Origin of the sequence: Kribbella sp. NPDC051137 (assembly GCF_040682535.1) — a bacterium.
Classification (GTDB): Bacteria; Actinomycetota; Actinomycetes; order Propionibacteriales; family Kribbellaceae; genus Kribbella; species Kribbella karoonensis.
The window spans coordinates 1-56,492 of sequence record NZ_JBFBBI010000008.1 but is presented as its reverse complement, the minus strand read 5'-3'; the positions used below and the strand labels follow the sequence as shown (position 1 = coordinate 56,492).

Genomic DNA, 56,492 nt, shown 5'->3' with positions numbered 1-56,492 from the left:
CCGGCCCCGGGACGAAACCGAGCCGGTCGTAGACCTTGGCCAGGGTCGGCTCGGTGACCGCGCGGGCGCGCTCGGCGCCGGCCGCCAGGATCGCGTCCAGCTGTGCCTTGTCGTCCAGGTAGGTCAGCGTCTTCTCCCGGAACGGGGTGACGAACTCGACCACCACGTCGGCCAGGTCCTTCTTGAAGTCGCCGTACCCGCGGCCGGCGTACTCGTCCTCGAGCTCACTGATCTTCCTGCCGGTGAGTGCCGAGTAGATGGTCAGCAGGTTCGCGACGCCGGGCTTGTTCTCCTCGTCGAAGATCACGTCCCGGCCGGAGTCGGTGACCGCCGAGCGGATCTTCTTCGCGCTCGCCTTCGGCTCGTCCAGCAGGTCGATGATGCCGGCCGGCGACGAGCCGGACTTGCTCATCTTCGACGACGGGTCCTGCAGGTCGAAGATCTTCGCGGTCTCCTTGACGATGTACGCCTCGGGCACCCGGAAGGTCTTGCCGAACCGGTGGTTGAAACGCTGCGCCAGGTCCCGGGTCAGCTCGACGTGCTGCCGCTGGTCCTCGCCGACCGGGACCCGGTCGGCCTGGTACACCAGGATGTCCGCGGCCTGCAGGATCGGGTACGTGAACAGGCCGACGGTGGCGCGGTCGGCGCCGCCCTTCGCGGTCTTGTCCTTGAACTGCGTCATCCGGCTGGCCTCGCCCATCCCGGTGATGCAGGACATCACCCAGGCGAGCTGGGCGTGCTCGGGCACCTGCGACTGGACGAACAGCGTGGACCGCTCCGGGTCGATACCGGCCGCGAGCAGCTGCGCCGCGGACCGGCGGGTGCGCTCGCGGAGGGCCTTCGGGTCGTACTCCACGGTGATCGCGTGCAGGTCGACGACGCAGTAGAACGCCTCGTGGTCCTCCTGCAGGGCCACCCACTGCCGCAACGCGCCGAGGTAGTTGCCGAAGTGGAAGGAGTCCGCCGTCGGCTGGATCCCGGACAGCACGCGGGGGCGGCGCTGGGAACCGGCTGCGGACGGGTCAGACGCAGCATGAGACATAGGGGTGATTCTGCCAGCCGTCTCACCGGTCGTGTCACCAGGTCCAGCCGCGGGCGGCCAGGGCCTGCTCCTCTTCCCAGCGTTTCGCCTCGGAGCGCTTGACGTCGGGCGGGTCGGGACAGCCGGCCAGCCGGCAGGCCTCGTCGAGGAGGTCGTCGTACGCCGCCTCGAGAGCCATCAGGCGGTGGGCCCGGGCGTAGACGTGCGGCGTCGACTCGATACTGCGGATCTTCGTGGAGACCGTGCCGAGGCGGGTCTGCAACCGGAGCGTGTCGAACGGGTCCGGCTCCGCCGGCTTGACCGGGCGCAGCCGCGCCCTCAGGCGGGCAGCCGCGCGCTCCAGAGCGCGCTGCCAGCGCGCCGGCGGCCGGTCCGGCACCAACAGTCCGAGCAGACCTCCGAGCAGAACGCAGAGCAGCAGGAACACACACAACGACGCCAGCCACACCATCGCTCTCACTCCCCTTAGAGGGCGTCTGAGAACTCTGCGCCGTAGCGAGGAGGTGCTCGGTGCGGTAGCTCGGCGCGCGGGGGCGAAGGGGTCGATGCGGAGCATCGTTCCCTTTGCACCCGTGCGGCGAGGTGCCGTGCCGAGGGCCCCGCAGTAGGCGCAGGGTTCTCAGATGCCCTCTTACAGAGCGTACGGCGAGAATCAGTCGCGGCGGTACTTCGTAATCGCGTCGTCTTTCTTGAGCTTGTCCGCGGCCGCCTGGATGCGGGCCGTCCACTCGGACTGCTGCAGCCCGCCCGCCATGAACTGCCCGGTGGCGTCGGCGGCCGCGGTGGCGAAGGCCGGGTACCAGGTGTCGAAGTACCACCTGATCACCTGGTCACCGGCCGCGGACAGCAGGTCGCGGGCCGAGCTCAGCGCGGTGGTCAGCTCCAGCCCGTCGGCCGAGCCGCGGACGATCGTGAGCTGCTTGGACTCCGAGCTCACCTGCGCGGCGACGTCCGCGGACAGCAGCGCCCGCAGGTACTCGAGACCGCCGGCCTTGTTCTTCGCCTTCTCCGGCACCAGGAGCGGCGCGGTCGCCGCGACGTGCAGCCCGCTCGCGAGCGCCGGCGACGAGTCCAGCGGCGGTACGGCGAACACGGTCAGCGCGAACCCGTCCGGGACCAGGCCCTTCATCTCGTTCTCGAGCCAGTTCCCGCACGGCAGCATCCCGGCCTTCGAGGCGAGGAGGCGCTTCTGCGACCCGATGTGGTCGTACTGCGCCGTGCCGGTCGCGAGCAGGCCGCGCTTGGTGAGTTCGCCGACCGCGTTGATCGCCCGGGTGAGGTTCTCGTCCTTCCAGGCGCCGTCCTCGAGGTTGTCGATCCGCTTGGTCACGTCCGGGCCGCCGGTCTTGGCAGCCAGCGTGAGCACCAGTTCGAGCAGGTAGTACGGGTGCGTGCCCGCGTAGATGAAGGGCCCGAGCCCGGCGGCCTTCATGTCGGCGCCCAGCGCCAGCAGGTCCGGCCAGGTCTGCGGCACCTGCCAGCCGTTGCGCTGGAACAGGCTGGCCGAGTACCAGATGCCGTACACGGTCGAGATGTAGTTGATCGTCCGCTGCATCCCGTCGAAGCTGCCCGCGTCGAGCATGTCGGGCAGCAGGTGGTCCTTCACCTTGGCCGACTGGTCGTCCCACGACGGGGCGTCCAGCAACTGCTGCAGGTCGGCGAGCTGGCCGTCCTTGATCAGCCGGCCGAGCTCCAGCTTCTGGTCGCCGGTCGACAGGACGACGTCCGGCGGCGTCCCGGTCGCGAACCGCGGCATCAGCTCGTCCAGCAGCTGCGTGGACAGCTTCGGCGTGATCGTCGCGCCGGCGTACTTCTTCCGGTACGCCGCCGCCGCGAACCCGCCGTACTCCTCGGTGATCACCACGTCGACCGGAGCGTTCCCGTCCACCGTGAACGGGTTCTCCGGCGACACGGCCGGGGCGACCGGCGCCTTGGTGCACCCGCTCAGGAGCGCACCGGCCACCGCCCCCTGCAGTAAGGTCCGCCGTTTCAGCACGTGCGCAGGCTAGTACCTCAAGCGGTTCGACGGATGCGGCCGGCGTAGCGTGCCTCGAGCTCGTGGTTGTGCTCGTCGCCGCCCGGGATGTTCGCGGACAGGTAGACCGGCGGGGTCTCGCCGGCGTCGGTCATCCGGCGCAGCACCTCGGCGACCAGCAGCTGGGCGATCAGCGCGGCGGTGATCGACGACACCGCGCAGACCTTGCCGGCGCCGCCGGGCAGGTCGAGGACGGAGTCGCCGTACGGCGCGTGGTTGTCCAGCACCACGTCGGCGAAGTCGATCAGCTTCTTGCCGGACGGGTGCCGCGACTCCATCCCGCCGGTGTGCTGCAGCGAGGTGATCGCGATCAGCGGGTGCCCGTGCTCCTTGGCGACGCTGGCCAGCTCGACGATCGAGCCGTTGACGCCGGAGTTCGACGCGATGATGAACATGTCGCCCTCGCGGGCCGCGGACAGCTCGTACAGCTTCCGGGAGTACTGCGGATCGCGCTCGAGCTCCGCGCTGCGCAGCAGCTCGGGCGGCTCGCCGCCGAGCAGCACCAGGTCGCGCAAGGCGATCCGGTTGGTGGCGATCAGCCCGCCGGCCCGGCCGGCGATCTCCATCGCGAGCGCCTCGGAGTGCCCGGAGCCGAACGCCTGGATGACGCCGTTCGCCCGCAGCGAGGCGGTCATCAGGTCGGCGCCGTCCTGGATCGGACCGTCGATCTGGGTCGTGACCGCGGCCAGGATCGGCGTCAGAGTGTGCAGATAAGCCTGCGCACTCACGCCCTGGACACCCTCGGTCTCCCCCGTGTTACTGCTGGCCATCAGCGGCCCACCCCTCGACGAATCGGCTCAGAGCGACACTCGCGGTGCCGACAAATGCGCAAGTTTGCGGTTTGCTGGACAGAACTTTTCTCAACTCACAGCTAAAGTCAAGGCTCATCCGTGTGATCTCCCCCTTCGGGACCGTTGCGTAAGCAGTTTGGAGCATGGCGTATGTCGGACGAACTGGTCCTGGGCGGGGACCTCGGCGGCACCTCCACCCGGATCCTGATCGCGGACTCCGAGGGCAACGTAGTCGGTCGCGGCGCGGCCGCGGGCGGAAATCCGACCAGCCATCCCGCAAGTGCGGCGGCCAACTTCGGCCAGGCACTTCACGCCGCCCTCGCCGGGCTGGACGCGACCGCGGTCAGGGCCGCGGTCGTCGGCATGGCCGGCGGTGTCGCGCTCCAGCGGCCGGAGGTGGCCGCCCAGTTCGAGGCCGCGTGGACGGGCGCCGGACTCCGGACGGCACCGCAGTACATCGGCGATCTGGAGGTCGCGTTCGCCTCGGGTACGCCGGAACCGGACGGCACCGTGCTGATCGCCGGGACCGGCAGCAACGTCGGGCTGGTCCGCAACCATCAACTGCAGCGGACGGCGGGCGGGCACGGCTGGCTGCTCGGGGACGACGGGTCCGGCTTCTGGCTCGGGCGCGAGGCGGTCCGCAGCGTCCTGGAGTCGCTGGATCTCCGGGAGCCGCTGGGGTTGCTCGAACAGGCCGTCGTACAGGCGATCCTGCCGGGCCGTGACGAGCCTGCCACCGCACACCGTGAAGGATACGACGCACTGCGTGATCTTCTGGTGATGACGGTCAACAGCCGGCCACCGGTCATGCTCGCAGAGTTGGCGCCGACGGTGATCGCGGCGTACCACCAGCACGACAAGACTGCGCAGATTCTGGTGAAACGCGCAGCCGAGTTGCTCACGGAAACGGCCGCGCGGCTGAAGCCGGCGGCGGACGTCGGCCCGATGGTGCTGGCCGGCAGCGTCGCGGGCGAGTCGTCACCGGTCGGCCAACTGATTCGCGAACACTTCGCCGGCGACGTCCGTACGGCCCGGGACGGCGTCGGCGGCGCCACCTGGCTGGCCCTCTCCGCCCTCGACCCCGCCCTGGCGACTCCCCAGACCCACGCCCGCCTGGTCGACTGACCCGGGCCGGGTCGCGGCTGCTGCCCGACCCGGGCCCGGCTCTCTCAGTCGAAGACGGACACCGGACGGACCTCGACGGCGTAGAACCCGGCCTCGGGGATGGTGGCGGCGATCTCCTCGGCGCGGTCCTGGCTCGCCACGTCGATCAGGAAGACGCCGGCGAGTTGTTCCTTGGCCTCGGAGTACGGGCCGTCGGTGGTGGCGCGGACGCCTTCGCGGACCCGGACCACGCGGGTCTTCGACGGCGGGTCGAGCGGTACGGCGTCGATCAGCTCGCCGCTGGTGTGCAACTCGTCGAGGAGCTTGTCGAGCTGCGCCGCCAGCGCGTCGCGGGCCTTCTTCGGCAGCGCCTTGCCCTCCGCGGTGTGCAGGAACGACGGGTGACCCCAGGTGATCGGGTTGCTGTGGATCATCAGCAGGTACTTCATGTCCGGACGTCCTTTCGGAACAGGTGACTGGATCTTCGCAGCAGAGGTCGGAAGCGCCCGCCGGGACTCGACATTTCCGCGATTTAGGCTGGCTCCCATGGACGAGATCGACTTCAGGCTGCCCGACGGACGGGTGCTGCACGGGTACGACAGCGCGCCGGGCGCCACCGACCGGCTCGTCGTGGTCTGGCACCACGGGACGCCGAACCTCGGTACGCCGCCCGCACCGCTGGCCGCGGCGAGCGAGCGGCTCGGGGTGCGGTGGGTCTCGTTCGACCGGCCCGGGTACGGCGGGTCCACGCCCGCGCCGGGCCGTACCGTCGCCGACGTCGCCGCCGACCTGACCGCGATCCTCGACACGCTCGGCATCGGCTCGTTCGCGCAGCTCGGGTACTCCGGCGGCGGCACGTTCGCGCTCGGCGCGACCGCCCTGCTCGGCGACCGGGTCACGGCGGTCGCCACGCTGGCCGCGCTCGCGCCGTACGACGCCCTCGGTCTCGACTGGTACGACGGCATGATCCCGTCGGGTGTCGCCTCGCTCCGGGCCGCGGCGTCCGGCCGGGAGGCGCGGGCGCGGAACGAGCTGGTCGAGTACGACCCGGAGTTCACCGAGACCGACCTCGCGATGTTCGGCGGCCCGTGGGGCTGGCTGGGCTCGGTCGCCGGCGACAAGGCGATGCCGAACGGGCCCGACGGCGCCGTCGACGACGACTGTTCCTACGTCCTCCCGTGGGGCTGCGACCCGGCCGGCATCACCGCGCCGACGCTGCTCGTGCACGGCACGGCCGACCGCATCGTCCCGTGCGCCCACGCCCGCTGGCTGGCCGCCCACGTCCCGTCCGCCACTCTCGACACCCACGAGAACCTCAGCCACATCACGATCCTCGCCCAGGCCGAATCCGCCCTCGAATGGATCCGGACCCACCGGGGCTGAATCGACCGGCACGGGGTACCGGTCAGGAGTGCTGCTTGCGGAGCGCTATCGCACGATCGAGATCCTCGGCCATGGCGGGATGGGCGAGGTCTATCGCGGGTGCGACGAGCGTCTCGGTCGCCCGGTCGCGGTGAAACTGCTGCGGCCCGACCTGCGCGATCCGCTCACCGCCGCCCGGTTCCAGCACGAGGCGCGGGCCGCCGCCGTGGTCAGGCACCCGCACGTCATCGCGGTCTACGACTTCGGCCACTCCAACGGCGAGTACTACCTGGTGATGGAGCTGGTGGAGGGTCACAGCGTCGGCCGGGAGCTGACGCTGCACGGCCCGTACGATCCGGAAGCCGCGCTCGACATCGTCCGGCAGGTCGCCGCCGGACTGACCGCCGCGCACCGGCACGGCGTCGTGCACCGCGACATCAAGCCGGACAACCTGTTGATCGACGCCGACGGGTCGGTGAAGATCGCCGACTTCGGCATCGCCCGCGCACCGGCGGATCCGGCGATCACGTCGTCCGGCCTGATCCCTGGAACCAGCCTCTACCTGGCCCCGGAACGAGCCCTGGGGCATCCGGCCACGGCCGCGTCGGACGTGTACACACTCGGCTGTGTGCTGTACCAACTGCTGACCGGGCGTCCCCCGTTCGAGGCCGCGGACCCGACCGAGATCATGTGCCAGCACGTCCGAGCCGAACCGGCCGTCCCGGACGATCTCCCGGCGCCCCTCGTGCACCTGCTCCGTCTGATGCTGTCCAAGGACCCCGCTGATCGGCCCTCCCCCGCCGAGGTCGCTACCTGGACGTACGACGTGCCCGCCGATGCCCCGACCACGGAACTGGCGGCCCTGCGCCCGGCCCGGCACTGGCGAAGAGCCGTCGCGGTGCTGGCCGCGGTCATCGTCGCCGGAACCGCGGTGACAGCCGGCGTCCTCACCGACCAGGAGAGCAACACGCCGTTGGCACCTGCCAACGTCTCGCCGACCCAACCACCACGGCAGGCGATCCCGGCGCCACGGCCGACCACCGCCCCGACCGTCACCGTCACGACGGTAGTCACGTCGAGGCGACCCCGTGCTACGTCGTCGAGTACGTCGCACCCGGTCGGAAAGCCCGCCACGAAGGCACCCGAACACCCCCGCAAGGCCAAGCCGAAGAAGCCCGGCAAGCACTGACATTCCAAGCAATGGCTTGACATCTGACTCGGTGCGGCGCATATTCCAAGCATGTCTTTGGAGAAAGATCCGCGGCGGGCGCGGCTACTGGACGATCCGCTGGCGATCAGGGCGATGGCGCATCCGGTGCGGCTGGACCTGTTGTCGCTGCTCGGGCGGGAGGGGCCGATGACCGCGGCGGACGCGGCGCGACGGCTGGGGATCAGCCAGGCGCTGGCGTCGCACCACCTGCGGCAGTTGGCGAAGTACGACTTCGTCGAGCCGGCCCCGGGCAAGGACAACCGGGAGCGACCGTGGCGGCAGGTGTCGACGTCGCAGTCCTGGGAGGAGGCGATGAAGACGCCGGACGGCGCCGCGGCCGCCGAGGTCCTGGAGCAGTTGATGGCCGAACGCGCGCTGGACTCGCTCGCGCGGTGGCAGCAGCACCGCCCGGACGCCGACCCCGTCTGGCGGGACAACTCGGGCATCGGGCAGACCGGGATCTACCTGACCGGCGACGAGCTCGCCGAGATCGTTGGGCAGATCAACGACCTGCTGCAGCGCTGGGTGGACGAACGCCCGATCGACGACAGGTCCACCCGCCCGCCGGGCAGCCGGTATGTCTCGTTCACCCAGATCGTCACCGTCACCCCGGAGGAGTAGCAGATGAAGGACTTGTGGGGCGTCCTTGCCCGGCAGCGCGACTACCGCCTGCTGCTCGGCGCCGGGCTCATCTCGCTGGTCGGCGACTGGTTGCTGCGCACCGGTCTCGCCTTCCAGGTGTACGTACTGACCGGCTCGACCCTCGCCTCCGGCGGGTTGTTGCTGGCCTCGTTCCTGCCCGCCGTACTGCTCGGATCGCTCGCCGGCGTCTTCGTCGACCGGTGGAGCCAGCGGACCACGATGATCGTGACGAACGTACTGAACGCGGTCGTCCTGCTCCCGCTGATCGCGGTCCACAGCGCGAGCCTGATCTGGATCGTGTACGCCGTGGTGCTCGCGCAGAGCTGCCTGCAGCAGTTCTTCACGCCCGCCGAGCAGTCACTCATCCCACTGCTGGTGAACTCCGACCAACTGGTGACGGCGAACGCGTTGAACAGCCAGATCCGCGACCTCGCACGGCTGATCGGCGCGGCGCTCGGCGGCGTCCTCGCGGCCGCCGGCGGACTCACGCTACTCGCGCTCGGGGACGCCGCGACGTTCGCGATCGCCGTCGTACTCGTCGCCGCCATGCGGCACCGGCAGCACCGGCCGCCGAAGGAGGAGGAGACCGCGGGCGGCGCGATCCGGCGGCTGAAACAGGAGTGGACCGAGGGGTTGCGGCTCTGTGTCGCGGGCTCGGCGATGCGGTTGTTCTTCGTGTTCTGCCTGGTCACCGGGGTCGGCGAGGGGGTGATGAGCACGCTGTTCGCACCGTTCGTCAGCGCCGAGCTCGGCGGCGACGGGAAGGTGTACGGGCTGATCGTCTCGTCCCAGGCGATCGGCGGCATCGTCGGCGGGCTGATCGCCGCCGCGATCGGCTCCCGTTGGCCGGCCGCCACGCTCTGGGGGATCGGCGCGTTCGCGTTCGGGCTGATCGACACCGTGCTGTTCCTCTACCCGCTGGTGTCGAGCAGCGTGATCCCGGCGTTCGTCTGCATGATCGTCGTCGGCCTGCCCGGCGCGCTCGTCCTGGCCGGCATGATGACCGTCTTCCAGAACCTCACCGTGGACGGCACCCGCGGCCGGATCTACGGCGCGGTCGGCGCCGCCGAGAGCGTCGCGGTGCTGATCGGCATCGCGGGCGCCGGTGTCCTCGGCGACGCCGTCGGCATCATCCCGGTCCTGGTCTTCCAGGGCCTCGGCTACGTCGTCGGCGGAGTGGTCGTTCTCAGTCGGCGGCGGGCGCTGGAGATCCAGGCTGCTCCTCAGCCTGTGTGACCACGTGCAGGCGGACGCGGGCGACCCGGCGGCCGTCCATCTCGGCGACGGTCAGCGTGTGCGCGTCCAGCCGGACCTCCTCGCCGGTCGACGGGACCTTCCCGAGACTGGCGGCGAGGAACCCGCCGACCGTCTCGTACGGGCCGTCGGGCAGCTCGACCCCGGTCGCGTCGGCGAAGTCGTCGAGGTTCAGCAGGCCGTCCATCTCCAGGTCGCCGCTGCCCAGCCGGGTGGTCTCCGCCGGTTCCTCGTCGTACTCGTCCTTGATGTCGCCGATCAGTTCCTCGACCAGATCCTCCAGCGTCACGATGCCCGCCGTACCGCCGTACTCGTCGAGGACGATCGCCAGGTGCGTGCTGCGCCGCCGCATCTCGGTCAGCGTCGGCAGCAGCTTGGCGGTGTCCGGCAGCATCAGTACGTCGCGGGCGAGGTCGCCGACCCGGACCGATCGGGTCGCCACCGCCGGGTCGAACAGGTCCCGGACGTGCACGAACCCGACGATGTCGTCGGCCGAGCCGTTCATCACCGGATACCGCGAGTGCGGCCGCTCGGCGGCGAACTTGACCGCCTTGTACGCCGGCATCTCGGCGTCCACGAAGTCCACCTCGGTGCGCGGCAGCATCAGCTCGCGGAGCTGCCGGCTGCCGGCCTCGAAGACGTCGTCGACGATCTTCCGCTCCTCCTCGCCGAGCGACTCGCTCGCGGTGACCAGGTCCCGCAGCTCCTCGTCGGTCATCACCTCGCGGTTCGCGTTCGGGTCGCCGCCGAGCGCGCGGACCACCAGATCGGTGGACTTCGAGAGCAGCCAGATCACCGGCCGGGCGCCGGACGCGATCCGGTCCACCAGCGGCCCGAGGGCGAGCGCGAAGCCCTCCGCACGCTGCAACGCGAGGCGCTTAGCGGCCAGCTCGCCGATGACGATCGACACGTACGAGATGCAGATGGTGATCAGCACCAGCGCGACGGTGTTCGCCAGCGACTGCGGGAGGCCGAGCTTGTGCAGATGCGGGGCCAGGGCGTCGGCCAGGGTCGCGCCACCGAACGCCGCGGACAGGAAGCCCATCAGGGTCACGCCGATCTGCACGGCGGACAGGAAGCGGTTCGGGTTGGCGGCCACCTTGGCGACGGTCTCGCCGCGTTTGCCGCGATGCGACAGGGCCTTCAGCTGGCTCTCCCGGAGCGACACGAGAGCCATCTCGGCGGCAGCGAAAACGCCTCCGATCAGCACGAAGACCAGAATCAGAACGATGTTGATCAGCAGGGAGTCGTTCATGGGTCGGAGTTCCTAGCGCCCTCTCGTCAGCTGCCGAGAGGGCGTGCGTTGGGCGTAGTCGTCCATTTATCTACTCTACCGGCGGCGGGTATCACGATGCATGTTCGAGTTTGTTGGTTTACGATGATTCCTGGCCGGACGCGTCGTACGGCCGGGAAGGTCACACGATGAACACACCCCGCGGTGTACGCCGGACCGACACCACCCTGTCGGACGGCCGCGAGCTGATCTACTACGACCCGGCCGACGCGCCGGTCCGGGTACCCCTCGAGGACACCCGCGGCCTGCCCGCACCGCAACCGCAGGTGGAGCTGCGCACGGACCCGCTGACCGGCGACGTGATCACCTACGCCACGCACCGGAACACCCGGACCTACCTGCCGCCGGCGGACCAGTGCCCGCTGTGCCCGAGCAAGCCCGGCAACCCGACCGAGATTCCGGACCACGACTACAACGTCGCCGTGTTCGAGAACCGGTTCCCGTCCTTCGCCGGCCCCGGCCGGACCGAGGTCGTGTGCTTCACCAGTGACCACAACGGCTCGTTCACCGGCCTGTCGCAGGGTCAGGCGCGGCTGGTCGTCGACACCTGGGCGGACCGGACCGCCGAGCTCAGCGCCCGCGACGACGTCGAACTGGTGTTCCCGTTCGAGAACCGCGGCCGCGAGATCGGCGTCACGCTGAGCCACCCGCACGGCCAGCTGTACGCCTACCCGTTCGTCCCGCCGCGGATGCGGACGCTGCTGGCACAGGCCCGCAAGCACCAGGAGGTTGCCGGCAGCAACCTGTTCGCCGACGTCCTGGCCGCCGAACGCAAGGACGGCACCCGGGTGATCGGCGAGAACGGCAACTGGACCGCGTTCGTCCCGGAGGCCGCCCGCTGGCCGGTCGAGGTGCACCTGTACCCGCACCGCCAGGTCGGCGGCATCGACGAACTGTCGGTCGGCGAACGCGACGACTTCGCCGAGCTGTACCTGGACGTCCTGCAGCGCCTCGACGGCCTGTACGCCGAGCCGCTGCCGTACATCGCCGCCTGGCACCAGGCCCCGGTCCGGGTCGACCGCGAGCTCGGCTACCTGCACCTGGAGGTGTTGTCGATCCGGCGGGCCAAGGACAAGATCAAGTACCTGGCCGGCTCGGAGTCCGGCATGGGCGCGTTCATCAGCGACACCCGGCCGGAAGACGTGGCCGAGACTTTGCGGAAGGTTGGTTCGTGAGCTCCTTCGAGGATGTTTTCGGTACGTCGCCCGACGGCAGCTGGCGGGCTCCCGGACGGGTCAACCTGATCGGCGAGCACACCGACTACAACGACGGCGTCGTACTGCCGATCGCACTGCCGAACCAGATCGTGGTGACCGCGTCCCGGCGGACCGACGGCCGGGTGGCGGTCGCGTCCGACGGGCACGACAGGGTGGTCGAGTTCGCGCTCGACGAACTCGCACCGCGGTCAGTGTCCGACTGGGCGGCGTACCCGGCGGGGGCAGCCTGGGTGCTGCGCGAGGCCGGGTACCCGATCGGCGGCGCGAACCTGCGCTTCGCGTCCGACCTGCCTTCGGGTGCGGGGCTGTCGTCGTCCGCCGCCCTGCTGTGTGCGACCGCGATCGCGTTGCTCGGACTCGCCGGCCAGGAGGTCGATCCGGCCGAGGTCGCCCGGCTCGCCCAGCGCGCCGAGAACCAGTACGTCGGCGCGCCCGTCGGCCTGATGGACCAGACCGCGTCGATGTGCTGCACGGCCGGTCACGCGCTCGCCTTCGACATCCGTTCCGGCGCGCTGGACCAGATCCCGTTCGACCCCGAGGCCGACGGGCTGCGGCTGCTCGTGGTGGACGTGAAGGCGCCGCACCGGCACGCCGACGGCGAGTACGCCGCGCGCCGGAAGAGCTGCGAGCACGCCGCGGCCGCACTCGGCGTACCGGCGTTGCGTTCGGTGGACTACGCCGAACTGGACGCCGCGCTCGCCCGCCTCGACGACGACGTCGACCGGCGCCGGGTCCGGCACGTGGTGACCGAGATCAAGCGCACCGAGGATGCGATCGCGCTGATGCGGGCCGGCCGGCTGCGCGACGTCGGGCCGCTGTTCACCGCGTCGCACGTCTCGCTGCGCGACGACTTCGAGGTCACCGTGCCCGAACTGGATGTCGCAGTCGACGCCGCCCTCGCGGCCGGTGCGCTCGGCGCGCGAATGACCGGCGGCGGTTTCGGCGGCTGCATCATCGCACTGGTCGAGGCGCCGGCCGCGGACAACGTCCTGTCCGCGATCGAGAAAGCCTTTGCGGAGCACGGCTTCACGGCCCCCAGCTCGCTGGCCGCGACACCGTCCGCGGGTGCTTCCAGGATCAGCTAGCGATCACCAGGTCGCAGCCCGTATCGCGCATGGCTTTGCGGGCTGCGGTCGAGAGGCCGTCGTCGGTGACGATCACGTCCAGGTCGGACCAGGTCGCGAAGGTGCTCAGGCCGACCGTCCCCCACTTGGTGTGGTCCGCCACCACGACCACCTCGCGGCTCGCGGCGATGAAGGCCCGGTTGGTCTCGGCCTCCATCAGGTTCGGCGTACTGAGCCCGTGCTCGGCGTCCACGCCGTGTGCGCCGAGGAACAGCAGGTCCAGGTGCAGCGACGCCAGCGCGGCGGTCGCGATCGGGCCGACCAGCGCGTCGGACGGCGTCCGGATGCCGCCGATCAGCACCACCGTGCGATCCGAACGGCCGTTGCCGTGGAACACGTCCGCGATCCGCGCCGAGTTCGTGACAACTGTCAAGTTCTCCACCCGCAACAGCTGCCGGGCCAGCGCGTACGTCGTCGTACCGGCGCCGATGCCGATCGCGCTGTCCGGCTGCACCCGGGCGGCGGCCTCGGCCGCGATCGCCTGCTTGGCCGCGGACTCCTGCGTCAGCTTGGCGTCGAACCCGGGCTCGTGCGCACTGCGCAGGCCGACCGACGTCGCGCCACCGTGCACCTTGTGCAGCAGGCCGCTGGAGTCCAGCGCGTCCAGGTCGCGGCGGATCGTCATGTCCGAGACACCGAACCGGTCGACCAGTTCGGCCACCGTGATCGCGCCCCGGCTGTTGACCTCGGCAACGATCGTGGCCTGCCGCTGGGCGGCCAGCTGGCCGCCGCGGCCGCGGGGCGGTTCTGCTCCGGCTGCGTTCACGCAGCACAGAATACGCCCCGCAGGCGTGGAAATCTGTTGCCCGGCCGGTGGCAGCGCGTCACCCTGGAGCATGCGATTTCCCGAAGACGTCCCGGTGCTGTCCGACGACCTGGTGACCCTGCGTGCGCATGTCGCCGCCGACGTGGAGCCGGCGTACCGGATGTGCCAGGACCCGGTGATGCAGCAGTGGACCACGATCCCGGTCCCGTACCTGCGCGAGCACGCGGTCGGATTCATCACCGAGGTGGTCCCGGCCGGCTGGCAGGCGAACACCTCGTGGGCCTGGGCGATCGAGTACGCCGGGGAGTACGTCGGCACCATCGACCTGCGCGACGGTGAGGGCGGGGTCGGCGAGGTCGGGTTCGCGGTCTCGCCGGACGTCCGCGGCAACGGGGTGATGACCCGGGCGCTGCGGCTGGTGGTGCGGTACGCGTTCGACGTACTGGGCTGGGAACGCGTGATCTGGCGCGCGTACGTCGGAAACTTCGCGAGCCGCCGGGTGGCCTGGAAGGTCGGGTTCCACGGGCTGGTGACGATCCCGGGCGGCGGGCGGTCGCGCGGTGTCCGGAAGGACGAGTGGGTCGCGACGGTGGGCCGCGACGACGAACTCGAGCCGAAGGGGAGCTGGTGGACGGTGCCGGTGCTCGAGGGCGACGGAGTTCGCCTGCGGCCGTTGCGCGAAGCGGACGCGCAGCGGGTGATGGAGGCCTGCAGCGACGAGCGGACGCAGCACTGGTTGTCGGGGATGCCGTCGCCGTACACCCTGGACGACGCCAAGGGATTCATCGACAGCCGGCAGGACGCGGCGGCGAGCGGCGAGGCGGTCGCGTGGGCGATCGCGGACGCCGGGACGGACGAACTGCTCGGAAACGTGAGTGTTTTCGGGCTGAGCAGCCGGATGGACAAGACGCGCGGCGAGATCGGGTACTGGATGCACCCCGACGCGCGCGGGCGCAAGGTGATGGCGGCCGCCGTCCAACTGGTGATCGCGCACGCGTTCCGGGCTGCCGAGGACGGGGGTCTGGGCCGGCGCCGGTTGCTGATCAGATGCGCCGACGTGAACACCGCGTCCGCGCACGTTGCCGAGGCCAACGGGTTCACCAAGGTCGGCGGCGAACGCCGCGCCGACCCGCGGCGGGACGGCAGCTACGACAACATGCTGACCTTCGACCTGCTCGCCGAGGACGTCCTGAGGGGTTGACCCGGTCAAGCAGCAGGAGTAATGGTCACCCAGCGCAGGCAGGGATTTACGGCCAGTTGGTGTCATCCGACACCGGTTCCCCTCGCCGTTGCGCGGCCGGGCTGCTTGAATCGACGGGTGATAGATCGTGAGGAACTCGTCCGCCGTTGGCAGGCCGGGTGGTCCGTCTCGCGCGGCTGGACCACGGTTGAGGACGACCACAACGGCATTCTGATCGTCCGGGCAGGTGAGGAGAGCCGGCCGACGGAGTACGTCGTACTGGATGCCGACGGCAAACCGGAACGTGTGGAACGCGCCGCGCAGCTGGCGGCCGCCGACGGCGGTGGACGCGGGTCGGGCTGGATCACGCTGGCCACCGACGACAAGGAAGCCCGGATCGAACAACTGGAGGATCTCGGGCTGGAGGTCCAGCAGGACCAGGACTGGCTGATGACGATCCAGCTGTCCGAGCAGCCGGCCCTGAAACTCCACGAGCGCTACGCGTTGCACGCCGAACTGGAGGGCGACCTGATCATCACCCGCGCCACCTTGCACGGCGGTGTGGTGTCCAGCGGCCGGATGGCCGTGGTCGGCGAGGACGCGGTCGCGGACCGGATCGAGACCGACCCGGCACACCGGCGGCGCGGCCTCGGCAGCGCGGTGATGGCGTCGCTGGTCGAGGCGGCCGCGGCGAAGGGCGCCAAACGCGGCATCCTGATCGCGTCCATCGACGGGCTCCGGCTGTACCGAAGTCTGGGCTGGAAGGTGATCGCGGACATCGTGATCGCCCGCTCGCGCTGAGCTTCCGGGGCGGGCTTTCAAACGATTGCCATGGTCAGAGCTTTGTGAAGTGCTTGCTCTGATGCGCGTCGGCCGGCGCCTGCCCGGCAAGGCTGCTCAGCATGACGAACCACAGACGGTCACGCAGCTACGGTGTGGCCGGTCCGCTGCTCGCATCTCTGTCGGCGTTGGTGTTGATCGCGGGTGTCGGGTGGTTCGTCATGCGGCAGTCCGGCGCCCCGCGACCGACCGGCCAGGAGGAACCGATCACGTCGGCGAGTACGCCGGCCAGGTCGGCGAGCGCGCCCAGCCGCGGTAGTACGCGCACGCCTGCGACGCCGACGTACACGCCGACTCGGACACCTACTGCCACTCGCACCTCTTCGCCTTCTTCGACGCGTACGGCGACTTCCGGGCCGACCCCGGCCCCGAAACCGACACCGGCTCCGACACCGATGCCGACCGCCACGCCGGCTCGAAAGCAGTCGAAGACCCCGAAGCCGCCGAAGCCCGGAGGCGAGGGGAACGGGTCCGCCGAGCAGCAGGTGCTCGCACTCACCAACCAGGAACGCGCCAAGTCCGGCTGCGGCCCCTTGACGTTCGACAAGTCGCTGACGAGGGCCGCCGAGGCGCATGCCGCCGACATGGTCGCCGAGCACTTCTTCGCCCACGACAGCCTCGACGGCCGCAGCCCGTTCGACCGGATGAAGGCGGCCGGGTTCGACGGTGGCTCGATGGCCGAGAACATCGCGGTCGGGTACACCAGTCCGGCGGCGGTCGTGCAAGGCTGGATGAAGAGCCCCGGGCACCGGGCGAACATCCTGAACTGCGGATACTCGATGATCGGCATCGGGTACGACGCCGGCCAGGTGAAACCCGAGTGGGGCAACGGGAGTTGGGTCCAGGACTTCGGCGGTTGAGCCCTTTCAGTCAATCGTTTTCTTCAGGATTCGTTAAGAGGGTTCACGCGCGTGTAACGATGACCTCGCGCGTCGGTTAAGGTCGCTGTTCGGTGACCAGGGGGGACCTGGCTGTACCACGGGGAACGACGCGCTGTTTCGGCATCACGAAGAAACGAAGAGGATTCGCCCACCCCATGACGGATTCGCCCACCCCCCGGCGGCACCGCGGCAGTAGACGAGCTCCCCGGCGGAGCCGCGGTCTGGTCGGCCCGGTTGTCAGCGCGCTCTCGGTGCTGGTCGCGATCGGCCCGGTGGTCTGGCTGATGTCGCACGGGACCTCCCGGACCGACGGCGCCGAGCGGGTCGTGAACGTCGTCGAGAACAACCGCGTCGACGACGGTACGACGACCGGTCCGATGATCACGATCACGAAGACCTTGCCGAACGGCGCGACCACGACCGCCGTGGTGGGCCCGGCAGCCGTCGGCTCGGCGCCTGGTTCGCCCTCGCTGTCACCGAGCACCGCGGGGACGCCGAGCAATTCGCCGGGCAGTTCCGTGAGCAGTTCTCCGGGTAGTTCGCCGACCACTCCGGCCACGCCGACGGTCGGCGTCACGACGGTGACCGTGTCGCCCACCCCACCGCGCCGTACCAGCGGAACCACCGCACGGCCGAAGCCGCGCGTCAGTACGACGCCTGGCAGGCCGTCGAGTACGCCGACCAAGACCCGGACGACCGAGCCGTCGCCGAGCGACACCCCGCAGCCGCCGGTCAGCGGCGGCGGGACGAACGCGCAGGAACGGCAGGTCCTCGACTACACGAACCAGATCCGCGAGCAGCAGGGCTGCGGCCCGCTGAAGCTGGACAGCGCACTCGTCGAGGCAGCCGGCAAGCACGCGTCGGACATGGTCCGCCGGCACTACATGGACCACACCAACCCCGACGGCCAGGACCCGGGCGACCGGATGGCGGCCGCCGGGTACCGCGGGTCGACGTGGGGCGAGAACATCGCCGCCGGGTACGACACCGCGCAGAAGGTGGTCGCCGCCTGGATGCAGAGCGACGGGCACCGCAAGAACATCCTGAACTGCCGCTTCACCTCGATCGGCATCGGCTACGACCCCGGCCAGGTGCGCTCCGACTACGGACCCGGCAGCTGGGTCCAGGACTTCGGCCGATCGTGACTGTCATTGTTTCGAAAGCACCGAGTGTGGCTGAAACGTTGTCCCAGAGCCACAATGTCCGGCCGCTTGACGGCCGGTCGCGGCGGGTAGGTCCGTCCTTGTCATGGTGCCGGATGTTCCTGGGGGGCTCCGGTGAGACGGCTGGTGAGGCACGTCTCGTTGATGAGGAACGTCTTGGGGGCGCGACTTTGAAGGGAACAACGAAATAATGTCCGAGTCCGGCAACGGCCGGTACAAACCCCGACGGAAGGCGACCCGGGCGGCTCGCTCGTCGCGCTCCGGCAGCCGTCCTGCTCCGCCCGCGGAATCCACCCCGCCCGCACCGCCCGAACCGCCGCGGTACGCACCGCGCTCGAGCGACGAGTCCCCGTTCTGGGCGAACGCACCCAAGGGCGGCACGGAGTCCCCGTTCTGGGCCGGCAGCAACCAGTCCCGCCCGGCCACGCCCCAGTACGCCCCCCGCGGCGCACTCCCCAGCTACACGACCCCCGAGGTAGCCACTCCCGAGGTCGCAACTCCCGAGGCGACAGCTCCCGGGGTGGCGGCTTCGGCGCCGAGGTCTGGCGAGGGCCCGCACCGCAGCACTCCGTCCTGGGTCAACCAGTCCCTGACCCCGGACGCCCACCCCACCCAAGCCCGCCGAGCCGGAGAATCCTCCTGGCCGACCGGCACCCCCGACTCCACATCCACAAGCGCCGGCGCCTCCGCGTCCGACCCCCTCGGGCCCTCCACTCCCCCCGGTGAAACCGCCGGCACCTGGTCCTCCCGTCGAGCAGCCGACGACTGGGCCTCCCTCGGCGCCGCAGCCACCTCCACAGGCTCCGGCACCGACACCGACACCTGGTTCGGCACCGCCTCCACAGACCGCCTGGCCGCCGCTACGGGCAACACCACCAGCACCCCTGCGGACACCCCAAGCGCCCGCCGCGCCGCGGACTCCGGCGCGGCCGCCGCAGGCCTGGCCGCAGCCGGCTCCGCCGCAGGCAGCCTGGCCGCCGCAGGCTCAGCCGCCGGCGCGGGCTCAGCCGCCGGCGCGGACCGCACCCCCACATCCACATCCGGCGAGTACGACGCCACCGCAGGTGCTGGGCGTGCGACGGCCAGCGAGTACGACGCCACCTCAAGTGCAGGGCTTATCGCCGGCGCAGGTGCTGGAGGTACGGGAGCGGCCGCCGAATACGGCAGCGCCTCAGCCGGCCGACGTACCGGAGCAGCGGGCGAGAACAGCACTGCCTCAAGTGCCGGTCGTACCGGAGCAGCCGCAGGTGCTGGTGGCCCGGCGGCGAGTGGCCTGACCGGAGCGGGAGCGTACGCGGCCGACACCAAGCACGTAGCCGCGACCGGCGGCCGCGGAGGTTCAGGAGCCGATGGATCCGGGAACGGTCCCGGTGCATCAGGTCCCGGTGGATCAGGTCCCGGTGGCTCAGGTCCCGGCAGCTCAGGCCCGGGGCGTCGAAGCGCCGCCCGCGTGGGACGGGCCTCCCGCGGACGCCGGACAGTCATCGCGGTGGCTTCCGTACTGCTGGTGATCACCCCGATCTCCTGGATCCTCCTGCACCAACCGCAGAACGACCCAGCAGACGCCTCGATCCCGATGGTGACCCGTACCGACGACACGTACATCACCCCCTCCACCAAGGCAGCCGTCGCCACCCCGTCAACACACGTGACGGTCACCCCCACGGCAACCCCGACGGCCACCCCGTCCGCGACCCCCACGGACACCCCGTCCGCCACGCCGACGGACACCCCGACGGACTCCCCGACCGACACCCCCACGGACTCCTCCACCGAGACGCCGACCCACGCCCCGACGTCCGCGCCCACCTCGGCCTCCACGTCGAACCCGACCACGGCCCCAACCTCCCCGGGCCGCACCATCACCACGACCAAGCCCACCCCCACCACCCCACCTCCGACGACCACCCCGCCACCGGTCGACGGCGGCATGAACGCGAACGAGAAGCAACTTTTCGACCTGATCGACAACGCACGCGTGAACAACGGGTGCGCCCGTCTGAAGCAGGACCCGAACCTGACCGACAGCGCCGAGGGGACCGCCTCCAGCCGCGCCGAGTCCGGTAGCGGCATGAACGACCCGTCGGGGTCGCAGGTCGGTGCGGGCGGTGACAAGATGACCGCTCAGCAGGCCTACAACACGCTGATGTCGACCAGCCGCAGCACGATCCTGAGCTGCAGCCGCACAACGCTCGGCGTGGGCTTCGGCACGGCGAAGCGGTGCACGCTCCAGCTCCTCGTCTGCCTCAGCTACACGAACCGCAACGCGTGGGTGGCGAACTTCTCGTAGTACTTCGGCACTCTTCTCGGCGGTTGGTGCGACCATGGTTGGGCGACATGGTCCACCAACCCGCGGGAGGCTGGATGTTCTTCGAGCGTGATGACGTGGATCGGGCCGGGCCGGCGCACTTCGGGATCCATCCGGACGCGCTGGCCGAGGAGCGACCGGATCCGCGGCCGGACGAGGCCCGGAAGATGGGGTTGAGCCGGCACACCGAGGAAGGCGCCGTACTGTATTTCGCCTCGTCGCTCGACCGCGGTAAACCCGCGCACCGGATGATGGCCTGGATCCTGCTGATCACGTTCGCGGCGCCGGTGGTCTACATCCTGCTCGTGCTGCTGTAGAACTCCTGCCGATGCCGTTGCGGCGTCGTACCGAGCACCGTGTGGAAGTGGTGCCGGAGCGTGTCGCTGCTTCCGAATCCGCTTTCCGCCGCGACCCGCTCCACCGACAGATCGGTTGTCTCCAGCAACAATCGGGCGTGGTCGAGCCGTTGCCGCAACAACCACGCCTGCCCCGAACTCCCGGTCCGCGCCCGGAACTGCCGCGTGAACGTACGCCGCGACAAGGCCACCGCCCCGGCCCATTCGTCGAGCGTCACCGGCTGGTCGAGCCGAGCCCGTGCCCAGACCATCGCCTTCTCGATCACGTCGTCGGCCGGATCGGGTGGCACGGGTACCGGGATGTACTGCGCCTGCGACCCGCTCCGGTGCGGCGCGACCACGATGTCCCGGGCGACCTTCTCCGCGATCTCGAACCCGTGGTGCGTCCGGACCAGGTGCAGGCAGCAGTCCAGCGAGGCCGCCGTACCGGCTGACGTCACCAGGTCGCCCTGATCCGACCACAGCACATCCGCCCGAACCTTCAAGGCCGGGTACCGCGCCCGCAGTTCGTCGGCGAACCGCCAGTGCGTCACCACCTCACGCCCTTCGGCGATCCCGCTCTCCGCCACCAGGAACGCCCCGAGGCACAGGCCGACCACCGTCGCACCTCGCTCATGCGCCCGCCGGATCGCGGCCAGCAGGACGTCGGACGCGACCAGCCCGGGCTCCCAGCTCGGCAGTACGACGACATCGGCCCGCTCCATCGCGTCGAGCCCATGGTCCACGGTGATCCCGAACCCGGCGCTCGTCGGGAACGACCCGGGCTGTTCGGCGCACACCCGTACGTCGTACCTGGGCGGCAGCCCGCGCCGCTCGCCGAGGACGAGGCACGGCACGGACAGGTGGAACGGGCTCATCCCGGGGTACGCGAGAACCGCGACAGTACGCATGAACACAGTATGGCCCGATCTTCGGTAACTATGGCTCCCGGGCCAATGGTCGGAACGACCTGCGGCACGGAGGATCGTGGTCATGAAGATCACGCACATCGGCGGCCCGACCGCCGTTCTGAACCTCGGCGGCCTCACGTTCCTGACCGACCCGGCCTTCGACGAACCGCGCGACTACCAGTTGCCGGGACGGGTGATGACGAAGCTGACCGGCCCGGCGATCCCGGCGGCGGAGCTCGGCCCGGTTGACGTCGTACTGCTCTCGCACGACGAGCACAAGGACAACCTCGACGACGCCGGCCGCGCGCTGCTGCCGTCCGTACCGACCGTACTGTCGACGCCCGGCGCGGCCCTGCGCATCGAGGGCGTCCGTGGCCTGGAGAACTGGGAGGCGATCGACCTGCCCCGGCCGGACGGCGGCGTGATCACGGTGACCGGCGTACCGGCATTGCATGGTCCGGAGGGCGCTGAGGCGGTCGTCGGGTTCGTCACCGGATTCGTCTTGCAGGGCGAAGGATTGCCGACGGTCTACGTGTCCGGAGACAACGCGTCACTCGGCCACGTGAAGGAGATCGCGGACCGGTTCGCGCCGATCGACGTCGCGGTGCTGTTCGCCGGCGCCGCCCGTACCGTACTGCTCAACGGGGCGAACCTGACGCTCACGTCGACGGACTCCGTCGAGGCGGCCCACATCCTCGGCGACGCGAGGATCGTCCCGGTTCACACCGAAGGCTGGACGCACTTCAGCGAGGGGCCGGAGCAGTTCCTGGCGGCGTTCCGCGAGGCCGGTTCGGAGGACCGCGTGGAAATGCTCGTTCCCGGCGTTCCGAAAACGATTGCTTGAGAGCTTGACGAGTACGGAGCGTGACGGCTAGCGTGTGCGACCGCCGGGGGGATCCGGCAGTTCACGTACACCGGGCCGGGGGGACATCGGCCCACTGCCGAGGGGACATTTTCCTGTGTTCGTAAAACGTTTTCGCACGCTCTTCTCCGCCGCCACGGCCGCCGTGGTGCTTGCCGGTACCGCGGTACTCGCACCACTGACGGCCGACGCGGCGATCACCGCGGTCCTGAGCGGGATCCAGTACGACCCGCCGGGCGCCGACACCCGCACCAACGCCCAGATCAACAACGAGTTCTTCACGGTCCGGAACATCAGCTCGCGTCCGATCAACCTGTCCGGCTTCCGGGTCCTGGACGCCGCGAACCACCTGTTCGTCTTCCCGCGCGGCTACGTCCTGCCCGGCCGCTCGACGGTGATCGTCCGTACCGGAAAGAACCGCAACCGGGCGCTCACCCTGTACTGGAACCAGAGCTGGTACGTCTGGAACAACACCGGCGACACCGCCCGCTTCCAGACCCCCGCAGGCAAGACCTTCGACACCTGCACCTACAAGGCCGTCACCGGCCGATACCGCGTCGGCTGCTGAACCAATCCCCTACAAAACCTGGTAGCTCTGCCCCATGTAGCTGGTGGCCGGGTGTCAGGTTCTTGAGGTGGGTTGGGCGGGGTCGGTGTTGGGTGGGATCCATTCGCGGACGGTGATCTCGTCGCCCACCTGGATGTTGCCGGGGGCAAGTACTGCGGCTTTGATGCCGAAGCTGACGCCGCCGCCGTACGTGGGTTCGCGGCGGTACGTCGCGAGGGTGCGGGTCGGTTCGGGGCCGGACTTGGCGCCGTTGGACTGGTCGACGGTGGGTACGGCGCAGCGGATCCCGCGGGCGGAGTAGCCGATGGTGGCGGTGCCGGCGGTGATGCGGAGGATCTTGTCCTCGGTGTGCGGTTCGGGCCAGCCGGAGATGACGAGGTTGGGGCGGAAGCGGTTCATCGGGATCGCGGTGCCGCCGTGTTCGAGGATGCGTGCGTTCAGGCCGTCGAGTGAGGACTGGGACGTGATCATCAGCGCGTGCGCGTCGCCGTACCCGGTGAGGCCGCGGTGAGCACCCCAGCCGGGGCGGTCGTGTTCGGGGGTGACGCGGACGAGGGCGGCCGGGGTGCCGAGGCGTTCGGTGAACCAGGCGTCGGCGTCCGGGTCCTGCACGACGCCCTGCCCGAACCACTTGCCGAACAGGCTGACGTCGCGACGCTTCCCGTCGTACCGGATCGGGATGTCGAGGTCGGGGGCGTTCGGGGCCGAGAGGCGGAGTACGTCGCCGGCGATGGCGGCGCGGAGGGTGGCCATTGCCGGGAGTTTGCGTTGGCTGAGGAAGGTGCCGTCGGGCTCGACCAGCATGAAGAGGCGGTCGTCGAGGAGGCCGGTGGGGCCTAGTTCGGCGGAGTCGACGGGGATCCCGGCGAGGCCCTTCACCGGGTAGTAGATGAGGGCGGCGACCTTGGCTGCAGACACGTCCTCAAGGGTAACCGGCGCTTGATCTGTTGGAATGTGTTGAGTTATGTTTGATCGCGTGCAGGATGTTGAGAGGTTCGCGGCGGCCTTGCAGCGCGTACGACGGCAGGCGGGAGTGACGTACCGCGAGTTGGCGGAGCGGGCGCATTACTCGCATCCGCATCTGATCCGGGCCACCAGTGGGAAGCAGCTGCCGACGTGGGAGGTGGCGGCGGCGTTCCTCGGAGGGTGCGGGGTGCCTGTGGATCTGTTGCCGGTGTGGCGGCGGCGCTGGGAGGAGGCGAGCCGGGATCCGCGGGACATCGTCGGGTTGCTCGAAGGCGCCGGGTCGCTCGAGGATCTCGGGGCGGCGGTTGCGGCGCTCGCGCAGCCGCGATCGTTGCGGGCGCTCGAGCAGGAGACGGGGATTCCTCGCGCGACGATCCAGGCCTGGCTCCGGGGGACTCGCTCACCTGGTCGTGACCGGCTCGATCACCTGGTCCGCACCGTCGGCGGAACACAGGAAGAACGCGCAGCCGTAGCCCGCACGCTGGACAGGCTGAGCGCCGGCCGGTCGGCGACCGCGGCCTGACAGCCGGAACAGTCAACTACGGAAGACCGACGCGGGGGCTCGAGGCGGGGTGAAGGAGGCACCGTCGGTCAAGGGGGCGGCTTTGCCGGCCAGGTCTGGGAGTGGCATGACGTCGTACGGCGGTTGGGCACGGCGGCCGCTGTCGGTGAGGTCCGGGAGCGGATGACGGGAGGCAACCAGGATGACGTTCCCGAAGGCTTTGCCGCGGAGGATCTTGCGTTCGGCGAGAACGGTGCCGGATCCGATCGCGGAGAGGACGGTGGCGGCCGTACGGCGGACGAACGGCAGTCCGGCCTGCCCGTCGATGAGATTGGCGACCAGTACGCCGGTCGGCCGCAACACGCGGGCGCATTCAGCGAAGAACTCGGCCGTCACCAGGTTCGACGGCACCGCCTCGTGTTCGAAGGCGTCGAGGATCAGCAAGTCCGTCGAGTCGTCGTACAGCTCGGTGATGCCGGCCCGGCCGGTCACCGGGCGGACCTTGATGCCGGAACGCTTCGGCAGGGGCAGGGTCTCGCGGACGAACTCGGTCAGGTCCTCGTCGGGTTCGAGGACGATCTGGCGCGAGCGCGGGCGGGTCGCGGCGACGTACCGCGGGAGGCTCAGCGCGGCGCCGCCGATGTGGACGACCGCGATCGGCTGACGTCGTGGTGCGATCGCGTCCACGACGTCGCCGATCCGGCGCATGTACTCGAACGACAGCCGGCTCGGGTCGGCCAGGTCGACCTGCGACTGCGGCGACCCGTCGATGCGCAGTACGAACGTCCCGTCGTGCTCCGCCTCGACACTCGCCAGCCCTGAACCCGTCCGCCGCTCCACGCCGCCATCTTCCCAGGCTCAGCGGGCCCAGGCTCAGCGGGCTTCCTTCTCCTCGGCCACCGCGATGTCGGCGTCGTCCGTGAACAGCCCGTCGATCCCCACGCGCCGGTACGCCGCGATCTCGCCGAAGAGGTCACCCGAGTCCGACGGCACCGCCGAGCTGTCGAACTCGGCCGGCAGGAACGTGTTCTCGACCCGGAACGTGTACGGGTGCACCACCAGCCCGGCCTTGTGCGCGTTCGCGACCAGCGCCGTCGGCGTACCCAGCTTGCCGCTCGCGTCGAGCGGGATGACCTGGTCCTTCGACGGCCCGACGCCCGCGGCGTACGTCGCCACCTCGCGCAGCCCGGCCGCGCTGACGATGTCGGCGTACGTGCGCTTGTCACCCGAGGCCACGAAGTCGTACGGCGCGCCGCTCGCGCTGGTCAGCTGAACCAGCGGAACCCGGAGCTCGCGACGCAACGCCTTGAGGTTCCCGACCTCGAAGGACTGCACGAAGACCTTGGCGCCCGGCCGGTTGAGCCCGTTCCGGTTCAGTGCCCGCACCAGGAGAGGCTCCAGCGGAAGACCCTGGGCGCGGAAGTACGTCGGGTGCTTGGTCTCCGGGTAGATGCCGATCGGCCGGCCGAGCTCCTTGGACAGCCGCTTCGACAGGTCGACGACCTCCTGGAACGTCGGGATCTGGTACCGCCCGTCGAACACCGTGTTGTGCTGCCGGACCGCCGGGATCCGCTCGACCGCGCGCAGCGTCTTCAGCTCGGCCAGCGTGAAGTCCTCGGTGAACCAGCCGGTGGTGGCGACCCCGTCGAGCATCTTGGTCTTCTTGCGGTCCTTGAACTCCGGGTGGTTCGCGACGTCCGTCGTACCGCTGATCTCCGGCTCGTGCCGGGTGACCAGCACGTGGTCCTTGGTGGTGACCAGGTCCGGCTCGATGTAGTCGGCACCCATCCGGGCGGCCAGCTCGTACGACGCCAACGTGTGCTCGGGGCGGTACCCGGACGCGCCCCGGTGCCCCACGATCACGAAGTCGTCGTGCTTCTCCCCGGCGACACCGGGCGCGGCGGTCGGGACCACCACCGCTGCGGCGACCGCGAGCGCCGATGCGGCGACCGGCACCAACCGGCTGGACAGCTTCATGAAGGTTCTCCTCACACGTCAGGGACTCTCAGCTCACACTCAGGGACAGCGTCGGCCTCACGAGGTACGCCGGATGTCCGATCGGTGAACGATCCATCCGGATGTGAGGTAATCGCGCGGCCCCCAGCGTTGGTACCGGGCACGCGGCTTGCTAGCGTCCGAAGCACACAAACTGATGAGCTAGGAGCGAGTCGTGAGCACTACACCGGTGAAGGTGGCCGTTACCGGGGCCGCGGGGAATATCGGCTACAGCCTGCTGTTCCGGATCGCGAGCGGCGCGCTGCTCGGGCCCGACACCCCGGTGGAGCTGCGGCTGCTGGAGATCACCCCGGCGCTGAAGGCGCTCGAGGGCGTCGTGATGGAGCTCGACGACAGCGCGTTCCCGACGCTGGCCGGGATCGAGATCGGCGACGACCCGAACAAGGTCTTCGACGGCGTCAACGTTGCGCTGCTGGTGGGCGCGCGGCCGCGGACGAAGGGCATGGAGCGCGGCGACCTGCTGGAGGCGAACGGCGCGATCTTCACCGTCCAGGGCAAGGCGCTGAACGACCACGCCGCCGACGACGTCCGGATCACGGTCACCGGCAACCCGGCGAACACCAACGCGCTGATCGCCAAGAGCAACGCCCCCGACATCCCGGCCGAGCGGTTCTCGGCGCTGACCCGGCTGGACCACAACCGGGCGCTGGCGCAGCTGGCGAAGAAGGCCGGCGTGCACGTCACCGACCTGAAGAAGATGACGATCTGGGGCAACCACTCCGCGACCCAGTACCCGGACATCTTCCACGCCGAGGTGGCCGGCAAGAACGCCGCCGAGGTCGTGAACGACCAGGCCTGGCTGGAGAGCGACTTCCTGCCGACCGTGCAGAAGCGCGGCGCCGCGATCATCGAGGCCCGGGGCGCGTCCTCGGCCGCCTCCGCCGCGGCCGCCACCATCGACCACACCCGCGACTGGCTGAAGGGCACCGCCGAGGGCGACTGGACCTCGATGGCGGTCGTCTCGGACGGCTCGTACGACGTCCCGGAGGGCCTGATCTCGTCCTTCCCGGTGACCACGAAGGACGGCAACTGGGAGATCGTCCAGGGCCTGGACATCAACGAGTTCTCGCGCGCCAAGATCGACGCCTCGACCGCCGAGCTCGGCGAGGAGCGCGACGCGGTGAAGGACCTCGGCCTGATCGGCTGACCCCGCAATCGGACCTGACGGCCCCTGGGTGGATCTCCACCCAGGGGCCGTCGGCTACACCCGCAGGCCGGAGTCCTCGTCGAAGCAGTGCACGGACGCGCGCTCGACACTGATCCGTACGTCGTCACCGACGCTGAACGAACTGAACCCGGGTGTGCGGACGGTGAACAGCGCCGACCCCAGATCGACGATCACGTCCGAGACGTTGCCGAGCGGCTCCACCACCTTGACCACACCATGACGCTGGTCGGCGCTCACCTTGTCCAGCTGGCATTCCTCAGGACGCAGACCCACCACCGCCCGGTCGGGCGCGTCCCCGGCGTCGACGAAGAACGACGACCCGCCGACCGCGTACCGGCCGCGCTCGGAACGCACCGCCGGCAGCAGGTTCATCCGCGGCTTGCCGACGAACGAGGCGACGAAGCGGGTCGCCGGCCGGTGGTAGATCTCGTACGGCGTCCCGTACTGCTCCAGGTTTCCCCGGCTCATCACCGCGATCTTGTCGGACAGCGTCATCGCCTCCTCCTGGTCGTGGGTGACGTACACGCTGGTGGCGCCCAGTTCGGCGTGCAGCATCTTCAGCTCGCTCCGGGTCTGGTCGCGCAGCAGGGCGTCGAGGTTGGAGAGCGGCTCGTCGAACAGGAACACCTTCGGCCGCCGGGCGATCGCCCGGGCCAGGGCGACGCGCTGGCGCTGGCCGCCGGACAGGTTGCGCGGCCGGCTCCCGAGCACGTGCTCGATGTCCAGCCGGCGGGCGGCGTCCCGGACCCGGCGCTCGATCTCCGGCTTCGCGACCTTGCGCATCTTGAGGCCGAAACCGATGTTCGCGGCAACATCCATGTGCGGGTAGAGAGCGTAGTCCTGGAAGACGAACGCGAGATCGCGCTTGTCCGGATCGAGGTCGTCCACCCGGGCTCCGTCGATCAGGATCTCGCCCCCGCTGACCTCGTCCAGCCCGGCGATCATGTTCAGCGTGGTGGACTTGCCGCAGCCGGAGGGCCCGAGCAGCGAGACGAAGTCGCCGTCGCCGATGGTGTACGTCAGCTCGTGCACCGCCGGTACGGCGTTGCGTCCACGGCCGTACGTCTTCTGCACCTTCTTGAGTTCGATCTGAGCCATCAGCCCTTCACTGCTCCTTCCACAAGCCCTCGGATGATCCACCGTTGCGCGACCAGCGCCAGCAGGAGGACGGGAACCGCGGTGATCACACCCGCGGTGGCGGCGGCCGTGTAGTCCATCGCGAACAGACCCTGGAACGCCGCCGTCCGGACCGGCAGGGTCGCCGCGTTGCCCGACGTCAGCACCTTCGCCAGGAAGAAGTCGCTCCAGCTGGTGATGAACGCCAGTACCGCGGTGGCCGCCATGCCCGGCGCGGCCAGCGGTACGGCGATCCGCCAGACGATCTGCAATCTGCTGCAGGCGTCGATGACGGCGGCGCGTTCCAGGCTCGGCGGAACCTCCTGGAAGAAGCCGACCAGCATCCACACCACCAGCGGCAGGATGAACGCGGTGTACGTGACGACCAGGCCGGGCAACGTGTCGTACATGCCGAACGCCCGCAGCAGCACGAAGAGCGGGACCGCGAGCACGATGACCGGAACGGCCTGGACGGTGAGCATCCCGACCAGCAGCGTGTGCCGCCCCGGGAACCGGTACCGCGCGAGCACGTACGCGCAGCCCGAACCGAGCACCATGCACACGACCGTGGTGGAGATGCCGACGATGGCCGAATGCGCCATCGGGACCAGGAACGAACTGTCGCCGAGCAACCGGCGGTAGGAGCCGAGCGTGATCAGCCGGGGGTCGAGGTTCGGGGTCAGGCTCTGCAGGGCGCTCGCCGGGAACAGGCTGTACAGCGCCATCCACAAGAACGGCGCCAGCAGGTAGACCAGCAACACGCCGACGAGCACGCGGTGGACCACCGTACCGGCTCGCCTGCGGCTGCGTGGGGTACGTCGTGAACTCACCGGGCGACCTCCTTCCGGTCTCGCAGGACAACCGTCCAGAACACCGCGAACAGCAGGACAAGCACCGTCGCGGAGATCGCGATCGCGGCTCCGTAACCGCGGTCCAGGTTGCTGAAGGTCACCAGGTACGCGAGGAAGTTGATCGTCGTCGTACCTTCGGCGGGCCCGCCCGACCCGCCGGTCAGGACGTAGATCGTGTCGAAGACCTTGAGCGACCACATCGTCTGGACGACGAGCGCGAACGTGATCGGCCCGCGCAGGTTCGGCAGCGTGATCCGGAGGAATCGCTGCCAGGCTCCGGCGCCGTCGACCCGGGCGGCCTTGTAGATGTTCGCCGGGATGCCCTGCAAGCCGGCCAGCATCAGCAGGCACAGGAACGGCAGGAGCTTCCAGGTCTCGGCGAACACCAGCACGTTCATCGTCCAGGTCGGATCGGCGAGGAACTGCACCCGGTCGTGGAAGATGCCGAGCCCGAGTCCGATCGCGTTCACCACACCGGTGGAGCCGTCGAAGATGAGCTTCCACATGATGCCGTTCACCACCGGCGGGACCGCCCACGGCACGAGCAGCAGCACCCGGACCAAGGTCCGGCCGCGGAACTCGACGTTCAGCAGTACGGCGATCAGCACCGCGAGCGTGACACCGGCGCCGACCGTGACGGCGGCGAAGAACAGCGTCCGGAGGAGCGCGGCCAGCACCTGTGGGTCGTGCATGACCGCCGCGTAGTTGCCCAGACCGACGAAGGACGGCGGCGTGGCCGTCTTCTCGCTCCAGTCGAAGCCGGACATGAAGACCGCGTAGCCCATCGGGTATCCGAGCAGCAGAACGATGATCACCAGTGCCGGTGCGGCCATGCCGATCGCGAAGCGGAGCTCACGGGTCCGCCGTCGGGATCGTCGGCGCGCTGGGGTCGCCGCGCCGTCGACCGGGGCGGGATCTTGGCCGGCCATGGTCACTTGAGGTAGCGCTTGACGAGGGCCTCGGTCTGCGACGCCGCCGAGTTCAGTGCGTCGCGCGGCGGCGTCTTGCCGTTCATCACGTTGTTCAGCTGAACCGACAGCAGTTGGTCGAGCTCGTTGGACCATGGTGTGCCCCAGCGCTTCGTCGCGTACTTCGTGGTCTCCTTGTACGTCGTCACGACCGGCAGCGCCGCGGCGCTCTTCGGGTCGTCGAGCACCGTCGACGTGACCGGGAACCAGCCCTCCTGGTCGACGATCTTCTGCTGGACCGTGCCGGTCGTGACGAACTGGAGCCAGGCGAGCGCTGCCTCCTTGTTCTTCGAATAGTTGTTGATCGCAAAGCCTTCAGAGCCGTCGATCGAGGCCGAGCGGACACTGATCCCGGGGATCAGTCCGTTGCCGACGGTCTGTGCGGTCAGCTTGGACGCCTTGCCGGTGGCAACGGCGTACTGGAAAGGCCAGTTGAAGACGATGCCGGTGCTGCCGCGGGCGAACTGGTCGCCGAGGTCCGAGGCGTTGGTGGTCTGCAGCGAGGCGGGGTCCATCACCTTGTGCAACGTGAGGAGCTCCTTGAACTTCGTGAGCGCCTCCACGCCCTGCTCGCTGTTGAAGATCGGCTTGTAGTCCTGGTCGTACATGTCTCCGCCGTTGAGCAGCAGGACCCGCAGGAAGTTCTGGTACGCCCCCGCGGGGTTGCCGATGTCGCACGCGTACCCGTACTGCCCCGGACGCGTCATCGCCTTGGCTGCGGCGACGAACTCGTCCCACGTCGCGGGAGCCTTGTCCGCGTCGAGCCCGGCCTGCTTGGCCAGGGTCTTGTTCCAGAACATCGTCTGCACGCTGGAGAACTTGGGCAGTCCGTAGACCTTGCCGCGCCAGGACACCGCATCCAGAGCAGGCTTGATCAGATCCTTCGGTACGGCGGTCTGGTCCAGCTCCTGGAGCCATCCCGCCTGACCGAACTCGGCCGTCCAGCCGGCCCAGGTCATCACCACGTCGACAGTGGAGTCCTTGGCGGCGAAGAGGGTGGCGAACCGGTCGTGGAGGTCGTTGAAGTTGCCCATCGTGTAGGTCTTGACCTTGATACCGGTCGCGCTCTGGAAGGCGGCGATGGCCGAGGCCTGGAAGACCTTGTTGGTGTTGTCGTCGAGGATCGTGAGCTCACCGGCGGGTTTCCCGCCCGGCTTGAGCGGACCGTCGGAGGCGCCGGCGGATCCCTTGGCCGACGGGTCGCCCGGGCTCACACACCCGGAGAGCGTCGCGGCGCCGGCCGCGGCCGCGCCGAACTGCAGGAGCAGGCGACGGGAGATGAGGTTGTCCATGCTGCACTCCTTGAGGTGAGGTGCCCGGCCGGTCAGTGGCTGACCGACGTCCTGCCGGTGGGGACGGCGACGGGCGTACTGCTGGTGAGGCTCTGGTGAACGGCCTCGATGGCGTCGGTCACCACCTGGCCGTGGCGTGCGTCAGGGAGGTCCACGTCCGCACCGGAGACGGCGGCGAGGAAGTCGTCGACCATGGCGATCGGGATGCCGGCCAGCCGTCCGCGGCTCTCGGTGACGCCGAACTGGAGCCAGTCGACGCGTTCGGCGCCGTACCGCGTGACGCCGGTGTCGGCGATGTCGATGTGGTAGCTGGCCGCGTCGGTGTGGGCCTCGTAGCGGAAGTCGAAGACCGACGGTGCGGACGTGGGCAGGACCCACTGCGAGTTCAGCACCAGGACGGATCCGTCCGACATCGAGAACGAGGCGGTGACGGCGTCCCAGGTGTCGACACCGAGACCGGGAAGCACCCGCCGGACGCCCCGGGCGAAGACGTCCACCGGACGGGCACCGGAGAACCACATCGCCAGGTCGAGGCTGTGCGGCATCAGGAACCAGGCGGGCGAACTCTGCGCGGCCCAGGAGAGCATCTCGGTCGGGACGAACACGGTGTCGTTGAGGTTGACGATCTGGGCCACCATGGCCCCGTGCCGGCCGGAGGCGAGCTGCCGGTGGACCTCGACGAACTTGTCGTTCCAGCGGTTCTCGAACCCGACGTACGTGCGGGTGCCGGCCCGCTCGGTCGCGTCGCAGATCGCCGCGGCGTCCGCACTCGTGGTCGCCAACGGCTTCTCGAGCAGCAGGTCCAGGCCGGCCGCGGCACAGGCGGTCGCCGCCTCGCGATGGGCGAAGTCGGGGGTCGCGATGATCGCCGCGGTCGCCTCCGGGTGTGAGGCGAGGGCGTCCTGTACGTCGGCATAGCCGGGAACCCGCAGCGAGCCGGCCACCCTCTCGCGCACCGCCGGGGCAGGCTCGCAGACGGCAACCAACTGGGCGACCGGGTTCTGCTGAACGGCCCGGGCGAACATCGAACCGCGGATCCCGGCCCCGACCACGATCACCCGTGGCGCCTTCGTCGTCGTACTCACGCACGCTCCTTCGAGGTTTGTATGATGTGGTAACTTACATACCTCCGGTCAGTTTGCATACCCCCGAAAGCCCGGAAATGTTTAGGCTCTCGGCACGCCCACAACCTGCTGACCGAGACAGGGGAGACCGTTGAAGAGCTCGCCATCCGTCCGCACCGCCGCGATGACGCGGCGCCTGGTCAGCCCTTCCCTGATCGGCAAGACCAACCGGTCACGTGTCCTCAAGCTGCTGTTCGAGAACGGGCCGAGCAGCAGGGCGCAACTCGCCCGCGCGCTAGGCGTGAACCGGGCGACGATCGCCAGCATCCTGCAGCCCCTGGTCGACGACGGCACGCTGATCGAGGGCGAGGCGATCGCACCCTCACGGTCCGGCGGCAAACCCGCCCGGCCGTTGTGGTTCAACCAGGCCGGCGCCGAGCTGGGCTCGGTGCGGATGTCGTCGACCCGGATCCTCGCCGCACGGATCGGGATGGACGGGACGATCCGGACGCAGGGGCAGCGGCAGATCGGCCCGGACTGGGAGTTGTCGCGGATCCGCGACGAGCTGCTGACCCTGGCCGACGAGTGCTTCGAGGGCCACGTCCTGTTCGGGATCGGCGTCGCCGCGGCCGGCATGGTGGACACCACCACGGGCAGGATCCTGTCGGTGCACCTGGCGCCGGTGCTGAACGGCTTCGCGGTGGTGGACGAGTTGCAGGCCGCGTTCGCCGTACCGGTGGCGATCGACCACCATCCGCGGGTACTGGCCCTCGGGGACCGGTGGTTCGGGGCGGGCCGCGGTCTCGAGCGCTTCGCGTCGGTCTATACGGGTGAAGCGCTCGGCATCGGTTTCGTCCACGAGGGTGAGGTGTTCCGGGGCGTCGACGGCGCCGGCGGTGAGTACGGGCACATGGTCGTCGACATGCGGGGCGACCGCTGCATGTGCGGCCGCACCGGATGCTGGGAAACCATCGCGACCACCGGCTGGCTGCGCGCGGAGGCGGGACGCCGGGGTCTGCCCGACGCGGAGCGCGCCGACTGCGCGAGCCTGGTCGCCGCCGCCGGTCAGGGCGACGCACGGGCGGCCGGACTGATCCGTGACTACGCCAGGAATCTCGCCGTCGGGATGGCGAACCACGAGCACATGCTTGCCTCGCACAACTACATCATCCACGGCGACGCCGCGACCGGCGGCGAGACGATGCGCGCGCTGTTGCAGGAGTACCTCGCGGAGTTCAGTCCGCACCGCGGCGAGCCGCCAGTGGTGATCGTCGATCCGACCGACGAGGACCCGGTGCTGCTCGGCGGCGGCGGACTGGTGCTGTCGACCGAACTGTCGACAGTCGTCTGATTCGCCAAGACGCCCGACCGGGGAGTTCCCGGCCGGGCGTCTCGCTGTTTCACCGCAGGTTGTAGGCGGCGATCACTGTTTGTGTGGTGGTGTTTCCGGTCGCGTCCGTCGCGGTGGAGCGCAAGGAGATGCTGGAGCCGGGCGGCGTCGGGAAGATCGCCTTGCCGCCGACGACCGGTGCCTCGCGCCAGGTGGCCCCGGCGTCACCCGAGTACTCGATCTTGACGGAGGCGCCCTTGACCTCGAAGGGCAGCACCGTGACCGGCTTCCGGATCATCGCGTTGTTCCCGTCCACGTCCGGCCGGAACCTCACGGTGTGGATCGGGATGGTCGGCTGGTCCGCGGACGACGTGAACGTCGCCTCGAGGTCGGTCCGCGTCGAGAACGGCCAGACCTCCTGCGTCCCGGTGGTGACCAGCTTGTACGACGCCTTGCCGGCCGGCTGGTCCGCGACGCTGAGGTTCCCGAACTGGTCGCTGGACCCGACCTCGGCCCCGTCCCGGTAGAGCTTCGTACTCGCCGAGCTCATCGTGGTGTAGCCCGTGTGCCCGTCCGCGTCGGTCAGCGTCCACAGCGAGATGTCGAGCGTCCCGCCGGACCGCTTCGCGGCGTACACCGACGGCACGAACGCTGCCGCGTTCCACCGCTCCCGGTAGTACCGCCCGGCCTTGTACGGCATCGACTCGCCGTCGAGCTGCCACTTCCCGAACGGGAGGTCCGCGCCGTCCGTGTCCTCCTGCGTCGACCCGGCGAAGCCGTACGGCGTCTGGTCCACGAAGTACCGCACGGTCCGCGGTGCGTCGAAGCGGACCACCCGCGCGGTGCCGCTGTCGCCGTTCGGTCCGGTCGGGAACAGCAGCTTGAACAGCCGCTGCCCGTCGGTCGCGTTGATCGTGGCATCCACGGTCGCGAGCTCGGACTGCTTCACCTTGCGGTCGAAGCCGGTCGGGAAGTCCCCGGGGAAGTAGTTCGCGATCCCGTACAGGTACGGCGTGTTCGTGTACAGCCCGTCGTCGCCCGGCACGCCCCACTGCGACGTGACGTGCCCGGTCAACTGGTCGGCCGGGAGCTTCGGCCCGGCGTTGTAGGTGTACATCTTGCCGGAGTTGAAGCCCCACGCGTCGTAGACGTAGACACCGTTCCGCAGCGTCCGGTCGTACCCGATGGCCGAGTTCGCCTGCCGGGCGGTGGGGTTCGGGACCGAGGTGGTGACCGGCTCGGCCTGACGGGCGTCCAAGACGACCGTCCGGTCGGAGGTCAGCTTGATGCTCGGCGCGACCATGCTGAAGAAGATCCAGTCGTCGGTCCCCCGCTCGAACTCCTGGAACGTGTCAGCCATGTACTCGCCCTGCGGCAGCCGGACGGTGTACGTACCGTTGGCGTCCGGCGAGTTCGCGAACTGGGCCACGTCGTTGTCGACTCCGAACACGTTCACCGGGTAGTCGGTGTCCGGCGTGCCGTCCCGCATCACCATCTTGACGGTGAGGTTGTACGACGGCCCCTCCTGGTTGACCCCGACCGGTACGACGACGGTCTGCCCACCGCCGGTCGCCGTGATCCGCCCGCTGTACAGCCCGTCCGGACCGCCGAGCGTGGTGTCGGCGGTCGCCTGCACGGTCGCCGTACCGCCGGCCGGGACGCTCACCGAGTCGGCGCTCAGCTTCAGCGCACCCGCCGGGGCCGCGGCGCCGCCGGGAGCGTTCAGCATCGAGGTCAGCGAGAGCGTCACGGCGGCATCGCCGAGGTTGTGGAACGTCACGTCGCGGGTCACCGGCTTGTCGTCGGCGTGCGGGAACTCCGCCAGTCCGAACGACACGTTGCCCGGCTCAGCGACGACGCTCTGCTTGATCGCCGTGGTCAGGTTGATCCGCCCGGCGCCCTGCTGGAACGCCGTCTGGTCGGCAGCGACCTTCGCCGAACCCATCAGCGCGCCCTTCAGGTCGGCCGGCGTCCAGGACGGGTGCTCCTGCAGCAGGATCGCGGCAGCGCCCGCGGTGTGCGGCGTCGCCATCGACGTACCGGAGAGCCGCAGGTACTCGTCGCCGACCGGTTCGCCGATCGAGGAGTCCTTGGACTTCGCCGCGACGATGTCGACGCCCGGCGCGGTCACGTCCGGCTTCAACGCGTTGTCGCCGACCCGCGGTCCGCGGCTGGAGAAGTCCGCCAGTTGGTCCTGCTTGTCGACGGCGCCGACGGTGAGCGCGGCCTCCGCACTACCCGGCGAGGAGACCGTCGCGTCACTCGGCCCGGAGTTGCCGGCGGCAATGACGAACAGTGTGCCGGTCTGCGCGGTCAGCCGGTTCACGGCCTCCTCGAGCGGATCAAGCTCCGGGGTGTCGGTGCCGCCGAGGCTGAGGTTGACGATCTTCGCCTTGACGTCGTTCGCGGCCCAGTCCATCCCGGCCAGGATCGCGGACTCCTCGCAACCGTAGACCTCGCAGACCTTGCCGTCGTAGATCCGCGCGTCCGGCGCGACGCCCTTGTACTTGCCGCCGGACGCGGCGCCGGTGCCGGCGATCGTCGACGCCACGTGCGTGCCGTGGCCCACGAGGTCGTTCGCGGACTCGGTGGTGAAGTTCTTCTCGCCCGCGACCTGGGTCGCGAGGTCGGGGTGCGTCGCGTCGACGCCGGTGTCGAGGACCGCGACCGACACGCCCTTGCCGGTGTATCCGGCCTGCCAGGCGTCCGGCCCGCCGATCTGCGGCACCGACTGGTCGAGCTGGATCTGCCGTTTGCCGTCCAGCCACAGCTTGCTGAACCCGGCCGATCCGAGGAAGCTCCGCGCACCGCTCTTGCTGACCTTCATCGCCGCGCCGCTGATCGACGGCAGCTGCCGGGTGACCCGCGTCCCTGCCGGTACGGCGCGTTTCGCGGCGTTCCCGCGGTACGTCGTGAGCACCGGGATCGTGGAGGTCGACGCGTCGTCGTACCCGTCCTTCACCAGTTCCGCGACGTCGAACAGCCGGCGGTCGATCCGCCCGCTGCCGATGTCCTTGCTGACGTCGGCGGGGATCACATAGGCGTGCCCGCGGTACCGCTGCTTGACGAACGCGACCTGCTGCCGGCCGGGAGCCGGCTCGACGGTCAGCTTGGCCAGATCGCCACCGGGCACCAGCACTTTGTCACCGGTGATCAGCGTGACGCTGAGGTTCTTACCGGCGGATGGTTTCTCAGCTTGTTGGGCGGGCGGTGCGGCCTGCGCCGGCGCCAACACGCCGGCTGCCAGGCCCGCGACCGCCAGCAAGGCGATCGCGGGCACCGTTCTGCGCATGGATCTCGAACTCACAGGGCCTCCCCAGAATCGGTTGTCTGCGCAACCCCTACAACGCAGCAACCGGTCTCCGGGGTTGCGTGCTCAGCGCAACGCGTAGGCCTTGGTTACGGTCAGGTCCGTTTGGTTGCCCGAGCCGTCGACGAGTTGCGACCGTAGCGAGACGCTCTGGCCCTCGGGCGTCTCGAAGATCGCCTTGAACCGGCCGTGCCCGATCGGCAGGACCGCGGCGTTGCGCCAGGTCTTGCCGTCGTCACCGGACACCTGGACGGTGAGCTTCCGGATCAGCGGCAACGCCACGCCCGGCTGCGGATCCACGACGACCGGCAGCACCGTGACCGGCTTGCGGTCGGCGAGGTTGTGGTCGTCGACCTTCGGCTGGTACCGGATCCCCAGCAACGGCAGCGGTGTCGCCTCCGTGGCCGCCGCCGTGCTGAACGTCCACTTCAGGTCGGTCCGGGTGGCGAACGGACTGGCCGACTGGGTCTGCGACGACTCCAGCGTGTACGTCGACTTCGCCGCCGGCAGGTCGGCCGCCTCGACGTACCCGAAGTACGGCGACTCCGCGACGACCTTGCCGTCCCGGATCAGCTTGGTCGATCCCGTGTCGGCGAGGATGCCGCCGCTGTTCCCGTCCGCGTCGGCGAGACCGTAGACGGACACGTACAGGTTCGCGTCGGTACGGACCGCCTGGTCGGGCGCGATCGAGAACGCCGCCGCGTTGAACCGCTCGTCGTACGTCCGGCCCGCCCGGTACGCCTTCTGCGGCGAGGACAACCGGCTGACGGTCTGCGGGAACGGATCGTTCGGGTCGGTACTCGGAACGACCTCGCTGACCTCGGTCTGCCAGGTCGCCGGACCACCGTCCACGTAGGTCGTGGTGGTCAGCGGTGCCTTTCCGTACAGCAGTCCGATGGCCCAGCTGCCGCCCATCCCCGGTCCGGTGCCCTGCACGACCCGCTCGTGTTCGTGGTCGGTCGTGGCGTTGACCGTCTGTACCAGCGTGGCCTGCTGGCTCGGCCTGACCGCCCGGACGAACCCGGTCGGGTACACGCCCGGGAAGGTGTTCACCTGCCCGACGAGGTACGGCGAGTTCCCGAAGTTGCCGTCCGCGTCCGGCTTCGCCCACTGCGACGCCACATGGCCGGTGAACTGCTCTGGCGGCAGGACCGCGGAACCGACCTGCGCGGTGTAGCTCTCACCGAACCCGAACTGCAGGCCCGAATAGCCGGCGCTCTGCCGGCCGTCCGCCGAGCGGCGGTCGTACCCGATGTCGGCGAGCGCAGCCTGCGCGCCGGCCTGCGGCACGGTCACCTTGACCGGCTTCGCCGTCCGCGCGTCGAACACCACCGTGGTGTCCTTGGTGAGCTGGACCGACGGCTGCACGAGGTCGTAGCCGGCGTAGTTGCCGCCCGTCTTCTCCACGTACTGGCTGTTCTGCGCCAGGTACTCGCCCTTCTCCAGGCGCAGCGTGAGCGCGCTGCTCCCGTCGCCGAGGAACTCGAACAGGCCGCTGTTCACGCCCATCAGCGCGCCGGCGAACTCGGCCGGCTTGCCGTCCGGGCCGACCGCCTTGAGCGTGAGGTTGTAGCTCTCCTTCTCCTTCTCCAGGCCGATCGCGGAGGTGACGCTCAGGTCGCCGCCGGTCGCGGTGATCCGGCCCGAGTACAGCCCGTCCGGGCCGTTGTGCCTGGTGTTCGAGGTCGCCTGCACCGCGGCGGTACCGCCGGCCGGGACCGTCACCGTGCTCGCGCTCAGCTTCAGCGCGCCGGTCGGAGCGGCCGCGCCGTCCGGGCCGGTGAGGGTCGCGGCCAGGTTCAGCGTGACCGCCTTGTCGCCGAGGTTGCGGTACGTCAGCGTCTTGGTCACCGGGGTGTCGTCGCCGTGCGGCCACACCGCCGTACCGAAGGAGAGGTCGCCGGGCTCCGCGACCACGGACTGTTTGATGCCCTTGGCAACATCCACCCGGCCGGCGCCCTGCTCGAACGCCGTCTGGTCCGCGGCCGGCCTGGCCGAACCCATCAGCGCGCCCTTGAGCTCGGCGGCCTTCCAGTCCGGGTGTTCCTGCGCGAGGATCGCGGCCGACCCGGCCACGTGCGGGGTCGCCATCGACGTACCGTCGAGCCGCAGGTACCGGTCGCCGACCGGCTCGCCGATCACCGAGTCCTTCGCCTTCGCGGCGACGATCGACACGCCCGGCGCGCTGATGTCCGGCTTCACGGCGCCGTCGCCGACCCGCGGGCCGCGGCTGGAGAAGTCGGCCAGCCCGTTCTGCTTGTCGACCGCGCCGACGGTCAGCGCGGCGTCCGCGCTTCCGGGCGAGCCGATCGTGCGCTCGGCAGGCCCTTCGTTGCCGGCGGCGATCACGAACAGCGTGCCGGTCTCGGCGGTCAGCCGGTTCACGGCCTCCTCGAGCGGGTCGATGCCCGGGGTGTCGGTGCCGCCGAGGCTCAGGTTCACGACCTTCGCCTTGACGTCCTTCGCGGCCCACTCCATGCCGGCCAGGATCGCGGAGTCCTGGCAACTGCCGCCGTCGTCGCAGACCTTGCCGTCGTACAGCCGCGCGTCCGGGGCGACGCCCTTGTACCTGCCGTTCGACGCGGCCGCCGTACCGGCGATCGTCGAGGCGACGTGGGTCCCGTGGCCGAAGTGGTCGCCGTCCGGGGCGTCGGTGAAGTTCTTCTTACCGACGACCTGGGTCGCGAGGTCCGGGTGCGACGTGTCGATGCCGGTGTCGAGGACCGCGACCGGGACGCCCTTGCCGGTGTACCCGGCCTGCCACGCGGTCGGCGCGCCGATCTGCGGCACCGACTGGTCCAGCGTGACCTTGCGCTTGCCGTCCAGCCAGATCTTGTCGATACCCGCGCTGTCCAGCACCTTGGCGTCCTTGGTCGCCCGCAGCGCGGCGCCGTTGATCACCGGCAGCTGCCGCGCGACGGTCGCGCCCGGCACGGCGGACCGCTGCCGGGCCGTCCCGCGGTACGTGACGATCAGCGGCAGCGTGCTGCTCCCCCGGTCGTCGTACCCGTCCTTGATCAGCCCGGCCACGTCGAACAGCCGGCTGTCGAGCGCCCCGTCGGCCAGACGCGCGCGGACGTCCGACGGTACGACGTACAGGTGGTCCCGTTCGCGGTACGAGCTGAACGCGACCTTCGTCCGGCCGGCACCGGGCGTGATCGACGCGTGCGCCGGGTCCCCGCCCAGCAGCGTCACCCGGTCGCCGGTGATCAGCGTGACGCTGCGGTCCGGCGACTTCGACTTCGCGACGGCGGCCGGTGGTCCGGCTTGTGATCCGGCTTGTGGTCCGGCTTGTGGGCCGGCGACAGCCTGACCCGCGGCGGACAGCCCGAGCCCCAGAACGGCGATCGAGGCGCCGGCGGCTACGCCGAGGCGCCTCGATCGTGGTGTGGATACCACGATGAGTCCCTCCCGATCGTTGTCCTCACATCGGACCGCACCAGACCACTTACGGAGAGCAGTCGGACGGCCACTCACCGGTAGATGTCCGGGACCGGGCGAAAGGTTGCCGGGACCACCTGCCACGGCAGGTTCCTGCCTGACTACTTTCTGTCAGGGCGCGACGAGGGCCAGGGACTGACCGGCGGCGGTGAGGGACGCCGCGACGAAGCCGTCGGCCTTCAGTTCGTCGACCAGGTCGCGGAGGTAGGCGACGGTCTCGTCACGCTTGTCCTTCGTCGTGCCGACGGCCTGCTGGATCTGCATGAACCGCTCGTCGATCAGCCGGAGGTCGGGGTTCTCCGCGACGTACCGCGTGATCGGCTGCCGGATCCCGGCCGCGACGTCGAGCCCCTCGGCGCGGAACACGTCGACGCCGTCGGAGCCGCGGACGATCGTCGCGTGCCGCACCGTCCTGGTCAGGTACAGGTCGTACGCCGAGCCCTGCTTCACGCCGATCCGGACACCCGGAGCGTCGATGTCGGCGACCGTGCTCAGCCCGGACTCCCGCGGTACGGCGTAGACGCCCTCGATCACGACGTACGGCGCGGTGAACGCCACCTCGGCCGCCCGGGCGGGCTCGATCGCGAGGAAACAGAGGTCCGCCTGTCCGGTCGTCAGCGCTTCGAACGACTTGCGGGCCGCGTCGAAGCAGACCAGCTCCAGCGGCAGGTCGAGGCGTCGGGCCAGTTCCCGCGCGATGTCGACCGTGATCCCGGCCGGCGCGTCCGGCGTACCCTGCGCGAGCACTGGGTTACCGAGATTGATCGAGGCGCGCAGGACACCGGTGGGCGCGAGGTCGGCGGCGACAGTCGTCATACCGGCGACCTTAGCCGTGCGCCCGGGTCGCATCCGCGGACGACTGACGGATCTCGTCAGTCGTGCAGGGCGGCCAGCGCCGCGCGTGCGGCCGTGCCGAGCTCGTCGTCCTTCGAGGGCGCGAACACCGTGGTCGTCGGCGTCGGGTGCGCGCGCAGCAGCCGGGTCCGTTGCCAGGTGGGCGGATGCTCCGCGTCGCTGCGCCCGTTCTGCGCCCGGTCGACCCGGACCAACCGCGCGAACTCATGTTCGGGGATCTCGGCCGCGGTACGCCGCAACGTGTCCAGCGGGTCGCCCGCCGGGTCGAACCGGACGGCGCGTTCGGCGGCGCGGAAGCAGATGCCGGCCAGCAGGACACGCTCCAGCGCAGCCGCGGCCGGTTCGGAGCCGACGTGCTCGGCCACCCGGCGGTCGATGCGGTACTCGCGGCATTGACGGCCGGCCAGGTCGAGGCGGTGCAGCAATCGCCAGTACCCACGGAGCGGCGGGCCGAGCACCGCGTTGAAGAACTTGACCAGCCAACTGTGCAGGATCTGGTCGTCGCTGCCGGACCTGATCAGGACGACGCCTTCCATGCGGTGGAGCCGGCCGTCCCCGGCAGAGTCGAGCCTGCCCGGCGTCACGGTCGCCGCGAGCTCGCCGATGATGTGCTGGGCGGCACCGAGGACGCGGTCGTGCATACCGCGCCGGTCGTCGTACAGCGCGTGCGCGAGGGCGGCGTACCGCTCCTGCGGGCCCAGGACTGACCAGGACGGGAGACCGATGCGGAGCGTACGGCGGTACCGCCGGCCGATGCGGTCGACCGCGATGCGCTGGTCGACGGTGACGACGACATGCTCCAGCTGCGGCGAGCCGGTCTGCGCGGCGAGGCGGTCGAGTACGTCGTAGAGCTGCGGCGCCTCCGCTCTGCTCACCGGCTGCGCGCTGTCCGGCAGCCGGGTGATGCGTGGGCGGAAGACCGCCGTCAGGACGAACAGGACCACGGCGAACGGCGCGGCGAACCACACCGGGCGGTAGAAGGCGAGCAGGGCGATCCCGCCGAGCAGGCCGGGCAGCGGTACGAGCAGGACCGGCAGCGAGAGCAGGAACGCGCCGAGCGAACGCTCCGGGCCGGCGGCGGGTCGTTCGGCGAGGGCGTCCGCGAGTTTCCGTTCCCGTTCGACCTGCCAGGCGGGTTCCTGCGCGGCAGGCGCCGGCTCCAGGTTCCACTCACAGTGCCGGCACCAGACGGCGTACCGCCGATCCGTCGGCAACGGCCGACTGCACTGCGAGCAGTCGGCCGTACTCTCCATCGTCATCCCGCCAGGATGCTGCTACCAGGGGCCAAATCGCAGGATTTTCTCGAACATAGTCCGTAGTCTGCGGTGCGTGGACATCGCTGCGCTCCTGGACCGGTTCGGCGCCGACGGCGGGTCCGTGGTCGAGGTCGGGCACTCGTCGGCGACCGTCGTGCGGCTGGAGCGGTCGTCGGAACGCCTCTACTACAAGTCCGGTGCGGGCGTCTCGGCGGAAGGCGACCGGTTGGCCTGGCTGGGGGCGACCGGGTTCCCGTGCCCGCGGATCGTTGACCGCGGCAACAACTGGCTGCTGACCGCGGAGCTGCCCGGAAGGGACGCGTCGCAGCCATGGGCGGCGGGCGACCGGCCGGCTGTGCTGGCGGCGATCGCGGACGGTTTGCGGGCGCTGGATTCGCTGACCGGCTGCCCGTTCAGGTCGCCGTTCCCCGGCGACGGCGTAGCCGTGACGCACGGGGACTACGCGGCCCCGAACGTGTTCGTGGACCCGTCGACGCTACGGTTCAGCGGCGTCCTCGACGTCAGCGCGCTCGGGACCGGCGACCGGTACGTGGACCTCGCACTGATGTTCAAGAGCCTGCGCGGCGCACTGAATCCGCAGTACGGCGGACTTCCGGCGGCGCGGCGGTTCGTCGAGCTGTACGGCGGTGATCCGGACGACCCGCGGATCGAGCACTACATCGCGCTCGACGACAGCTACTTGCCCTGATAGGCGCGGCGGTACGCGCTCGGGGTCGTGTGTAGCGCGGCCCGGAACCGGCGCCGCAGGTTGGTCGCCGACGAGAGTCCGACGCGGAGGGCGATCGCGTCCACGGAAAGCTCAGTTTCCTCAAGCAGAACACGTGTTCTGGCGATCCGCTGCGCCAGCAACCACTGCCCCGGCGACACTCCCAGCTGCTCTCGGAACCGCCGGGCCAACGTCCGCTGCGACACATTCCCCCGCCGCGCCAGGTCCTCGACGGTCAGCGCCTCGCCCAACCTCTCGCCCGCCCACTCCAGCACCACCCCCAACGACTCACCGGCGACACCATCGGAGTCCTCGGACCGGTACTGCGACTGACCGCCTTCGCGATGCGGCGGCATCACCATCCGCCGCGCCACCCGGGCGGCGTACCCCGCGCCCAGGTCACGCCGTACCAGATGGAGACAGAGGTCGATGCCCGTGCCTGATCCGCCGCTGCTCGCCACGTCGCCGTGATCGACGTACAGCACCTCGGGATCGACGACAACGTTCGGAAACCGGCGCTGCAACTCGTCCGCGTACCGCCAGTGGGTGGCGACGCGACGACCGTCGAGCAGCCCGGTGGCGGCCAGCAGGTACGCCCCGGAACAGATACTCACCAACCGCGCACCCCGCCGATGCGCCCGCCGCAGCGCCCGCAGTACGACGTCCGACGGCTCCCGATTGATCGGCAACCACCCCGGTACGACGATCGTGTCGGCCCGGTCGAGAGCGCGCAGCCCGGATCCGACCACTATGTCGAAACCCTCGGTGGTCCGTACGTTCCCCGGCGCCTCCGTGCAGACAGAGAACCGGTACGGCGGATCCCGGAAGACCACCGCGGCACAGCCGAACTCGAAACTCGCCTGCGGCGCGGTGACCAGCGCGACGACGCGATGCATGGCAGAAAAGTACCTGATCGGGACTATCCAGACACTGGGTACGGACTGTGGACAGCGCCAGGATCGACGTATGGAGAACTACGAGTGGGCGTCGGTCGACGACGCACCGGTCCGCGAGCTCTTCCCCGGCATCCGGCTCCGGCCGTTGTGGTCCGGCGCCGTCGCGAAGGCTTTCGTCCTGCAGATGGAGCCCGGCTCGACCTGGGAGGGCATCGACGTCCACGATCCCGGCCCGGAGGAGGTGTTCGTCGTCGACGGCGTCTTCAACGACGGTGAACGCGACTACCCGGCCGGTTCGTTCATCCACGCCCCGGCCGGGTCGTCCCACATCCCGCAATCCGCCGCGGGCTGCACTCTGTTTCTGTTCTACCCCGAGGGTTAGTTGTCGGTACTGCGGAGCTCGGTCGGCGCGCCGTGCACCGCGGGGATCGTGCCGAGCTTGCCGGCCTGGAAGTCCTCGAAGGCCTGGATCACCTCGGCGCGGGTGTTCATCACGAACGGCCCGGCCATCGCGACCGGCTCGCGGATCGGGCGGCCGCCGATCACCAGGACGTCGAGGTTCGGCTCGGCCTGCGGCTGCGAGGTGCTCGCCGCCGTACGGATGACGTCGCCGGCACCGAAGACCGCCAACTGGCCCTTGCGGACCGGGCGCCGGTCGGCACCGACGGTCCCTTGGCCGGCCAGCACGTAGACGAGCGCGTTGTAGTCGGGCTGCCACGGCAGCACCAGCTCAGCGCCGGGGCTGACGGTGGCGTGCACCAGCGTGATCGGGGTGTGCGTCGTACCGGGACCGTTGTGGCCGTCGACCTCACCGGCGATGACTCGGATCAGCGACCCTCCGTCAGGCGTGGACAGCAATGCGGAGTCGCCGCCGCGGATGTCCTGGTAACGCGGCGGGGCCCATTTGAGCGCCTTCGGCAGGTTCACCCAGAGCTGGATGCCGTGGAACAGGCCGCCGCTCATGACCAGGTGCTCCGGCGGCGTCTCGATGTGCAGCAGGCCGCTGCCGGCCGTCATCCACTGGGTGTCGCCGTTGGAGATGACGCCGCCACCGCCGTTGGAGTCCTGGTGCTCCATGATCCCGTCGAGCATGTACGTGACGGTCTCGAAGCCGCGGTGCGGGTGCCACGGGGTGCCCTTCGGCTCGCCCGGCGCGTACTCGACCTCACCCATCTGGTCCATGTGGATGAACGGGTCCAGGTCGCGGAGATCGACGCCCGCGAAGGCCCGCCGTACCGGGAAGCCCTCTCCCTCGTAACCGCTGGGCGCCGACGTCACCGACTTCACGGGACGCTCACGCACGACGGCCGGGTCCTGCGGGCTGATCCGGGGCAGGACGGTGATGTCGCTGACGGTCACGGCGGGCATGGTGTGCTCCTCGGTCGGTTGATAGTTCAAGAATAAACTATCTGCTCGAACCGCGGCAAGAGCAGCGGTATTCCCGGCTCCCAGCGAGCTCCCAGCCGGCACCCAGGGCCGTTGGAGACCCAGTTGGCACCGTCGTCAGTGGAAGCCCGTCCCGCGAACTGGAGATGATCATGACGACGCTGCTCGACCGCCCCGTGGAACCTCGGACCCCGGCGCAACCACCCGGCAGGCTGCGGCGCTTGGTGCGCGGGCCGTCCGGCCAGTCGGCGTACGTCCGGCCGGCCGCGCTGGCGATGCTCGTCGGTACGGCGTTCCTGTACCTGTGGAACCTGACCGCGTCCGGGTACGGCAACAGCTTCTACGCTGCCGCCGTACAGGCCGGCACGCAGAACTGGAAGGCGTGGCTGTTCGGGTCGCTCGACTCCGGGAACGCGATCACGGTCGACAAGCCGCCGGGCGCTTTGTGGGTCGCGACGGCGTTCGCGCGGGTGTTCGGGTTCAACAGCTTCACAGTGCTCGCGCCGCAGGCGTTCATGGGGATCGCCGCGGTCGGCCTGCTGTACCTGACCGTTCGCCGGGTTGCCGGGCCAGTCGCGGGGCTCGTGGCGGGTACTGCGTTGGCCTTGACGCCGGTCGCCGTACTGATGTTCCGCTTCAACAACCCGGACGCATTGCTCGTGCTGTTGCTGGTGGCCGCGGCGTACTTCGTCGTACGGGCGCTGGAGCGGGCGTCGGCTCGGTGGTTGATGCTGGCGGGAGTGGCGATCGGGTTCGCGTTCCTGACGAAGATGGGGCAGGCGTTCCTGGTGCTGCCGGCGTTCGGGGTGGTGTACCTGATCGCGGCGCCGACGTCGTTGCGGAAGCGGGTGCTGCACTTGGTCGGTGCGTTCGCTGCGGTGATCGTGAGTGCCGGCTGGTACGTCGCGCTGGTGGAGTTGTGGCCGGCTTCGAGTCGCCCGTACATCGGTGGGTCGACCAACAACTCGCTGCTGGAGCTGGCGCTCGGGTACAACGGGCTCGGGCGGTTGCTCGGCGGATCCGGGAACGGTGGCGGGGGTGGCGGCGGTGGTGGCGGGGGTGGCGGGAACACCGGGTTCGGCGGGAGCGCGGGGATCACGCGGATGTTCGGTGATGCCTTCGGGACCGAGATCTCGTGGTTGTTGCCGGCGGCCCTGATCGCGCTGGTCGGTGGGTTGTGGGCGCGGCGGCAGGCGCCGCGGACCGACCTGCTGCGCGCCGGGATCGTGCTGTGGGGCGCGTGGCTGCTGGTCACCGGCGCTGTGTTCAGCTTCATGAGCGGGACGATCCACCCGTACTACTCGGTGGCTCTGGCGCCGGCGATCGGCGGACTGGTCGGGATCGGCGTGTGGCTCGGGTTCCGGCACCGGTGGTTGCTGGCGGCAATGATCCTGCCGACGGCGGTGTGGGACTACGTACTGCTTACCCGGACGCCGACGTTCGCGCCGTGGGCGAAGTACGCGATCGTCGTGGCCGGCGTACTGGCCGGCTTGCTCGTGCTCTTCGGCCGGCGTGTCCGCCGGGCGTGGCCGGCCGTCGTACTCGCGGTTGCGGTGTCACTCGGTCTCGGCAGCACGGCGTTCGCCGCCGCCACCGCGGCACAACCCCACAACGGCTCGATCCCCACCGCGGGCCCGACCTCCTCCGCGATGGGCGGCATGGGCGGCGGAACCGGCGGCCCCGGCGGCGCCATGGGCGCCACCCCACCCTCAGGCACCCGCCCCGGCTCCACCACCACCGGCTCCACCGGCACGGGGTCGACCGGGACGACTGGTTCCACCGGGTCCACCGGGGGTGCGGAGATGGGTGAGCGGATGGGTGGAGGTGGAATGGGTGGTGACGCGTCAGCGAGCAGCGAGCTGACGGCTCTGCTCGCGAAGACCACCACGACCTGGGCCGCCGCCACCAGCGGCTCCCAGTCCGCCGCCTCCCTCGAACTCGCCACCGGCAAGTCCGTCATCGCGATCGGCGGCTTCAGCGGCACCGACAACGCCCCCACCCTCGCCCAGTTCAAGCAATGGGTAGCCGAGGGCAAGATCACGTACTACATCTCCGGCGGCCAGGGCGGCGGCCCCGGCGGCGGCTCCTCCGCGGCCAGTGAGATCCAGTCCTGGGTCCAGTCCAACTACACCGCCACGACCGTAGGCAGCACCACCGTCTACAAGCTCACCTCATAAACACACCACCGTGACACCCGGCCGGACGGCCCTCACCGCCCGGCCGGGGCCATCCGCAAACGCTCCTGCTCGGTGCGCAGCTGGTTGGGGCGGACCTGAGTCACTCACCAAGCCGCGGTAACCGGCGGTGGCCCGCCGTTCCCACGCTCAGGCGTGGCCCGTTCGGCGGGCTTGGTGAGTGCTGGCGATCCGGGTACGCGGCCGGGCGGCCCGCGTGGCAGACTCTGGTGCCGTGACGGCGCAGATTCTGGACGGCAAGGCGACGGCGGCGGCGATCAAGGACGAGCTGAAGGTCCGGGTCGCGAAGTTGGCCGAGCAGGGTGTGGTGCCCGGGCTCGGCACGATCCTGGTCGGTGACGACCCGGGCAGCCGGGCGTACGTCTCCGGCAAGCACCGGGACTGCGCGGCGGTCGGGATCTCCTCGATCCAGGTCGAGCTGCCCGACACCGCGACCCAGGACGAGATCGCGACCAAGGTCCAGGAGCTCAACGAGAACCCGGACTGCACCGGCTTCATCGTCCAGCTCCCGCTCCCGAAGCACGTCGACACGAACACGATCCTCGGCCTGATCGACCCCGCGAAGGACGCCGACGGCCTGCACCCGGTGAGCCTCGGCAAGCTGGTGCTCGGGCAGGACGGCCCACTGCCGTGTACGCCGAAGGGCTGCGTGGAGATCCTCCGGCGGTACGACGTACCGATCGCGGGCGCGCACGTGGTCGTCGTCGGGCGCGGTGTGACCGCGGGGCGCCCGATGGGGCTGCTGTTCACCCGGCGGAGCGAGAACGCGACCGTCACCCAGTGCCACACCGGCACGAAGGACCTGGGCGCGGTGGTGCGTACCGGCGACATCGTGATCGCGGCGGCGGGTTCGGCCGGGCTGATCACCGCGGACATGGTGAAGCCCGGCGCGGTCCTCCTCGACGTCGGCACCAGCCGCAACGCCGAGGGCAAGATCGTCGGCGACATCGACCCGGCGGCCCGCGAGCAGGCGGCGTGGATCGCGCCGATGCCCGGCGGGATCGGCCCGATGACCCGCGCGATGCTCCTCAGCAACGTGGTGGAGGCCGCCGAGGCGGCCCTCCCCCGGTGAACGTGACGTGCTGATGGCAGGCGAGACGCAGCGCCGGAGCCAGTGGCCGCTGGCGTTGTCGCTCCTGGTCGCCCTGACCGGCCTGGTCGTGATCTGGTTCTACAACTGGCGCAACGGAGTCCTCGTCTTCGCCGGCGCCGTGGGCCTGGCAGGCCTCCTCCGGGCCACCCTCACCGACACCAAGGCCGGCCTCCTGCACGTCCGCAGCCGCATGTTCGACACCACCTTCCTCTTCCTCACCGCCGCCGCCATCGCCGTCCTGGGCCTGATCGTCCCGAACTAGGGAATACTCGGGCGGATGGTGACGATCCGGGGTGCGGTAAGGGCGGACGGGCCCGAGGTTGCGCGGGTCTACGTCGACTCGTGGAACGACGGCTTCGGCGACCTGATGCCGACCGCGGTGCTGGACGACCGCCGGGTCGCGCGATGGACCGAGACTGTTGCTAACGGCAACTGGTGGGTCGCCGAGGTCGACGGGGCGATCGCCGGCTTCGTAGGCATCGGCCCAAGCCGCAACCCCCTCGACCCCACCCTCGGCGAACTCGACACCATCGCCGTCGACCGCCCGTACTGGCGCCAAGGCGTCGGCACAGCCCTGATGACAAAAGCCCTGCAAGAGCTGGAGAAGCAATACAACGAAGCCATCCTCTGGACCCTCGCCAACTACCCGCAAGGCCAGAACTTCTACGTCAAAACCGGCTGGACACTGACCTCGGAGAGCCGCGACGGCGGCCACCAGATTTCGTACCGCCGCCGCTTCAGCTAAGCGCGATCAACGCATCGGCGATCGATCCGCGCCAGCAGGCACGGTCGTGGCCACCGTTGAACTCGGAGTACTGCACCTCGTAGCCCTTGCTGCGCAGAAGTGTCCGCAGGTGCCGGTTGGCCACCAGGATCGACGGGCCACGCCCCGGTGTCTGACCGACTTCCTGGAGGCCGGCCTCGAGCCAGAACCGGACCCGTCGCGGCTCGGCCTCGGCGTACTGCCGGGTCAGCCATTCGTGCTCGTCCTCGCCGTCGGGACTCCACCAGAACGATCCCGACTGCGAAATGACGTTGCCGAACAGATCCGGTCGTCGCAGTGCGGCGAACGCGGCGGCCTGCCCGCCGTGGCTCTGGCCGGCGACAATCGTGCGGGCAGGATCGGTCGTGATCCGGTAACGCTCGCGGACCCACGGCAGCAACTCGTCCGTGAGGTACTCCAGGAACGGCGCACCGCACGGAAGTTCGCGGTTCCGGACCTCCTGGGTCAGGCTGTCGACGAGTACGGCGATCATCGGTGGGACCCGGTCCGCCTCGATCAGGTTGTCGAGGATCGTCGGCATCGGCATCGGCCCCAGCACCGTGTCACCGTCGAAGAGCACGAGCAACGGCAGGGGGTCCGCGTCAGGCGTGTAGCCGGCTGGCGTGTATACCCAGATCCGCCGTTCGTTGCCGAGAATCTCACTGCGATGCCTGTACTGCACCAGCTCGCCACCGTCTGCTCCTGGCACGAGCCATGGTTGCGCGGGCGCGTCCGGCAGGGAGGCCAACGAGATGACAGTCTCGTGGCTGCCCGTCTCCTCGTCCTCTGGATAAACGAACGTCGCCGGGTTGAGCGGATCGGCGAACCAGTGTGCGGTCCGCTCGGTCCAGTCCTCGGCCTTGGCCGCCGTACTGCCGACGTCGTCGACGGCGAGGCGGTACGTGCAGCGGAGATCGGAGCGGACCCGGAAGGTCAGGTACCACACGTCGGTACCCGCGAGGTGCTGCATCAGGTTGGCCGGCGGGTCCCAGCCCGCCGGTCCGCCGAAGACCGAGACGTCCGACACGGGCTCGCGGGAGCGGTACAGGAAGGTCAGCCAGACGTCCCCGTCCGGCGCCGGCTCGACCATTGGGGTGCCTTGCTCGGCGACCTCGGTCCAGAACTCGGCCGTCCTGGCCGGATCGAGTTCCTGCAGGCGCGGGCTCTCGATCCGGTCGGACATGACGGCTCAGTGGAAGAAGTGGCGGGTGCCGGTGAAGTACATGGTGATGCCGGCCTTGGTGGCGGCTTCGATGGCGGCTTCGTCGCGGATGGAGCCGCCGGGCTGGACCACTGCCTTGACGCCGCCTTCGATGAGGACCTCGAGGCCGTCGGGGAAGGGGAAGAAGGCGTCGGAGGCGGCGACCGACCCGGTGGCGCGGTCGCCGGCGCGGGAGACGGCCAGGCGGCAGGAGTCGACGCGGTTGACCTGGCCCATACCGACGCCGACGGAGGCGCCGTCGGCGGCGAGGAGGATCGCGTTGGACTTGACGGCCCGGCAGGCCTTCCAGGCGAAGGCGAGGTCGGCCAGTACCTCCGGCGAGGCGGGTGAACCGGCCGCCAGGGTCCACGAGGACGGGTCGTCGCCGGGGGCCTGGAAGCGGTCGCGGTGCTGGAGCAGGAGGCCGCCGCTGATCGCGCGCATCTCGACCGTCTCGTCGGCGGACACCTCGGGCGCGACCAGCAGCCGGATGTTCTTCTTCGCCTGCAGGATCTCCGCCGCGCCGTCCTCGAAGGCCGGGGCGACGAGGACCTCGGTGAAGATCTCCGCGACCTGCTTCGCGAGGTCCACGGTGACCGGGCGGTTCGTCGCGATCACCCCGCCGTACGCCGACACTGGGTCGCACTCGTGCGCCCGGCGGTGCGCCTCCGCGATGTCCTTGCCGACCGCGATGCCGCACGGGTTCGCGTGCTTGATGATCGCGACCGCCGGCTCGCTGAAGTCGTACGCCGTACGCCGGGCCGCGTCGGCGTCGACGTAGTTGTTGTACGACATCTCCTTGCCGTGCAGCTGCTCGGCCGCCGCGAGTCCGCCGCGGCCGTTCAGGTACAGCGCGGCCGGCTGGTGCGGGTTCTCGCCGTACCGCAGGACCGCGGACTTGTCCCAGGACGAGCCGACCCAGGCCGGGAAGCCCGAACCCTCGCTCGAGTCCGTGAGCACGTTGCCCATCCAGGACGCGACCGCGATGTCGTACTCGGCCGTGTGCACGAACGCCGCCGCCGCGAGCTGCTGCCGCTCCTCGAGCGAGAAGCCGCCCTCGCCGAGCGCCGCCAGCAGCGACGGGTACTGCGACGCCGAGGTCACCACGGCGACGTTCGCGTGGTTCTTCGCGGCACCGCGGACCATCGACGGGCCGCCGATGTCGATCTGCTCGATGCACTCGTCCACCGACGCGCCGGAGGCGACCGTCTCGGTGAACGGGTACAGGTTGCTCACGAGCAGGTCGAACGGCTCGACCCGCATCTCCTTCAGCTGGTCGACGTGATCCGGCTTGCGCAGATCCGCGAGCAGTCCCGCGTGGACCAGCGGGTGCAGCGTCTTGACCCGGCCGTCGAGGCACTCCGGGAACCCGGTCAGCTCCTCGACCTTGGTCACCGGTACGCCGGTCGCGGCGATCCGGCCCGCGGTGGAGCCGGTCGACACCAGCTGGACACCGGCGGCGTGCAGCGCCGAAGCGAGCTCCTCCAGACCGGTCTTGTCGTAGACGCTGATCAGCGCGCGGCGGATCGGCCTGCGGTCGGTGCTCACTTCAGTCGAACCTTTCGTCCGGTGATGGTCCAGCCGTCGCGGACCAGCCGGCCGACCCACTCCACCAGCTGGCGGCGTTCGACCTCCTTGATCCGCTCGGTCAGGGTTTCTTCGGTGTCGTCGTCCTCGACCGGTACGACGACCTGCGCGATGATCGGCCCGGTGTCGACGCCGCCGTCCACGAAGAACAGCGTCGCCCCGGCGACCTTCACGCCGTACTCCAGCGCGTCCCGGGGACCGTGGATCCCGGGGAAGGCCGGCAGCAGTGCGTTGTGGGTGTTGATGTAGCGGTCGCCGAACGCACCCAGGAAGTCGTCGCCGACGAGCTTCAGGAAGCCGGCCGACACGACCAGGTCGGGCTTGTACTCCGCGACCGACGCGGTCAGCGCGCGGTCCCAGTCCGCGCGCTCGGCGTACGACTTCACCTTGTGCACGAACGTCGGCACCCCGGCGGCCGCGGCCCGGTCCAGTCCGGCGATGCCGTCCCGGTCGGCGCCGACGGCGACCACCTGGGCGCCGTACGCCGGGTCGGCGCAGGCGTCCAGCAAGGCCTGCAGGTTCGACCCCGACCCCGAGACGAGCACGACGAGGCGTGCAGAACCGGAGTCAGACGAAGCAGAAGTCACGCCCGGAAGCCTATCGCCCGGGCTCGGCGCGGCCGTCATCCGGTCGGGTGGGGTGCCGGGTCAGTCCGCTGGGGTGGGGCGTCGGGCGGCGCGTACCGCGGCGGTGACTGCGGCTCCGATCGCCATGCCGGCCGTCAGCACGCCGGCAGCCGGGAGCGCGCCGGGGACCCCGACCACGGACATCCGTCCCGGCCCGGCCGAACCGCCCGACATCGCCAGCAACGCGAACACCACGATGCCCGCGAGCACCGCCGCCATCCCGCCGCGCAGCGCGAACGCGTCCCAGCCGAGCGCGTCCGCGTCCCGCTCCGCGAGCCCCCGCCGTACGACGACGAGCCCCGCGACCACCCCGGCGAGCAGCGGCACCAGCGCGGTCAACGCCAGCAGGTACGTCGGCGTCGAGCCGTCGGCAGGTACCGCGGCCAGCAGCGGGAGCGCCGGCAGGCTGCCCACGTTCACGCCGGTCGGCGCGATCGTCGTACCGGTCCCGAGCTGGAAACCAGGCCCGGCGAGGAACGCGACGACGTACAGCACCATGTTCGGCACCAGCATCAGGCAGATCGCGAACAGTACGACGGAGCCGATCGCCCCGGCGTTCAGGAGCTCCAGCATCCCGGTGATCCGGGAAAAGTGGATCGCGAGCAGTACGCCGTACAGCACCGAGGCGATCCCGACGATCGTGAGGACCGCCGCCATCGCGGCCGGTACGGCGTCCCGCAGCCCGGCGGGGGTGGCGTCGGCGAGGTCGTGGCCGGCGCCCGACTCGACGATGATGCCCGCCAGACCGGCGAGCAGCGCCAGCGAGAACGCGCCGAGGAACCCGGACAGCGGCGACACCTTCAGCGAGCCCTGCGCCGTGAGCAACGCCACCACCAGCCCGCCGAGGCCGTAGACGGCGGCGAACCCGAGCGCGAGACCGATCAGTTCCTTGGTCCGGTCGGCGCCGCTGGAGCGGGTCGCGGACTTGCCGCCGCGGTACAGGCACCAGGCGAAGAACAACGTGAGGCCGAGCGGCGCGACGCTGATCCGGCCCGTTCCGATCGTCACGCCTGCCTTGTGCGCGACCAGCCAGGCAGCCGCGCCCGCGCGGACCGCGCCGGACGCACCGCCGAAGGTGGCCCCGAGCCACCCGATCACGGCGACCACGGCACAGGTCAGCAGGCCGGTGAGCAGGCAGGCTCCGGCGGAGATCACGGCCGCCACCGGCACTGGCTTGGTCTGGGCGGTGATCTCCGACGTGGGCGTCTCGCCGTCCCGCGCGCCCGGGCGGCTCAGCATGTCGGTCATCTGACTCCCATCGTCTCCCCGGCCCCGGACCTGACTCGTCCTGACACGCCGGATGTGGGAGACTTCAGCCCGCCCGCTCACACTCGGTTGCCGCCTGTTCGCCTGGTGGTAGCTGGCTGGGGGCGTCGTGGGTCCACCGGGTACTGTCAGGTGGAATCAGTCAGGAGGTCGAGCTTTGGCCGGTTCCCACCGTGGACAACGGAGCGGCACCCGCGCCGCTGCCCGGGAGGCGCGGCGCCAGCAGGCGCGCAAGCGGAACCAGACGATCGCGGCAGGCGTGGCGGTCGTCGTCCTGGTCGGCGGCGGCGGCGTCGCGGCACTGAACGCGTTCGGCGGCGACGAAACGCCCGGGCCGAAGGCCGGCAGCAGCCCGACCGACGACAAGTCCAGCCAGTCGAACGTGCTGTCCGACGACAAGGTGCTGCTGGACGCGACCGCGGCGAAGACGCTCGGCGCGACCGGCGCCTGGAAGGTCACCGGGACGGCCAGCGGCGACTCCGCGCCGGACACCTCGTTCGCCTGCCAGTTGCAGCGGTTCGCCGACCCGTCCGGCCTCCGGACCTGGGTCCGCACGCTGCAGAACCCGACCACCAAGGACACCGCGGTGCAGTACATCGACGTGTCCAACGACAAAGCCACAGCCGCGAAGACCTACAACACGGTCGTCCACTGGCTCAGCCAGTGCACCACCCCGCAGACCCGGCTGTCCGCCGGTTACCTGACCACCGGTGTCGGGCAGACCGGCGTGATCGCGGTCTTCGGGCAGGTCCCAGGCGCGAAGACCACGAAGTACCGGACGGTCTCGGTGACGCTGGCCGGGCAGGCGACGATGGTCCTCGAGCACGACACGACGGCGGCGACCCCGCCGAAGCCGGACGTCGTCCTCGGCGCGACGAGCGCGGCGGCGAAGAAGATCTGCGCGGAGACCGGCGGCTGTGCCACCGGCGCCCCGGTCGCGAAGCCGGCCCTGCTGCCGAACACCGACAACCCGGGCTTCATGGCCCCGGTCGACCTGCCGCTGCTCGCCGAGGTGGACAAGCCGTGGGTGAGCACCGCCGCCCAGCCCGGCGACGGCACGGGCTGCGAGAAGCTCAGCCTGAAGAAGGCGAAGCCGTTGAAGGCCGGCACGTTCACGTACGTCGCGCCGGAGGCCAAGGTGCCGACCGAGTTCGGCATGGACGACACGGTCGTGAAGTTCGCGACCGCGGCGGCCGCGTCGGACTTCGTGGCGAAGATCCGGAAGAACGTCGACGCCTGCGAGAAGAACGTCTCGAACGCGAAGGTCGAGTCCACCGGGACCCTCAAGACCAGCACGATCTCCGGCAAGAGCTGGACCGCGACGTACGACAGCGGCGACGGCAAGAAGTACCACTACCGGATCGGGATCGCCGGGTCCGGGGACCGCGCGGTGTACCTGCTGTTCCCGGTGCTGAAGGACCTGGACCTGACCGACGCCGCGTTCAACGAGACGCTGGCCCGCGCGGTCGACCGCTCCGCCGCCTTCAAGTAGAAACGGGACCCACCCCCTGAGGGGTAGGTCCCGTTCCGGACAGTACTGCTACTTGCTCAGGCCCTGCATGATCTCGCGCATCAGGTTGGCGGTCTCGGACGGCGTCTTGCCGACCTTCACGCCGACGGCCTCGAGGGCCTCCTGCTTCGCGGCCGCGGTCCCGGAGGAACCGGACACGATCGCGCCGGCGTGACCCATGGTCTTGCCCTCCGGCGCGGTGAAGCCCGCGACGTACC

Annotated in this window: 53 protein-coding genes and 1 pseudogene (1 of these 54 running past the window's edge); 26 read left to right on the top strand and 28 right to left on the bottom strand. The window is 70.0% G+C overall.

Annotated features, from left to right (window positions below; all coding sequences use genetic code 11):
* From trpS to AB0M51_RS38335, 4 genes are all read right to left on the bottom strand, one after another.
* A protein-coding gene (gene trpS / locus AB0M51_RS38350; RefSeq protein WP_344199386.1) for a tryptophan--tRNA ligase crosses the window boundary here: on the bottom strand, positions 1 to 1,042 show its 5' portion. It extends 11 nt beyond the left edge of the window; the window shows 1,042 of its 1,053 coding nt (coding positions 1-1,042); its start codon is at positions 1,040 to 1,042; the stop codon falls past the left edge of the window.
* A 34-nt stretch (positions 1,043 to 1,076) separates the two neighbouring features.
* Entirely contained in the window at positions 1,077 to 1,493 is a 417-nt protein-coding gene (locus AB0M51_RS38345; RefSeq protein WP_363753485.1) for a hypothetical protein, read from the bottom strand.
* Positions 1,494 to 1,694: 201 nt separating this feature from the next.
* The gene (gene ngcE / locus AB0M51_RS38340) at positions 1,695 to 3,038 is read right to left on the bottom strand and encodes an N-acetylglucosamine/diacetylchitobiose ABC transporter substrate-binding protein (protein ID WP_344199390.1); all 1,344 of its coding nucleotides are present in this window, start codon (positions 3,036 to 3,038) and stop codon (positions 1,695 to 1,697) included.
* A gap of 17 nt (positions 3,039 to 3,055) precedes the next feature.
* Positions 3,056 to 3,847 carry an SIS domain-containing protein gene (locus tag AB0M51_RS38335; protein ID WP_344199392.1) on the bottom strand — a complete coding sequence of 264 codons (792 nt, stop codon included), beginning with the start codon at positions 3,845 to 3,847 and terminating at the stop codon, positions 3,056 to 3,058.
* 171 nt (positions 3,848 to 4,018) lie between these two features.
* On the opposite strand from AB0M51_RS38335, the gene AB0M51_RS38330 reads away from it, so the two are divergent.
* Entirely contained in the window at positions 4,019 to 4,993 is a 975-nt protein-coding gene (locus AB0M51_RS38330; protein WP_344199394.1) for a BadF/BadG/BcrA/BcrD ATPase family protein, read from the top strand.
* A 44-nt stretch (positions 4,994 to 5,037) separates the two neighbouring features.
* On the opposite strand, the gene AB0M51_RS38325 is transcribed toward AB0M51_RS38330, so the two are convergent.
* Positions 5,038 to 5,421, bottom strand: a complete 384-nt coding sequence (locus tag AB0M51_RS38325; RefSeq protein ID WP_344199396.1) for a YciI family protein — start codon at positions 5,419 to 5,421, stop codon at positions 5,038 to 5,040.
* 97 nt (positions 5,422 to 5,518) lie between these two features.
* On the opposite strand from AB0M51_RS38325, the gene AB0M51_RS38320 reads away from it, so the two are divergent.
* Genes AB0M51_RS38320 through AB0M51_RS38305 form a run of 4 tightly spaced genes read left to right on the top strand, consistent with a single transcriptional unit; the run spans position 5,519 to position 9,422 of the window.
* Complete coding sequence (locus AB0M51_RS38320; RefSeq protein ID WP_363753479.1) at positions 5,519 to 6,355, top strand: alpha/beta hydrolase; 837 nt, start codon at positions 5,519 to 5,521, stop codon at positions 6,353 to 6,355.
* A 28-nt stretch (positions 6,356 to 6,383) separates the two neighbouring features.
* Positions 6,384 to 7,523, top strand: coding sequence for a serine/threonine-protein kinase (locus AB0M51_RS38315; protein ID WP_363753476.1), 1,140 nt, complete (start codon positions 6,384 to 6,386; stop codon positions 7,521 to 7,523).
* A gap of 51 nt (positions 7,524 to 7,574) precedes the next feature.
* Positions 7,575 to 8,165, top strand: a complete 591-nt coding sequence (locus tag AB0M51_RS38310; RefSeq protein WP_344199402.1) for a helix-turn-helix domain-containing protein — start codon at positions 7,575 to 7,577, stop codon at positions 8,163 to 8,165.
* A gap of 3 nt (positions 8,166 to 8,168) precedes the next feature.
* Positions 8,169 to 9,422, top strand: coding sequence for an MFS transporter (locus tag AB0M51_RS38305; RefSeq protein ID WP_363753473.1), 1,254 nt, complete (start codon positions 8,169 to 8,171; stop codon positions 9,420 to 9,422).
* Here AB0M51_RS38305 and AB0M51_RS38300 read toward each other — a convergent pair.
* Complete coding sequence (locus AB0M51_RS38300; protein WP_363753470.1) at positions 9,373 to 10,695, bottom strand: hemolysin family protein; 1,323 nt, start codon at positions 10,693 to 10,695, stop codon at positions 9,373 to 9,375. The two genes, AB0M51_RS38305 and AB0M51_RS38300, sit on opposite strands and share 50 nt — an antisense overlap.
* A 167-nt stretch (positions 10,696 to 10,862) precedes the next feature.
* On the opposite strand from AB0M51_RS38300, the gene galT reads away from it, so the two are divergent.
* Both galT and galK read left to right on the top strand, forming a co-directional pair.
* Positions 10,863 to 11,909, top strand: coding sequence for a galactose-1-phosphate uridylyltransferase (gene galT, locus AB0M51_RS38295; protein ID WP_344199408.1), 1,047 nt, complete (start codon positions 10,863 to 10,865; stop codon positions 11,907 to 11,909).
* Positions 11,906 to 13,036, top strand: a complete 1,131-nt coding sequence (galK, locus tag AB0M51_RS38290) for a galactokinase (RefSeq protein WP_344199409.1) — start codon at positions 11,906 to 11,908, stop codon at positions 13,034 to 13,036. The genes galT and galK overlap by 4 nt, the downstream gene beginning before the upstream one ends.
* Here galK and AB0M51_RS38285 read toward each other — a convergent pair.
* Positions 13,029 to 13,841 (bottom strand): DeoR/GlpR family DNA-binding transcription regulator, encoded by an 813-nt coding sequence (locus AB0M51_RS38285; protein ID WP_344199411.1) that lies wholly within the window; start codon positions 13,839 to 13,841, stop codon positions 13,029 to 13,031. The two genes, galK and AB0M51_RS38285, sit on opposite strands and share 8 nt — an antisense overlap.
* A gap of 70 nt (positions 13,842 to 13,911) precedes the next feature.
* On the opposite strand from AB0M51_RS38285, the gene AB0M51_RS38280 reads away from it, so the two are divergent.
* Both AB0M51_RS38280 and AB0M51_RS38275 read left to right on the top strand, forming a co-directional pair.
* A complete protein-coding gene (locus tag AB0M51_RS38280; protein WP_344199413.1) occupies positions 13,912 to 15,042 on the top strand; it encodes a GNAT family N-acetyltransferase in 1,131 nt (376 codons plus the stop codon).
* A gap of 117 nt (positions 15,043 to 15,159) precedes the next feature.
* Positions 15,160 to 15,822 (top strand): GNAT family N-acetyltransferase, encoded by a 663-nt coding sequence (locus AB0M51_RS38275; protein ID WP_344199415.1) that lies wholly within the window; start codon positions 15,160 to 15,162, stop codon positions 15,820 to 15,822.
* 127 nt (positions 15,823 to 15,949) lie between these two features.
* Here the strand turns inward: AB0M51_RS38275 and AB0M51_RS38270 are convergent, their stop codons facing one another.
* A complete protein-coding gene (locus tag AB0M51_RS38270; RefSeq protein ID WP_344199418.1) occupies positions 15,950 to 16,270 on the bottom strand; it encodes a hypothetical protein in 321 nt (106 codons plus the stop codon).
* Here AB0M51_RS38270 and AB0M51_RS38265 point away from each other — a divergent pair.
* The 5 genes from AB0M51_RS38265 to AB0M51_RS38245 all read left to right on the top strand — a co-directional run bounded on the left by AB0M51_RS38265 (position 16,257) and on the right by AB0M51_RS38245 (position 20,530).
* A complete protein-coding gene (locus AB0M51_RS38265) occupies positions 16,257 to 16,721 on the top strand; it encodes a CAP domain-containing protein (RefSeq protein WP_344199419.1) in 465 nt (154 codons plus the stop codon). The two genes, AB0M51_RS38270 and AB0M51_RS38265, sit on opposite strands and share 14 nt — an antisense overlap.
* A 176-nt stretch (positions 16,722 to 16,897) precedes the next feature.
* Positions 16,898 to 17,887 (top strand): CAP domain-containing protein, encoded by a 990-nt coding sequence (locus AB0M51_RS38260; protein WP_363753463.1) that lies wholly within the window; start codon positions 16,898 to 16,900, stop codon positions 17,885 to 17,887.
* A 1,148-nt stretch (positions 17,888 to 19,035) separates the two neighbouring features.
* Entirely contained in the window at positions 19,036 to 19,182 is a 147-nt protein-coding gene (locus AB0M51_RS38255; protein WP_344199423.1) for a hypothetical protein, read from the top strand.
* A gap of 212 nt (positions 19,183 to 19,394) precedes the next feature.
* Positions 19,395 to 20,195, top strand: coding sequence for a hypothetical protein (locus tag AB0M51_RS38250; RefSeq protein ID WP_363753460.1), 801 nt, complete (start codon positions 19,395 to 19,397; stop codon positions 20,193 to 20,195).
* 74 nt (positions 20,196 to 20,269) lie between these two features.
* Positions 20,270 to 20,530 carry a hypothetical protein gene (locus AB0M51_RS38245; protein ID WP_363753457.1) on the top strand — a complete coding sequence of 87 codons (261 nt, stop codon included), beginning with the start codon at positions 20,270 to 20,272 and terminating at the stop codon, positions 20,528 to 20,530.
* On the opposite strand, the gene AB0M51_RS38240 is transcribed toward AB0M51_RS38245, so the two are convergent.
* Positions 20,506 to 21,459: a helix-turn-helix domain-containing protein gene (locus AB0M51_RS38240; protein WP_344199429.1), complete on the bottom strand. Its 954-nt coding sequence runs from the start codon at positions 21,457 to 21,459 to the stop codon at positions 20,506 to 20,508. The two genes, AB0M51_RS38245 and AB0M51_RS38240, sit on opposite strands and share 25 nt — an antisense overlap.
* Before the next feature lie 82 nt (positions 21,460 to 21,541).
* On the opposite strand from AB0M51_RS38240, the gene AB0M51_RS38235 reads away from it, so the two are divergent.
* Both AB0M51_RS38235 and AB0M51_RS38230 read left to right on the top strand, forming a co-directional pair.
* On the top strand, positions 21,542 to 22,303 hold the full coding sequence (locus AB0M51_RS38235; RefSeq protein WP_344199432.1) for an MBL fold metallo-hydrolase: 762 nt from the start codon (positions 21,542 to 21,544) through the stop codon (positions 22,301 to 22,303).
* Between the two features lie 115 nt (positions 22,304 to 22,418).
* Positions 22,419 to 22,889, top strand: a complete 471-nt coding sequence (locus AB0M51_RS38230) for a lamin tail domain-containing protein (RefSeq protein WP_344199433.1) — start codon at positions 22,419 to 22,421, stop codon at positions 22,887 to 22,889.
* A 54-nt stretch (positions 22,890 to 22,943) separates the two neighbouring features.
* Here AB0M51_RS38230 and AB0M51_RS38225 read toward each other — a convergent pair whose 3' ends face one another.
* Positions 22,944 to 23,807 (bottom strand): MOSC N-terminal beta barrel domain-containing protein, encoded by an 864-nt coding sequence (locus tag AB0M51_RS38225; RefSeq protein ID WP_344199435.1) that lies wholly within the window; start codon positions 23,805 to 23,807, stop codon positions 22,944 to 22,946.
* A gap of 58 nt (positions 23,808 to 23,865) precedes the next feature.
* On the opposite strand from AB0M51_RS38225, the gene AB0M51_RS38220 reads away from it, so the two are divergent.
* On the top strand, positions 23,866 to 24,378 hold the full coding sequence (locus tag AB0M51_RS38220) for a helix-turn-helix transcriptional regulator (protein ID WP_344199438.1): 513 nt from the start codon (positions 23,866 to 23,868) through the stop codon (positions 24,376 to 24,378).
* Positions 24,379 to 24,390: 12 nt separating this feature from the next.
* Here the strand turns inward: AB0M51_RS38220 and AB0M51_RS38215 are convergent, their stop codons facing one another.
* Together AB0M51_RS38215 and AB0M51_RS38210 are read right to left on the bottom strand one after the other, a co-directional pair.
* A complete protein-coding gene (locus AB0M51_RS38215; protein WP_344199440.1) occupies positions 24,391 to 25,197 on the bottom strand; it encodes a fused MFS/spermidine synthase in 807 nt (268 codons plus the stop codon).
* A 33-nt stretch (positions 25,198 to 25,230) separates the two neighbouring features.
* Positions 25,231 to 26,334, bottom strand: a complete 1,104-nt coding sequence (locus tag AB0M51_RS38210) for a glycerophosphodiester phosphodiesterase (RefSeq protein ID WP_344199443.1) — start codon at positions 26,332 to 26,334, stop codon at positions 25,231 to 25,233.
* Between the two features lie 193 nt (positions 26,335 to 26,527).
* On the opposite strand from AB0M51_RS38210, the gene AB0M51_RS38205 reads away from it, so the two are divergent.
* Positions 26,528 to 27,520 (top strand): malate dehydrogenase, encoded by a 993-nt coding sequence (locus AB0M51_RS38205; RefSeq protein ID WP_344199444.1) that lies wholly within the window; start codon positions 26,528 to 26,530, stop codon positions 27,518 to 27,520.
* Positions 27,521 to 27,574: 54 nt separating this feature from the next.
* On the opposite strand, the gene AB0M51_RS38200 is transcribed toward AB0M51_RS38205, so the two are convergent.
* Genes AB0M51_RS38200 through AB0M51_RS38180 form a run of 5 tightly spaced genes read right to left on the bottom strand, consistent with a single transcriptional unit; the run spans position 27,575 to position 32,853 of the window.
* Positions 27,575 to 28,639 carry an ATP-binding cassette domain-containing protein gene (locus AB0M51_RS38200; RefSeq protein WP_344199446.1) on the bottom strand — a complete coding sequence of 355 codons (1,065 nt, stop codon included), beginning with the start codon at positions 28,637 to 28,639 and terminating at the stop codon, positions 27,575 to 27,577.
* A complete protein-coding gene (locus AB0M51_RS38195; protein WP_344199448.1) occupies positions 28,639 to 29,487 on the bottom strand; it encodes a carbohydrate ABC transporter permease in 849 nt (282 codons plus the stop codon). Before AB0M51_RS38195 ends, AB0M51_RS38200 begins: the two co-directional genes overlap by 1 nt.
* A complete protein-coding gene (locus AB0M51_RS38190) occupies positions 29,484 to 30,437 on the bottom strand; it encodes a sugar ABC transporter permease (protein ID WP_344199450.1) in 954 nt (317 codons plus the stop codon). Before AB0M51_RS38190 ends, AB0M51_RS38195 begins: the two co-directional genes overlap by 4 nt.
* Positions 30,438 to 30,439: 2 nt before the next feature.
* A complete protein-coding gene (locus AB0M51_RS38185; protein WP_344199452.1) occupies positions 30,440 to 31,768 on the bottom strand; it encodes an extracellular solute-binding protein in 1,329 nt (442 codons plus the stop codon).
* A 32-nt stretch (positions 31,769 to 31,800) separates the two neighbouring features.
* Entirely contained in the window at positions 31,801 to 32,853 is a 1,053-nt protein-coding gene (locus AB0M51_RS38180; protein WP_344199453.1) for a Gfo/Idh/MocA family oxidoreductase, read from the bottom strand.
* A 130-nt stretch (positions 32,854 to 32,983) separates the two neighbouring features.
* Here AB0M51_RS38180 and AB0M51_RS38175 point away from each other — a divergent pair, with 130 nt between their 5' ends.
* Positions 32,984 to 34,183 (top strand): ROK family transcriptional regulator, encoded by a 1,200-nt coding sequence (locus AB0M51_RS38175; protein ID WP_344199455.1) that lies wholly within the window; start codon positions 32,984 to 32,986, stop codon positions 34,181 to 34,183.
* Between the two features lie 49 nt (positions 34,184 to 34,232).
* Here the strand turns inward: AB0M51_RS38175 and AB0M51_RS38170 are convergent, their stop codons facing one another.
* From AB0M51_RS38170 to AB0M51_RS38155, 4 genes are all read right to left on the bottom strand, one after another.
* On the bottom strand, positions 34,233 to 37,469 hold the full coding sequence (locus tag AB0M51_RS38170) for a S8 family peptidase (protein ID WP_363753445.1): 3,237 nt from the start codon (positions 37,467 to 37,469) through the stop codon (positions 34,233 to 34,235).
* A gap of 69 nt (positions 37,470 to 37,538) precedes the next feature.
* Entirely contained in the window at positions 37,539 to 40,871 is a 3,333-nt protein-coding gene (locus AB0M51_RS38165; protein ID WP_344199457.1) for a S8 family serine peptidase, read from the bottom strand.
* Positions 40,872 to 41,024: 153 nt separating this feature from the next.
* Positions 41,025 to 41,729: a transporter substrate-binding domain-containing protein gene (locus AB0M51_RS38160; RefSeq protein ID WP_344199459.1), complete on the bottom strand. Its 705-nt coding sequence runs from the start codon at positions 41,727 to 41,729 to the stop codon at positions 41,025 to 41,027.
* A gap of 56 nt (positions 41,730 to 41,785) precedes the next feature.
* Positions 41,786 to 43,027 carry a hypothetical protein gene (locus AB0M51_RS38155; RefSeq protein WP_344199461.1) on the bottom strand — a complete coding sequence of 414 codons (1,242 nt, stop codon included), beginning with the start codon at positions 43,025 to 43,027 and terminating at the stop codon, positions 41,786 to 41,788.
* Positions 43,028 to 43,097: 70 nt separating this feature from the next.
* On the opposite strand from AB0M51_RS38155, the gene AB0M51_RS38150 reads away from it, so the two are divergent.
* Positions 43,098 to 43,733, top strand: a complete 636-nt coding sequence (locus AB0M51_RS38150) for a phosphotransferase (RefSeq protein WP_344199463.1) — start codon at positions 43,098 to 43,100, stop codon at positions 43,731 to 43,733.
* Here AB0M51_RS38150 and AB0M51_RS38145 read toward each other — a convergent pair.
* Positions 43,721 to 44,647, bottom strand: a complete 927-nt coding sequence (locus AB0M51_RS38145; protein WP_344199465.1) for a helix-turn-helix domain-containing protein — start codon at positions 44,645 to 44,647, stop codon at positions 43,721 to 43,723. The two genes, AB0M51_RS38150 and AB0M51_RS38145, sit on opposite strands and share 13 nt — an antisense overlap.
* Positions 44,648 to 44,717: 70 nt before the next feature.
* Between AB0M51_RS38145 and AB0M51_RS38140 the strand changes: the two genes are divergently transcribed.
* Positions 44,718 to 45,029, top strand: coding sequence for a cupin domain-containing protein (locus tag AB0M51_RS38140; protein WP_344199466.1), 312 nt, complete (start codon positions 44,718 to 44,720; stop codon positions 45,027 to 45,029).
* On the opposite strand, the gene AB0M51_RS38135 is transcribed toward AB0M51_RS38140, so the two are convergent.
* Positions 45,026 to 46,015 (bottom strand): pirin family protein, encoded by a 990-nt coding sequence (locus AB0M51_RS38135; RefSeq protein ID WP_344199467.1) that lies wholly within the window; start codon positions 46,013 to 46,015, stop codon positions 45,026 to 45,028. The two genes, AB0M51_RS38140 and AB0M51_RS38135, sit on opposite strands and share 4 nt — an antisense overlap.
* A 170-nt stretch (positions 46,016 to 46,185) precedes the next feature.
* Between AB0M51_RS38135 and AB0M51_RS38130 the strand changes: the two genes are divergently transcribed.
* The 4 genes from AB0M51_RS38130 (at position 46,186) to AB0M51_RS38115 (ending at position 50,066) form a co-directional block, all read left to right on the top strand.
* A complete protein-coding gene (locus AB0M51_RS38130) occupies positions 46,186 to 48,210 on the top strand; it encodes a glycosyltransferase family 39 protein (RefSeq protein ID WP_344199470.1) in 2,025 nt (674 codons plus the stop codon).
* Between the two features lie 232 nt (positions 48,211 to 48,442).
* Positions 48,443 to 49,300, top strand: coding sequence for a bifunctional methylenetetrahydrofolate dehydrogenase/methenyltetrahydrofolate cyclohydrolase (locus AB0M51_RS38125; RefSeq protein ID WP_344199472.1), 858 nt, complete (start codon positions 48,443 to 48,445; stop codon positions 49,298 to 49,300).
* Between the two features lie 13 nt (positions 49,301 to 49,313).
* Entirely contained in the window at positions 49,314 to 49,583 is a 270-nt protein-coding gene (locus tag AB0M51_RS38120) for a DUF3017 domain-containing protein (RefSeq protein ID WP_344199474.1), read from the top strand.
* Positions 49,584 to 49,598: 15 nt separating this feature from the next.
* Positions 49,599 to 50,066, top strand: a complete 468-nt coding sequence (locus AB0M51_RS38115) for a GNAT family N-acetyltransferase (protein WP_344199477.1) — start codon at positions 49,599 to 49,601, stop codon at positions 50,064 to 50,066.
* Here the strand turns inward: AB0M51_RS38115 and fes are convergent.
* Genes fes through AB0M51_RS38095 form a run of 4 tightly spaced genes read right to left on the bottom strand, consistent with a single transcriptional unit; the run spans position 50,059 to position 54,746 of the window.
* Positions 50,059 to 51,267, bottom strand: coding sequence for an enterochelin esterase (fes, locus tag AB0M51_RS38110; protein WP_363753434.1), 1,209 nt, complete (start codon positions 51,265 to 51,267; stop codon positions 50,059 to 50,061). The two genes, AB0M51_RS38115 and fes, sit on opposite strands and share 8 nt — an antisense overlap.
* Before the next feature lie 6 nt (positions 51,268 to 51,273).
* Complete coding sequence (gene purH / locus AB0M51_RS38105) at positions 51,274 to 52,833, bottom strand: bifunctional phosphoribosylaminoimidazolecarboxamide formyltransferase/IMP cyclohydrolase (RefSeq protein WP_363753431.1); 1,560 nt, start codon at positions 52,831 to 52,833, stop codon at positions 51,274 to 51,276.
* A complete protein-coding gene (gene purN, locus AB0M51_RS38100; protein ID WP_344199485.1) occupies positions 52,830 to 53,459 on the bottom strand; it encodes a phosphoribosylglycinamide formyltransferase in 630 nt (209 codons plus the stop codon). Before purN ends, purH begins: the two co-directional genes overlap by 4 nt.
* A 60-nt stretch (positions 53,460 to 53,519) precedes the next feature.
* Positions 53,520 to 54,746 (bottom strand): DUF6350 family protein, encoded by a 1,227-nt coding sequence (locus tag AB0M51_RS38095; protein WP_344199487.1) that lies wholly within the window; start codon positions 54,744 to 54,746, stop codon positions 53,520 to 53,522.
* A 175-nt stretch (positions 54,747 to 54,921) separates the two neighbouring features.
* Here AB0M51_RS38095 and AB0M51_RS38090 point away from each other — a divergent pair, with 175 nt between their 5' ends.
* Positions 54,922 to 56,256, top strand: a complete 1,335-nt coding sequence (locus AB0M51_RS38090) for a hypothetical protein (protein ID WP_344199490.1) — start codon at positions 54,922 to 54,924, stop codon at positions 56,254 to 56,256.
* 48 nt (positions 56,257 to 56,304) lie between these two features.
* Here AB0M51_RS38090 and AB0M51_RS38085 read toward each other — a convergent pair.
* A pseudogene (locus tag AB0M51_RS38085) lies at positions 56,305 to 56,492 on the bottom strand (succinate--CoA ligase subunit alpha); the annotation flags it as partial.

Bases quoted from the DNA above. Each gene is read 5' to 3' on its own strand.
- AB0M51_RS38345 (WP_363753485.1), bottom strand. From the start codon at position 1,493: ATGGTGTGGCTGGCGTCGTTGTGTGTGTTCCTGCTGCTCTGCGTTCTG.
- AB0M51_RS38335 (WP_344199392.1), bottom strand. From the start codon at position 3,847: ATGGCCAGCAGTAACACGGGGGAGACCGAGGGTGTCCAGGGCGTGAGT.
- AB0M51_RS38330 (WP_344199394.1), top strand. From the start codon at position 4,019: ATGTCGGACGAACTGGTCCTGGGCGGGGACCTCGGCGGCACCTCCACC.
- AB0M51_RS38325 (WP_344199396.1), bottom strand. From the start codon at position 5,421: ATGAAGTACCTGCTGATGATCCACAGCAACCCGATCACCTGGGGTCAC.
- AB0M51_RS38320 (WP_363753479.1), top strand. From the start codon at position 5,519: ATGGACGAGATCGACTTCAGGCTGCCCGACGGACGGGTGCTGCACGGG.
- AB0M51_RS38310 (WP_344199402.1), top strand. From the start codon at position 7,575: ATGTCTTTGGAGAAAGATCCGCGGCGGGCGCGGCTACTGGACGATCCG.
- AB0M51_RS38305 (WP_363753473.1), top strand. From the start codon at position 8,169: ATGAAGGACTTGTGGGGCGTCCTTGCCCGGCAGCGCGACTACCGCCTG.
- AB0M51_RS38300 (WP_363753470.1), bottom strand. From the start codon at position 10,695: ATGAACGACTCCCTGCTGATCAACATCGTTCTGATTCTGGTCTTCGTG.
- galT (WP_344199408.1), top strand. From the start codon at position 10,863: ATGAACACACCCCGCGGTGTACGCCGGACCGACACCACCCTGTCGGAC.
- AB0M51_RS38280 (WP_344199413.1), top strand. From the start codon at position 13,912: ATGCGATTTCCCGAAGACGTCCCGGTGCTGTCCGACGACCTGGTGACC.
- AB0M51_RS38265 (WP_344199419.1), top strand. From the start codon at position 16,257: ATGCCGACCGCCACGCCGGCTCGAAAGCAGTCGAAGACCCCGAAGCCG.
- AB0M51_RS38260 (WP_363753463.1), top strand. From the start codon at position 16,898: ATGACGGATTCGCCCACCCCCCGGCGGCACCGCGGCAGTAGACGAGCT.
- AB0M51_RS38245 (WP_363753457.1), top strand. From the start codon at position 20,270: ATGTTCTTCGAGCGTGATGACGTGGATCGGGCCGGGCCGGCGCACTTC.
- AB0M51_RS38240 (WP_344199429.1), bottom strand. From the start codon at position 21,459: ATGCGTACTGTCGCGGTTCTCGCGTACCCCGGGATGAGCCCGTTCCAC.
- AB0M51_RS38235 (WP_344199432.1), top strand. From the start codon at position 21,542: ATGAAGATCACGCACATCGGCGGCCCGACCGCCGTTCTGAACCTCGGC.
- AB0M51_RS38210 (WP_344199443.1), bottom strand. From the start codon at position 26,334: ATGAAGCTGTCCAGCCGGTTGGTGCCGGTCGCCGCATCGGCGCTCGCG.
- AB0M51_RS38200 (WP_344199446.1), bottom strand. From the start codon at position 28,639: ATGGCTCAGATCGAACTCAAGAAGGTGCAGAAGACGTACGGCCGTGGA.
- AB0M51_RS38190 (WP_344199450.1), bottom strand. From the start codon at position 30,437: ATGGCCGGCCAAGATCCCGCCCCGGTCGACGGCGCGGCGACCCCAGCG.
- AB0M51_RS38185 (WP_344199452.1), bottom strand. From the start codon at position 31,768: ATGGACAACCTCATCTCCCGTCGCCTGCTCCTGCAGTTCGGCGCGGCC.
- AB0M51_RS38160 (WP_344199459.1), bottom strand. From the start codon at position 41,729: ATGACGACTGTCGCCGCCGACCTCGCGCCCACCGGTGTCCTGCGCGCC.
- AB0M51_RS38155 (WP_344199461.1), bottom strand. From the start codon at position 43,027: ATGACGATGGAGAGTACGGCCGACTGCTCGCAGTGCAGTCGGCCGTTG.
- AB0M51_RS38145 (WP_344199465.1), bottom strand. From the start codon at position 44,647: ATGCATCGCGTCGTCGCGCTGGTCACCGCGCCGCAGGCGAGTTTCGAG.
- AB0M51_RS38140 (WP_344199466.1), top strand. From the start codon at position 44,718: ATGGAGAACTACGAGTGGGCGTCGGTCGACGACGCACCGGTCCGCGAG.
- AB0M51_RS38135 (WP_344199467.1), bottom strand. From the start codon at position 46,015: ATGCCCGCCGTGACCGTCAGCGACATCACCGTCCTGCCCCGGATCAGC.
- AB0M51_RS38130 (WP_344199470.1), top strand. From the start codon at position 46,186: ATGACGACGCTGCTCGACCGCCCCGTGGAACCTCGGACCCCGGCGCAA.
- AB0M51_RS38120 (WP_344199474.1), top strand. From the start codon at position 49,314: ATGGCAGGCGAGACGCAGCGCCGGAGCCAGTGGCCGCTGGCGTTGTCG.
- AB0M51_RS38115 (WP_344199477.1), top strand. From the start codon at position 49,599: ATGGTGACGATCCGGGGTGCGGTAAGGGCGGACGGGCCCGAGGTTGCG.
- fes (WP_363753434.1), bottom strand. From the start codon at position 51,267: ATGTCCGACCGGATCGAGAGCCCGCGCCTGCAGGAACTCGATCCGGCC.
- AB0M51_RS38095 (WP_344199487.1), bottom strand. From the start codon at position 54,746: ATGACCGACATGCTGAGCCGCCCGGGCGCGCGGGACGGCGAGACGCCC.